General features: G+C 45.3%; 51 protein-coding genes and 1 pseudogene (1 of these 52 running past the window's edge). 31 read left to right on the top strand and 21 right to left on the bottom strand.

Features of this window, described 5'->3' with window-relative positions; translation table 11 throughout:
• A protein-coding gene (locus tag QUA44_RS08625; RefSeq protein WP_333251338.1) for a mechanosensitive ion channel crosses the window boundary here: on the bottom strand, positions 1-212 show its start. It extends 1,465 nt beyond the left edge of the window; only the first 212 of its 1,677 coding nucleotides appear in the window; the start codon lies at positions 210-212; its stop codon lies off the left edge, out of view.
• Positions 213-296: 84 nt separating this feature from the next.
• Positions 297-1,511, bottom strand: a complete 1,215-nt coding sequence (locus QUA44_RS08620; protein ID WP_333251340.1) for a transposase — start codon at positions 1,509-1,511, stop codon at positions 297-299.
• 148 nt (positions 1,512-1,659) lie between these two features.
• Between QUA44_RS08620 and QUA44_RS08615 the strand changes: the two genes are divergently transcribed.
• The gene (locus QUA44_RS08615) at positions 1,660-2,124 is read left to right on the top strand and encodes an SRPBCC family protein (protein ID WP_333251342.1); all 465 of its coding nucleotides are present in this window, start codon (positions 1,660-1,662) and stop codon (positions 2,122-2,124) included.
• A 129-nt stretch (positions 2,125-2,253) separates the two neighbouring features.
• Here QUA44_RS08615 and QUA44_RS08610 read toward each other — a convergent pair whose 3' ends face one another.
• The 7 genes from QUA44_RS08610 to QUA44_RS08580 all read right to left on the bottom strand — a co-directional run bounded on the left by QUA44_RS08610 (position 2,254) and on the right by QUA44_RS08580 (position 10,635).
• Positions 2,254-2,940, bottom strand: coding sequence for an alpha/beta hydrolase (locus QUA44_RS08610; RefSeq protein ID WP_333251345.1), 687 nt, complete (start codon positions 2,938-2,940; stop codon positions 2,254-2,256).
• 317 nt (positions 2,941-3,257) lie between these two features.
• Positions 3,258-4,082: a transglutaminase family protein gene (locus QUA44_RS08605; protein ID WP_333251371.1), complete on the bottom strand. Its 825-nt coding sequence runs from the start codon at positions 4,080-4,082 to the stop codon at positions 3,258-3,260.
• 168 nt (positions 4,083-4,250) lie between these two features.
• A complete protein-coding gene (gene mutL, locus QUA44_RS08600) occupies positions 4,251-6,128 on the bottom strand; it encodes a DNA mismatch repair endonuclease MutL (RefSeq protein ID WP_333251346.1) in 1,878 nt (625 codons plus the stop codon).
• 182 nt (positions 6,129-6,310) lie between these two features.
• A complete protein-coding gene (locus QUA44_RS08595) occupies positions 6,311-7,420 on the bottom strand; it encodes an ATP-binding protein (protein ID WP_333251349.1) in 1,110 nt (369 codons plus the stop codon).
• A gap of 336 nt (positions 7,421-7,756) precedes the next feature.
• Positions 7,757-8,929 carry a beta-ketoacyl-ACP synthase gene (locus QUA44_RS08590; RefSeq protein ID WP_333251351.1) on the bottom strand — a complete coding sequence of 391 codons (1,173 nt, stop codon included), beginning with the start codon at positions 8,927-8,929 and terminating at the stop codon, positions 7,757-7,759.
• A gap of 37 nt (positions 8,930-8,966) precedes the next feature.
• Positions 8,967-9,752, bottom strand: coding sequence for a peptidylprolyl isomerase (locus QUA44_RS08585; protein ID WP_445243660.1), 786 nt, complete (start codon positions 9,750-9,752; stop codon positions 8,967-8,969).
• 316 nt (positions 9,753-10,068) lie between these two features.
• On the bottom strand, positions 10,069-10,635 hold the full coding sequence (locus tag QUA44_RS08580; protein ID WP_333251357.1) for a photosystem I assembly protein Ycf4: 567 nt from the start codon (positions 10,633-10,635) through the stop codon (positions 10,069-10,071).
• Between the two features lie 203 nt (positions 10,636-10,838).
• On the opposite strand from QUA44_RS08580, the gene psbD reads away from it, so the two are divergent.
• The 3 genes from psbD (at position 10,839) to QUA44_RS08565 (ending at position 17,861) form a co-directional block, all read left to right on the top strand.
• Entirely contained in the window at positions 10,839-11,897 is a 1,059-nt protein-coding gene (psbD, locus tag QUA44_RS08575) for a photosystem II D2 protein (photosystem q(a) protein) (RefSeq protein ID WP_333256028.1), read from the top strand.
• 157 nt (positions 11,898-12,054) lie between these two features.
• Complete coding sequence (psbC, locus tag QUA44_RS08570; RefSeq protein WP_333255153.1) at positions 12,055-13,434, top strand: photosystem II reaction center protein CP43; 1,380 nt, start codon at positions 12,055-12,057, stop codon at positions 13,432-13,434.
• Positions 13,435-14,000: 566 nt separating this feature from the next.
• On the top strand, positions 14,001-17,861 hold the full coding sequence (locus QUA44_RS08565; RefSeq protein ID WP_333255151.1) for a GAF domain-containing protein: 3,861 nt from the start codon (positions 14,001-14,003) through the stop codon (positions 17,859-17,861).
• A gap of 94 nt (positions 17,862-17,955) precedes the next feature.
• Here QUA44_RS08565 and QUA44_RS08560 read toward each other — a convergent pair whose 3' ends face one another.
• Together QUA44_RS08560 and QUA44_RS08555 are read right to left on the bottom strand one after the other, a co-directional pair.
• Positions 17,956-23,988 carry a response regulator gene (locus QUA44_RS08560; RefSeq protein ID WP_445243696.1) on the bottom strand — a complete coding sequence of 2,011 codons (6,033 nt, stop codon included), beginning with the start codon at positions 23,986-23,988 and terminating at the stop codon, positions 17,956-17,958.
• 232 nt (positions 23,989-24,220) lie between these two features.
• On the bottom strand, positions 24,221-25,234 hold the full coding sequence (locus QUA44_RS08555) for a PleD family two-component system response regulator (protein ID WP_333255147.1): 1,014 nt from the start codon (positions 25,232-25,234) through the stop codon (positions 24,221-24,223).
• A gap of 844 nt (positions 25,235-26,078) precedes the next feature.
• Here QUA44_RS08555 and QUA44_RS08550 point away from each other — a divergent pair.
• The 5 genes from QUA44_RS08550 to folP all read left to right on the top strand — a co-directional run bounded on the left by QUA44_RS08550 (position 26,079) and on the right by folP (position 29,629).
• On the top strand, positions 26,079-27,032 hold the full coding sequence (locus QUA44_RS08550; protein WP_333255145.1) for a hypothetical protein: 954 nt from the start codon (positions 26,079-26,081) through the stop codon (positions 27,030-27,032).
• 99 nt (positions 27,033-27,131) lie between these two features.
• The gene (locus QUA44_RS08545) at positions 27,132-27,317 is read left to right on the top strand and encodes a PCP reductase family protein (protein WP_006633749.1); all 186 of its coding nucleotides are present in this window, start codon (positions 27,132-27,134) and stop codon (positions 27,315-27,317) included.
• 75 nt (positions 27,318-27,392) lie between these two features.
• Positions 27,393-28,118, top strand: a complete 726-nt coding sequence (gene tpiA / locus QUA44_RS08540; RefSeq protein ID WP_333255157.1) for a triose-phosphate isomerase — start codon at positions 27,393-27,395, stop codon at positions 28,116-28,118.
• 219 nt (positions 28,119-28,337) lie between these two features.
• Positions 28,338-28,676: a hypothetical protein gene (locus QUA44_RS08535; protein WP_333255143.1), complete on the top strand. Its 339-nt coding sequence runs from the start codon at positions 28,338-28,340 to the stop codon at positions 28,674-28,676.
• 104 nt (positions 28,677-28,780) lie between these two features.
• The gene (folP, locus tag QUA44_RS08530) at positions 28,781-29,629 is read left to right on the top strand and encodes a dihydropteroate synthase (protein ID WP_333255141.1); all 849 of its coding nucleotides are present in this window, start codon (positions 28,781-28,783) and stop codon (positions 29,627-29,629) included.
• On the opposite strand, the gene QUA44_RS08525 is transcribed toward folP, so the two are convergent.
• Positions 29,620-30,456 carry a stomatin-like protein gene (locus tag QUA44_RS08525; protein ID WP_333255139.1) on the bottom strand — a complete coding sequence of 279 codons (837 nt, stop codon included), beginning with the start codon at positions 30,454-30,456 and terminating at the stop codon, positions 29,620-29,622. The genes folP and QUA44_RS08525 overlap by 10 nt on opposite strands.
• Before the next feature lie 191 nt (positions 30,457-30,647).
• Here QUA44_RS08525 and QUA44_RS08520 point away from each other — a divergent pair, with 191 nt between their 5' ends.
• Positions 30,648-31,418, top strand: a complete 771-nt coding sequence (locus tag QUA44_RS08520) for a tetratricopeptide repeat protein (RefSeq protein WP_333255137.1) — start codon at positions 30,648-30,650, stop codon at positions 31,416-31,418.
• Between the two features lie 96 nt (positions 31,419-31,514).
• Here QUA44_RS08520 and aroB read toward each other — a convergent pair whose 3' ends face one another.
• A complete protein-coding gene (gene aroB, locus QUA44_RS08515) occupies positions 31,515-32,609 on the bottom strand; it encodes a 3-dehydroquinate synthase (RefSeq protein WP_333255135.1) in 1,095 nt (364 codons plus the stop codon).
• Between the two features lie 517 nt (positions 32,610-33,126).
• Here aroB and petL point away from each other — a divergent pair.
• On the top strand, positions 33,127-33,228 hold the full coding sequence (gene petL / locus QUA44_RS08510; RefSeq protein WP_333227274.1) for a cytochrome b6-f complex subunit PetL: 102 nt from the start codon (positions 33,127-33,129) through the stop codon (positions 33,226-33,228).
• Positions 33,229-33,409: 181 nt separating this feature from the next.
• Here petL and QUA44_RS08505 read toward each other — a convergent pair whose 3' ends face one another.
• A complete protein-coding gene (locus QUA44_RS08505; RefSeq protein WP_333255132.1) occupies positions 33,410-33,823 on the bottom strand; it encodes an SET domain-containing protein-lysine N-methyltransferase in 414 nt (137 codons plus the stop codon).
• Between the two features lie 281 nt (positions 33,824-34,104).
• The gene (locus tag QUA44_RS08500; protein ID WP_333255130.1) at positions 34,105-34,293 is read right to left on the bottom strand and encodes a hypothetical protein; all 189 of its coding nucleotides are present in this window, start codon (positions 34,291-34,293) and stop codon (positions 34,105-34,107) included.
• A gap of 174 nt (positions 34,294-34,467) precedes the next feature.
• On the opposite strand from QUA44_RS08500, the gene QUA44_RS08495 reads away from it, so the two are divergent.
• From QUA44_RS08495 to QUA44_RS08445, 11 genes are all read left to right on the top strand, one after another.
• Positions 34,468-34,680 carry a helix-turn-helix domain-containing protein gene (locus tag QUA44_RS08495; RefSeq protein ID WP_332942973.1) on the top strand — a complete coding sequence of 71 codons (213 nt, stop codon included), beginning with the start codon at positions 34,468-34,470 and terminating at the stop codon, positions 34,678-34,680.
• 221 nt (positions 34,681-34,901) lie between these two features.
• Complete coding sequence (locus tag QUA44_RS08490; RefSeq protein ID WP_333255128.1) at positions 34,902-35,492, top strand: chromophore lyase CpcT/CpeT; 591 nt, start codon at positions 34,902-34,904, stop codon at positions 35,490-35,492.
• Between the two features lie 111 nt (positions 35,493-35,603).
• Positions 35,604-36,752, top strand: coding sequence for an NAD-dependent epimerase/dehydratase family protein (locus QUA44_RS08485; protein ID WP_333255126.1), 1,149 nt, complete (start codon positions 35,604-35,606; stop codon positions 36,750-36,752).
• Between the two features lie 491 nt (positions 36,753-37,243).
• Positions 37,244-37,408, top strand: coding sequence for a hypothetical protein (locus tag QUA44_RS08480; RefSeq protein WP_333255124.1), 165 nt, complete (start codon positions 37,244-37,246; stop codon positions 37,406-37,408).
• A gap of 28 nt (positions 37,409-37,436) precedes the next feature.
• Positions 37,437-38,570, top strand: a complete 1,134-nt coding sequence (locus QUA44_RS08475) for a glycosyltransferase (RefSeq protein WP_333255123.1) — start codon at positions 37,437-37,439, stop codon at positions 38,568-38,570.
• Positions 38,571-38,732, top strand: a complete 162-nt coding sequence (locus tag QUA44_RS08470) for a hypothetical protein (RefSeq protein ID WP_333255122.1) — start codon at positions 38,571-38,573, stop codon at positions 38,730-38,732. It abuts the gene before it with no gap.
• 424 nt (positions 38,733-39,156) lie between these two features.
• Positions 39,157-41,820, top strand: a complete 2,664-nt coding sequence (locus QUA44_RS08465) for a GAF domain-containing protein (protein ID WP_333255120.1) — start codon at positions 39,157-39,159, stop codon at positions 41,818-41,820.
• Between the two features lie 150 nt (positions 41,821-41,970).
• On the top strand, positions 41,971-43,113 hold the full coding sequence (locus QUA44_RS08460) for a hybrid sensor histidine kinase/response regulator (RefSeq protein WP_333255118.1): 1,143 nt from the start codon (positions 41,971-41,973) through the stop codon (positions 43,111-43,113).
• A gap of 150 nt (positions 43,114-43,263) precedes the next feature.
• Positions 43,264-44,094: a GUN4 domain-containing protein gene (locus tag QUA44_RS08455; protein WP_333255116.1), complete on the top strand. Its 831-nt coding sequence runs from the start codon at positions 43,264-43,266 to the stop codon at positions 44,092-44,094.
• Between the two features lie 727 nt (positions 44,095-44,821).
• Entirely contained in the window at positions 44,822-45,412 is a 591-nt protein-coding gene (locus QUA44_RS08450) for a YdcF family protein (RefSeq protein WP_333255114.1), read from the top strand.
• Positions 45,413-45,515: 103 nt separating this feature from the next.
• Entirely contained in the window at positions 45,516-46,127 is a 612-nt protein-coding gene (locus tag QUA44_RS08445) for a GAF domain-containing protein (RefSeq protein ID WP_333309636.1), read from the top strand.
• A 109-nt stretch (positions 46,128-46,236) separates the two neighbouring features.
• On the opposite strand, the gene QUA44_RS08440 is transcribed toward QUA44_RS08445, so the two are convergent.
• Positions 46,237-46,875 carry a lysophospholipid acyltransferase family protein gene (locus QUA44_RS08440; RefSeq protein WP_333075772.1) on the bottom strand — a complete coding sequence of 213 codons (639 nt, stop codon included), beginning with the start codon at positions 46,873-46,875 and terminating at the stop codon, positions 46,237-46,239.
• A 405-nt stretch (positions 46,876-47,280) separates the two neighbouring features.
• Between QUA44_RS08440 and QUA44_RS08435 the strand changes: the two are divergent.
• A pseudogene (locus QUA44_RS08435) lies at positions 47,281-48,347 on the top strand (IS630 family transposase).
• Positions 48,348-48,463: 116 nt separating this feature from the next.
• Here the strand turns inward: QUA44_RS08435 and QUA44_RS08430 are convergent.
• The 4 genes from QUA44_RS08430 to QUA44_RS08415 form a co-directional block, all read right to left on the bottom strand.
• Positions 48,464-48,658: a hypothetical protein gene (locus QUA44_RS08430; protein ID WP_333255155.1), complete on the bottom strand. Its 195-nt coding sequence runs from the start codon at positions 48,656-48,658 to the stop codon at positions 48,464-48,466.
• A 234-nt stretch (positions 48,659-48,892) separates the two neighbouring features.
• Positions 48,893-49,156: a hypothetical protein gene (locus QUA44_RS08425; RefSeq protein WP_333255110.1), complete on the bottom strand. Its 264-nt coding sequence runs from the start codon at positions 49,154-49,156 to the stop codon at positions 48,893-48,895.
• A 92-nt stretch (positions 49,157-49,248) separates the two neighbouring features.
• On the bottom strand, positions 49,249-49,500 hold the full coding sequence (locus QUA44_RS08420; protein WP_333255109.1) for a hypothetical protein: 252 nt from the start codon (positions 49,498-49,500) through the stop codon (positions 49,249-49,251).
• A gap of 50 nt (positions 49,501-49,550) precedes the next feature.
• Entirely contained in the window at positions 49,551-49,925 is a 375-nt protein-coding gene (locus QUA44_RS08415) for a hypothetical protein (RefSeq protein WP_333255107.1), read from the bottom strand.
• A gap of 333 nt (positions 49,926-50,258) precedes the next feature.
• Between QUA44_RS08415 and minC the strand changes: the two genes are divergently transcribed.
• The 8 genes from minC to QUA44_RS08375 all read left to right on the top strand — a co-directional run bounded on the left by minC (position 50,259) and on the right by QUA44_RS08375 (position 57,055).
• Positions 50,259-51,062, top strand: a complete 804-nt coding sequence (gene minC, locus QUA44_RS08410; RefSeq protein WP_333255106.1) for a septum site-determining protein MinC — start codon at positions 50,259-50,261, stop codon at positions 51,060-51,062.
• A 584-nt stretch (positions 51,063-51,646) separates the two neighbouring features.
• A complete protein-coding gene (minD, locus tag QUA44_RS08405; RefSeq protein ID WP_333255104.1) occupies positions 51,647-52,453 on the top strand; it encodes a septum site-determining protein MinD in 807 nt (268 codons plus the stop codon).
• Between the two features lie 115 nt (positions 52,454-52,568).
• A complete protein-coding gene (gene minE, locus QUA44_RS08400) occupies positions 52,569-52,952 on the top strand; it encodes a cell division topological specificity factor MinE (protein WP_265237095.1) in 384 nt (127 codons plus the stop codon).
• 205 nt (positions 52,953-53,157) lie between these two features.
• Entirely contained in the window at positions 53,158-53,355 is a 198-nt protein-coding gene (locus QUA44_RS08395) for a hypothetical protein (RefSeq protein WP_333255102.1), read from the top strand.
• A 210-nt stretch (positions 53,356-53,565) separates the two neighbouring features.
• Positions 53,566-54,141: a TerD family protein gene (locus QUA44_RS08390; protein ID WP_333255100.1), complete on the top strand. Its 576-nt coding sequence runs from the start codon at positions 53,566-53,568 to the stop codon at positions 54,139-54,141.
• Between the two features lie 12 nt (positions 54,142-54,153).
• On the top strand, positions 54,154-54,756 hold the full coding sequence (locus QUA44_RS08385) for a TerD family protein (RefSeq protein WP_333255098.1): 603 nt from the start codon (positions 54,154-54,156) through the stop codon (positions 54,754-54,756).
• Positions 54,757-54,879: 123 nt separating this feature from the next.
• Positions 54,880-56,238, top strand: a complete 1,359-nt coding sequence (locus QUA44_RS08380) for a VWA domain-containing protein (RefSeq protein ID WP_333255096.1) — start codon at positions 54,880-54,882, stop codon at positions 56,236-56,238.
• Between the two features lie 34 nt (positions 56,239-56,272).
• The gene (locus QUA44_RS08375) at positions 56,273-57,055 is read left to right on the top strand and encodes a zinc-dependent metalloprotease family protein (RefSeq protein ID WP_333255094.1); all 783 of its coding nucleotides are present in this window, start codon (positions 56,273-56,275) and stop codon (positions 57,053-57,055) included.
• Positions 57,056-57,082: 27 nt separating this feature from the next.
• Here the strand turns inward: QUA44_RS08375 and QUA44_RS08370 are convergent, their stop codons facing one another.
• Positions 57,083-57,538, bottom strand: a complete 456-nt coding sequence (locus tag QUA44_RS08370; protein WP_333255092.1) for a TerB family tellurite resistance protein — start codon at positions 57,536-57,538, stop codon at positions 57,083-57,085.
• Positions 57,539-57,671: the final 133 nt, after the last annotated feature.

The raw sequence follows: 57,671 nt of genomic DNA, 5'->3' as shown, positions 1-57,671 counted from the left end.
GAAGACACGAGGGCTGATACTATCAAGCCAATGAGCAGGATACCGACGGCCCAGATGAGATTTTCAATGTTTGAGCCCTGAATGAAATTGTTAATTCCGCGTTCGGCATCTGTCAGGGCATTCCCGGGCTGGGCCTGTGCCAAAATGCGATCGGACAAAGCCGCTATGGGGCCAGATATCGGTTGAGTTATCTCTTGCCAAGTTTCATTCATTTTTTTCTCAGGTTAACGTCAGATTTGACTAGGAGAAGACGAAACTTTAATAATAGTTCCAAAAAATCTAGACATCGCCTAAATTTAATGTTTGTACACTTTTAATCGTACTGGGTTAACTACCAAACCCTCTATCGAATTTGGGATCAACCCATCTCCGACTGCTTTTGGACCTATATTCAAAGAACCGTTCACATCGGCATTTATTAGTTGTCCAGTTTTGGTTCTGAACAATCCTCTTTTTACCCTACTGCCAATGTAGTCGGAATGTTGTTGAATTGGTTCCCAATTCAAAGCTGAACATTTGGAGGTGTAACTCTCCTCAACTAACACAACTTGAATTCCCGCAATTTGTCCTTTATACTGCAACATTTGCACGAATCGGCGATGGGGAATGCAGGCAAAATTTTGATTGTTAACCTTGCCCGTCTTAATCCCATCTTTGAAATCCTGGTTCCCGCCTATAGCCAGCAAGCCAATTTGATGATTAACGAGTTCTTTAATAATTGCGGAACTCGTCGTGTGGAGGTGGTAATCCACTTTACAGTTACGCTTGTGCCACAATCTGGCGAGTTTTTTAGTGGTTTTTGCGGCGGGCAGCAATGATTTCAATGGCGATGAAACTTGATTGCAGTATTGGTTTGTTGACTTAACAGCCCGTCCGTCGTAGATTGTCGGTACTAACCCAGGAACATTGTAGGTTAATGTTGCCAGATTGTTTAATCCTAAATCTATGGCAGCTACTCTCTGATTAACTTGTAAAGGCTGTTCTAACTTTTCATAGAGTACCTCGACAACATAACAACCTACCTTGGGAACAATCCGGATTTCCAGAATCGAGGTAACTTTTGATGGCAACCAAATATTAGTCCCAGAGGGACGAGCATATCCTTTTTTTAAGGCTCTTTTGCTGACAGCTTGACAATTAAATACAACTACATAGCGCCAGTCCTCTCTTTTTCGCTCTCTTGAACCTTTATAATGAGGGATTTTCGGTACCGCTTGAAATTTAGTTGGGTCTTCCTGATAGTTTCGCACCGCCAGATAATAGCTAGTCCATGCTTTGAGGACTAAGCCGAGCGTGCTTTGTGCTACCTTGGCCGGCAGTGGTTTGTAATCAGGACTTGTTTTGAGCGCGGGATAAACAGCCAGAGCGTTTGTTTGTTGGCTGGCGAAAAAGTTTTGACGGTAGATGTAGTTAGCGCTGTTGTAAAAATTTTTGCATAGCCAAGATAGTCGATCGGCTTCTAGATAAAACCTATAATTTGGTTTAATGATGTGCCTTTCGACTAGCTGCATAATTGGTATATATACTTTAATTCAAGATGATACACTGTAATTATGAGTGTGTCAATCTTTTAATTTCTGGAAAAATTGACGGTACAAGTAAATAAAGGACTATAAAGTAAGCAAAATTTTTGTAATACCATCATTGTTGCAGGTTCTCATGTCAATTCGTCAAGTTTTCGAGCAATCCATTGAAATTCGCGCTGCTGCTACTCTGGTGGAGCAGTGTATAGTCGATCGCACTTTAATGCACAAGTGGCTCAATCCCCTGCTACGCTGCGATCCCCAGGGCGAATGGGATACTGCTGTAGGAAGTCGCAGCTTATTTATCATAAAAATTCCAGTTTTGCAACCCACTTTAGAGAGTGTTGTGTTGGAGCGACAACCAGGTTTAATTGTGTGGGGGTTTGACGGATTTTTCAAAGGATGCGATCGTTGGGAATGCCAGCCCCAAATCCAAGGAACTCTCTTGATTAACCGCTTTGAATTTCAAATTCCCAATCGTTTCATTAGATTGGGTTTCAATCGCTTTGCAGCCCCTTGGACGCAGAAAGATATGAAAGACCAACTGCGCCGACTTAAGCGGGTAGCCGAGCAACTATCTCAAAAAATGGGTAATGGGTAAGGGATAATGGGGAATTGGTAATTGGTAATTGCTAATGAGTAATTGCTAATAGCTGAAAACTTAGAGCTAATAGGAAAAAAAGCACCAATTCACAATTCCCAATTCCCAATTCCCTGGAATTTCAGTTATTTACTTCACACTTCCCGATGGATTTGGCTGACAAATCATTTCTCTCGCCGAATTCACGGCTTGGTTAGCCGTATTTTGCAAAGCCGGGGAATTCTGATACAAAGCTTGCAAATCTTGCACATCTTTAATCACTCGCTCGTAGATAACCATCGCTTGATTGCCGTTAACTTCTAAGGCAGCAGGGCTGTAATTTTGCATCACTTCAATCAGCGATATTTTGCCATCTTTGGAAGCTGCGACTAAAGCATCGCGCAGTGCGGGCACGCTTTGAAGCCGAGCAGTCGGCGCATAAGCAACCTCGCCCAATTCTTTGAAAACAATTTCCCCAAAATAAGTGCTTGCTAGCCGCGCTACCAATTGGGAATCTAAAGGCACTTCTCGCGTTAATATTTCGCGCATCGACTCGGGAGTTTGTTTCGCAAGACTCAGAACGCTTTGCAGTTGAGATGATGCTTGGCCAGTTTGTGCAAAGCTTTGCAAGTCGCTCATCGGTAATGTTACGTCAACAGCACCGTATTTTACGGTAAGATTATCTAATGCAAAGGCTTTGCCGCTGCTTAGGAATACTGCACTTGTTCCCACCAAAAGCGCCAAACCTAATGATAAAGACTTTGACATTCTTTTGGTTAAATGGGCTGACAGCGATTGCATTCCGTTGAGATAACCTTGTTGAAACTGAAAGTTCATGAGTTTGTGCCTCTTTACGTCAAAATACTTTTTCGATCGGTCGTCTGTGCAGGTATCTGTGCAGGTATCTGTGCGGGTATCAGTCGGGAAAGTGGACTCGGAAGTTCGGTAAATGACCTATGATTTTACAGTCACGTCAAGCAAATTTAACCTATCAAAAGATAGGTATTAATTGACCATTAATATGTTATAATTAGCGGTTTGACAATTTTAGATACCTTTGCAAAAATTATAAAAGCGAAATTGAGTCGTGGGGCAGCAGTTTATTGAATGTCGCTTTCACGGCTTATAGTGTGCGATCGATACCAAATTTAAGTTCACATATCCCGATCGAGCTGATCGACCAGTTGGCGAATTCTAGCAGCATCAGGAGCATTAGGAGCATTTCTCAGATATAGTTCCAAATCGTGGCGCGCCTCGGCCAAGCGCCCCAGTTGATAGTAGAGAATTCCGCGATCGCGCCGTTCCCCCAGCGCATCGGGAAACAGCAGCAAAATCCGTTCGATCGCCAAAAGCACCCTCAAAGCATCTCGCTGTTGCAAATAAATCGCCTTCAGATTTCCCAGCATTCTCCCCAACAAATGCCGGCGACTTATCGGGGCGAGAAAAGTCGGCTGCAACTCCATAGGTTGCCCATAAATTTGAGAAAGTCTGGCTTGACAATCTTCAGGAAATAATATCTCCCCGCCGTTAAACGCATCAACAAAAATACCAGCATCTTCAAAATCCGGTCTAATTAAAAAATGTCCCGGCATCCCAATACCCACCATCGGAAAATCAATCCGCTTAGCAACCTCCAAATAAACCAAAGATAAAGAGATCGGAATACCAGTACGCCGATCGATCACTTCATTCAAAAAGCTATTGCGGGGATCGTAATAATCAGCATCATTGCCCGAAAACTGCAACTCCCCATATAAATAGGCGTTAATAGTTTGAATAATCCGCAGCGGATAATTCTGTGCCGGCAGGCGATCGCGCACTTCATCTGCGATCGTGTCGAGAGCGTTTAGATACTCCTCTGGCTCCAAATTGGGGTATTCTTCCAAAGCCATATAAAGAGCAGCTTTCGCCAGGTCGATCGAGCCATCAGGCTGATTTATTTCTCGATAAAATAGTTGTCGGGCGATCGGAAAATCCATATTTATGATTGATTTGATTTTAATTGACATTTTATACGAATATCCAGTTGCCCAAAAAAATATTAAAAACATCTCTCTTCTCTTCCTCTCTGCGTTCTCTGCGCCCTCTGCGGTTCAAAAAAAACAGTCCTGTATGTAACGCACACCTTACAGCTTAACTTTTAACCTTCAAATCCCGTGACTTTTGCCAATCACCCAACTGCGACGAAAAATCCGAGCCAGCGTCGATTCTTCCAAAGCAAAATAGATAGGGCGGCCGTGAGGACAAGTGCGCGGATTGCGAGTTTGCTGCCATTCATCCAACAAATTTTGCATTTGGGAAAGACTCAAAGGAGTACCGTTTCGCATAGCGCTGCGGCAAGCAGTAGCGACTTGAGCCGCTTGCAAATCTGCGACTTTACTGAGTTCAAAAAGCGCATCCGCACAATCATCTCGAAGAGCTAACAATTCAGGAACTTCCCGCGCCGCCCATAGCTGTTCTCCAAAAGTTTCTACTTCCAAACCCAAGCGGGATAAATTTTCAATTTGCAGCGCCGATAATTGACTGAGAATCACTGGTTTTTCGAGATATTTTAGCTGCCAATCCGCGCACAATTGCTCGTACAAAACGCGCTCGTGAGCGATGTGTTGTTCCACCAACCACATTCCGCTGGGATGTTCCGCAACAATGTAAGTATTGTGAACTTGAGCGATCGCCCTCAGTTCCATCAATCCTATTTTATTACGTTTTGCCTCTTCGCTGCCGTCATCATTCTGTCGAGCAGAAATCCCGACACTGTAAGCACTTTTTTGTTCCGACGCCTTCAGCAATTGTCCCACTCGATCGGGAATTGGCGCAGCCGGCAAAACCTCATCATTCAGGTGCAAAGCCCGATCGATTGCTGCGCTAACTTGTTCTTGCCAAAAACTCGGATCATGCAGATAAATTTCCACCTTAGCGGGGTGGCGGTTCCAGTCGATTTCCGAAGGGGAGATTTGCAGGTGGACAAAACACACGGGATAGCGATCGCGGGGACAAGTGCGGGCAAAGGCGCTGAGAATCGTTTGCTCTAATTCGGGCGATCGCACAACTCGCCGATTTACCCCAACTTTCACCCAATCCGGCCGCCTGCGGTGACAGCGATCGGGCAAACCAATTACTAATTCTAAAAACTGGGAATTGGGCATTTGGAATTGGGAAGTAGCAACTGGGAATTGGTAATTAGGCTTAACTGTAGCGCCCACAAGTTGAGTTTCTACCAAGAAATTTGCTGCTTTCTGATTTTGAGGACTCGCAGGCAAATCTAACTTTAAATACTGCAAATCGCTCGATCGCACACCGCGCACGAATTGAGGTAAAAGTTGTTCTGCTGTGCTACCAGGAGTTACGTGCAAACAAGGCGTATTTCCTTGACGCAACTGCCAATTAACGTGCGGGTGACAAATAGCAATTTGCTGAAGGGTTAATTGGATCGATCGCATTTGCTGTGCCGGCGACAAAAAACTGCGGCGCACAGGCCAATTGCCAAACAAATTATCAACAGTCACCACCGTACCAGGAGCGATCGCCGCTGTTTCCACCTCCACAGCAACGCCTGCGTTGTTGTAAACCACCCGCCATCCCGATCGAGCATTTTCAACTCCCCCCTTGTTAAAGGATGATTTGGCGGGGGTTTGCGCCGATTCTCGATTTTCCGAAAAATCCCCCAATCCCAAATCATTCGATCGGCTCAAAACCTCCAAACAGCCCAACTGAGCTAAACTGTGCAAAGCTTCCCCACGAAATCCCAAAGTATCAATTTTGTAAAGGTCAGCTTCAGTGGTAATTTTGCTCGTACTGTGGGGCGAAGCCGCCTGCCGCAAATTTTCCAGATCCATTCCCGTACCATTATCTGCAACTTGCACCCGCCACTGTTCGGGCCAAACAGACACAACGATACGAGTTGCGCCAGCATCCAGAGAATTTTCAACTAATTCTCGTACCGCAGCGGCGATCGAGTCAATCACTTCGCCGGCGGCAATTAAATTGATAACTTCTGTGGGTAAGGTTTGAATAGTAACTGGCATCAGATTTTTAGCGCTGCGTTAATTCAATTCTACTTGATTCTGCAAGTCGCTACACAGTATTAGGACTTACGCTCTTAAACCCGGTTTATTAGAAAAATATTTTTTTATAACAAGATATCTATTCATCAACCAAGTCTCTGAGGCTGAGTGAGAAAGTCCTAAATATATATCTTCCTACCTACTTAATTTTTATTTGCTAAAGCCATGCTTTTCGGCAAGCTGATGTAAAAAATTGTGCCTTTTCCGTCCTCTGACTCATAAGTAATTTTCCCTTTGTGAGCCTCAACGATCGACTTAACAATTGCCGTTCCCAACCCAGTACCAGTCCGCTTGCCATAAGTCACAAACGGTTCAAATAACTTTTCCTTAATTGTCGGTGGAATGCCTGGGCCGTTATCGTAAATGCTAATTTCTGCCCACTCCTCACTTTGTGTCACCGCAATCTCCACCCGACCCCCTCTTCCGCCAAAAGCCTCAACAGCATTCCCAACTAAATTTTGTAAAACGCGCAAAATCTTATTTTCATCCGCTTCCACTATTACTTCTGTCACCCGTACTGTTAAATCTACTTTTGCTGCTTCACAATAAACTCTGTTCAACTTTTCAAACTGCTGCAACGTCTGAATTAGATTAACTTGTTTTTTATTTAATACAGAATTACCGCGCGAAAATTCTAATACTTCTTCAGCCATCCCCAACATTCGATGAACCTGCAATTGAATAAGTTCACACCACTCCTGAGTTTCCTCATCTGGGTGCATTTCTTTGAGTATTTCACTGGAGAGTCTAATTCCGGTAAAAGGACTTTTGAAATCGTGAATAATTGTACTCACCATTTCTCCTACCAATACCATTTTTTGTTTGTGTACCAACTGGCTAACATATTGATCCGTCGTATCCCGTAAATTTTTAGTAATGAAACTAAACATTTGCAGTACCGAACTGCCTTTAGCAAACTGGAGAGTTTTTATTAGTTCTTCACGGGCTATTTTAGCCAAAGTCGAGCCTGCAACTGCCACAGCTCTAGCACTGCGTGGCTCTCCGTCTAAAATTCCGAGTTCGCCAAAATAATCCTCTGGCTTAGCCACAGCAACAGTTTGATATTTATTGTTTTCAAGCCGCTTGCTAAACTCGACTTTACCTTCTAAAACTAGATAGAAAAAATCCGCTGTTTCTCCTTCTTCAAAAACCAGCGTTTCCTCAGCAAAACTCTCCAAAACAGCTATTTGGCACAGGTGAGCAGCTTGCTCTGGTTCAAAATAAGACATAAATCGATGAGATGCCAGATCCATGTTAAAATACCTGAGACTTAATTTAAACAGTTTCTTTCTTCTATTTTCGCCGATCGGCATCGATGCGTTAATAAAATACAATACTGCTTTAATCTGCCTCTATTTTCTGACATCCCAGGCTTGGACGCAAGGATCTGGGTCGGCATGGAGAGCCAGACTAGCATAGCAGCAGCAGTAATCTCACCAAAACTCTCAGTTGATTGACTCAAATACATAAGTATTGTACTATTTTTTAGATTTAAATTGGATTCGCAGGGGGTTCTCCGGCTACCTCAGAAGATTTTAACTGTAGAGAGATTGTGTAATTTAAATGCCGATCGACCGAGTTTACAAAAATTAACGCTCTCCCGATAAAACGATCGCAGCATTCTGCCCGCCAAAGCCAAAACTTAAACAAACCGCATTTCTGACAATAGCCGATCGCGAACAGCGAACAAAATCTAATTCAAACCCCGGTTTTTTCATTCCAACGCAAGGCGGCAACATCTGATATTTAATACTCATCAAACAAAAAGCCGCGCCCAAAGCTCCCGAAGCTCCCAAAGTATGACCCGTAGCCCCCTTAGTCGAACTAACAGCAACTCCTCGGTGAAATAACTTCTCAATTAACAGTGCTTCGTGTCGGTCATTTAACTCAGTTGCAGTACCGTGAGCATGAATAAAATCTATATCAACCGCCGCTAAATTGCTGCGTTTCAAACATTGATTTACCGCCCTGATCGCACTTTCCCCCCCCAGCTCCGGCGCATGAGCATGGCAAGCATCATTTGTCAAGCCAAAACCGGAAACTCGACCGTAGATTTTAGCACCACGACGCCTTGCCAATTGGGCGGATTCTAATACAAATAAAGCCCCGCCTTCACCGAGTACAAAGCCTTCACGATTTTCATCAAACGGATAGCACCCATTGTTTGCCAAAGCACCCATCCGGCTAAATCCAGCCAGAGTCAGCGGTGTTATAGGCGCTTCCACAGCACCTGCGATCGCCCGCTGACACTCACCAGTGCGGATTAAATCAACAGCACGGGCGATCGACTGTAGGCCCGTCGCACAAGCAGCCATCGGCGCCAATACCGGCCCCGTCGAACCAATTGCCCTCGCCGCTGCGATCGCCCCCATGTGAGGCAAAAAATTCACTAATCGATAATCGGTAATCGGTAATTCCCTTCCCTCTTTCTTCTTCCCTTTTTCTTCTTCCTTCTTGCTTCTTCCTTCGCTTGCTAACTGTTCTAAATTTGCCTGGAAGCCTCGGCTAGAACCGATCACAACCCCGCAATCAGGTAAAGGCAAAGTCAAATTAGCATCTTGCAAAGCATCTGCTAAAACCTGCCTAATTAAAGTTATTAAATCGACAGGTTTTTTGCCAATTAAAGCCAAAGGTCGCCGTTCAAGTTCTAAAAAAGGTTGATGCCGATCGATTCCACATTCTCCAGACAGCAGTCTTTTCCAGCCCGTTTCCAGAGTCCCTAAACCCGAAACAAGACCAATTCCAGTAACAACAACATCCATTCACTAATGACTGCTGACTAATGACTAATGACTACCTTCAGCTAGCAGCCTTAAAATTTTCCAAACCCTGAGTAACGGTAGCCTTCTCAATGCGATCGCCCGCTTCAATCTTATCAATCACATCCATGCCTTGTTTCACGTACCCAAAAACTGCATAGCTACCGTCCAAAAACGGTACATCGGTCAAAGTAAAGTAAAACTGAGAAGAAGCCGAATCAGGACTCTGCGATCGAGCCATAGCCACAGCCCCGCGAGTGTGCATTAACACGGGTTTCTCCTTAACCCCAGCTTCTTCTAGCGTTTGGCTATAAGTCGGATTGGCAGCACCTTTAGCTTTAATTTCCAGAGGAATCCTGCGTTCTGCCGAAGTTTTCGGGTCAATAAAACCGCCAGTTCCCAGTCGCGCTGTAGGGAATTTAGGGTCTTTGCCCTGGGGGTCGCCGCCCTGAACTACAAAAGGCTGAGGTTCCCGCACGACTCGGTGAAATACCAGCCCGTCGTAGACTCCTTTCTGAACCAAATCGACAAAATTGCCCGCAGTAATTGGCGCATTTGTGCCGTCGAGTTCGATCGTAATTGGAGCACCTTTAACCGTCATCACCACCGTTGCTTTTCCTTCCAATCGTGGCAAATTGCTAAATTGCGAACTCGCCGCTACAGCAGCAGGAGAAGGAGAGGGAGACAAAGAAATATTTTCACCCGACGCCGGATTCGATGTCGGAGTCGAGTTTGCCACAGGAGAACTACCGCATCCTCCGACAAACAACGCGCCAATTATTAAAAGTGAGAACAACCACCGCTGAATTTTGATTTGCATTTGCATTTGTATTTTCACTTTGAGTCAATTACGGACTTTGCAACTAAAGATTTTAATTCAATAGTCCGAACTGTTTTTAGTTCGTAGTCTGAAACAATCGATTTTCCTTGGATAGCGAACTTGCCTAATCGCCTTGAAACCCTTATTCTACGGTTGGACATCAAAAACTATCCGAAGTATTGTTAATTGATAGATTCAAAAATTGGTAACGGGCTTACTCGCAGAGCGATATTTTTCACTTACCAGGTAGGTAAGGTGCGCGGCCCGGCGCACCCTACGAGACATTACCAATCTAAAATCTAAAATCGCACATCGAAAATCCCTATAGTCCTTCTAGGGGAACTTGCAAAAATCGAGCCAATTCGGCCGCTTGATTTTCCACTTCAGACAAAGCAATCGGCTGTCCGACTCTAGTCAGGGGAAACTGACGGCGGTCTTTGAGCTTAAGATAAATACTGCGACGGGGACTGAGACCTTCTTTAATGTCCACCCGCACAGATTGCACGTCCGATGTCTTGCAATTAAAATCAACTTTGCGGTTTTTGCCGGGAAAACCCCAGCGAAAGATCCGAATGTTACCAGTTTGTCGATCAAATTCGTTGTAACCGCCGCCGACATCCCACAGAACAGTCAGCCACAGGTAAAGCGCCAACAGCACACCGCAGACACCGTAGAAACTCATCGCAATGCCTTGGGGGATGAAAATGAGCTGAGTCGGGTCAGCAAAAGGCAGCAGGTTAACGTGCAAGTAGCTGGAAAGGCCCGACAGCAGGAAACCAGTCCCTCCCATGCTGACCACCGTCGCCCACCAGTAATTGCTGAAGCGGCGGGAGCCCAAAACCGGGTAGCGCAGGACAGAATCGATCGAGGTCATTGTTTTTGCAGTCATAAAATTAAACAGCCTTAAAGCCAAATCTTAATTCAATTAGCCCACCGAGCGTCACGCTTGGCTAGCGCGATCACTATCGACCGATCGCGATTCTGTATCAACTCCTGCCGTTCTAGTTGAAAATTAATGAACTTATAATATATAGTTATGTTAACTTTAATTAGAAACCTTGGTCTTTTAACAAGCAAGAGGATTTTACCGCAATGACAATCGCAGTCGGACGCGCCCAGACCGAAAGAGGCATCTTTGATGTACTCGACGACTGGCTCAAACGCGATCGCTTCGTCTTCGTAGGCTGGTCTGGCATCCTGCTATTCCCCTGCGCCTACCTATCCATCGGTGGCTGGTTAACAGGCACCACCTTCGTCACATCCTGGTACACCCACGGTTTGGCAAGCTCCTACCTCGAAGGAGCCAACTTCCTCACCGTAGCAGTATCCACCCCAGCCAACAGCCTCGGACACTCCCTGCTGTTCCTGTGGGGCCCCGAAGCACAGTGGGACTTCACCCGCTGGTTCCAACTCGGTGGTTTGTGGACATTTGTCGCCCTCCACGGCGCCTTCGCACTGATCGGCTTTTGCCTGCGTCAGATCGAAATCGCCCGTTTGGTAGGCATCCGTCCCTACAACGCCCTAGCATTCACCGGCCCCATCGCCGTGTTTGTTTCGGTGTTCCTGCTTTACCCCTTGGGTCAATCAGGCTGGTTCTTCGCCCCCAGTTTCGGCGTCGCAGCAATTTTCCGGTTCCTGCTATTCCTGCAAGGCTTCCACAACTGGACGCTCAACCCCTTCCACATGATGGGCGTTGCAGGCATCTTGGGCGGCGCGCTGTTGTGCGCTATTCACGGTGCAACCGTGGAAAACACTCTGTTTGAAGACGGCGAAGGTGCTAACACCTTCCGCGCCTTCAACCCAACTCAGTCAGAAGAAACCTACTCGATGGTGACAGCCAACCGTTTTTGGTCGCAAATCTTCGGAATTGCCTTCTCCAACAAACGCTGGTTGCACTTCTTCATGCTGTTCGTACCTGTCACAGGCTTGTGGATGAGCTCCATTGGCATCGTCGGTTTAGCATTAAACCTGCGCGCCTATGACTTTGTATCCCAAGAATTGCGCGCTGCTGAAGATCCTGAGTTTGAAACGTTCTACACTAAGAACATTCTGCTTAACGAAGGCATTCGTGCTTGGATGGCTCCGACTGACCAACCCCACGAAAACTTCATCTTCCCTGAAGAAGTTCTGCCTCGCGGTAACGCACTTTAAAAAAATCTGGATTTGGATTTCAGATTAATTTAAATTTTTTAAACTGAAATTGAAATCCAAATCCCTATTCCCCGGCGCAGGCGCGGTGATACCGTGCCCTACTAGGGAACAAAAAAACCCAAAATCCAAAATCTAAAATCGTTGGAGGTTCTACCGCGTGGTAACGCTCTCTAATTCCTACGCAAGCGGTCGCGACCAAGAATCCTCCGGGTTCGCTTGGTGGTCTGGCAACGCTCGTTTAATCAATCTCTCCGGCAAACTGCTGGGCGCACACGTCGCTCACGCTGGTTTGATCGTGTTCTGGGCCGGTGCAATGACTTTGTTTGAAGTCGCTCACTTTATCCCAGAAAAGCCCATGTACGAACAGGGCTTAATCTTGATGCCCCACATCGCTACTTTGGGTTGGGGCGTCGGCCCCGGCGGTGAAGTTACGGATATCTTCCCGTTCTTCGTAGTCGGCGTTCTTCACTTGATTTCATCTGCTGTTCTCGGTTTGGGCGGCATTTATCACGCCGTTCGCGGCCCGGAAGTTCTTGAAGAATACTCTTCTTTCTTCGGCTACGACTGGAAAGACAAGAACCAGATGACCAACATCATCGGCTATCACCTAATTTTGTTGGGTGGCGGTTGCTTGCTGCTGGTAGCTAAGGCCATGTTCTTCGGCGGTGTCTATGACACTTGGGCTCCGGGTGGCGGCGACGTGCGTATTATCACGAACCCCACTCTGAATCCGGCCGTGATTTTTGGCTACTTGGTTCGCTCTCCTTTCGGCGGCGAAGGCTGGATTGTCAGCGTCAACAACATGGAAGACATCATCGGCGGTCACATCTGGCTCGGCCTGATTTGTATCGCTGGTGGTGTTTGGCACATTTTGACCAAGCCTTTCGGCTGGGCTCGCCGCGCCTTAATCTGGTCTGGCGAAGCTTACCTGTCTTACAGCTTGGGTGCTTTGTCCCTGATGGGCTTCATCGCTTGCTGCTTTGTCTGGTTCAACAACACTGCTTACCCCAGCGAATTATACGGCCCGACGGGCCCGGAAGCTTCTCAAGCGCAAGCTTTGACCTTCCTGATCCGCGACCAACGCTTGGGTGCTAACGTCGGTTCTGCACAAGGCCCCACCGGTCTGGGTAAATACCTGATGCGTTCTCCTACTGGCGAAATCATTTTCGGCGGTGAAACGATGCGTTTCTGGGATTTCCAAGGCCCTTGGTTGGAACCCTTGCGCGGTACTAACGGTTTGGACTTGAACAAAATCAAGAACGATATTCAGCCTTGGCAAGCTCGCCGCGCTGCTGAGTACATGACTCACGCTCCTTTGGGTTCTTTGAACTCTGTGGGCGGCTTGGCAACGGAAGTTAACGCGTTTAACTATACGTCACCTCGTTCTTGGCTGGCCTGTTTCCACTTTGTGATGGGTTTCTTCTTCTTGGTCGGCCACTTGTGGCACGCTGGTCGCGCTCGCGCGGCTGTCGCTGGCTTTGAGAAGGGTATCGATCGCGAAAATGAAGCGGTACTTTCTATGCCAGACTTAGACTAATCGATCGAACTTATTTCTGATTTGATTGTCTAATCGAAAAAAGCTCCTGCTTAACCGCGGGAGCTTTTTTTGCTTTAATATCTGGAAAAAGCGATGTTGCGGTCGATCGACTGTTCTCCGAGCCCCCTAGCAGCAGATACAATCCTACACGTAGAAACCCGGTTTCTGAGTTAACCTGTTGAATTCAATGCTGTTTCTTTCCGTCAGCTCGTTCCTCAGCGAGCTTTTCCATCCGGGACTGAGATATTTCGGTGCAACCTTCATCGGTGGCGGTGATTGACTCTGCAAGTCTTGAAACTTGACAATTTTAATCCGTTGGGGTAAAGAGCTTGCAAGGCAGGCGCTACAAAGTTTATATTTAAAGTACAAAAGTTTTAATCCCCCACAATGGAAAGTTGCAATGGAAAGTTGCAATTTTAAGGCAGATCGCTACAGGTGCAAAACTAATCGACGATCGCCATCAGGATATTTATATTTTATTAAATGGCTGTGCTTGCCGAAATTTTTAACAGGCACAAAACTTTTGGGCCGCTTACTTTTATTGCTAGGAAAGCAAAAAATTAATAATGGACTCATTAAAGATCGAAAATGTTAAGGTGAGGTTCGATCGAGCAAATTTGCTCGAACGCATCGCCAACCGCATTCGCCGCTCTCTAGAACTACCCGAAATTCTGAGCGCAACAGCAGCGGAAGTTCAATCCTTCTTGGGAACAGACAGAGTAAAAATCTACAAATTTCATAGCGACGGTAGCGGTGAAGTGATTGCCGAATCAATTAACGGCAACCGCTTGCCCTCCCTATTGGGTCTGCATTTTCCAGCAGACGATATTCCCCCTCACGCCCGCGAACTGTTCGCGCAAGTACAGGTGCGATCGATCGTCGATCTAGATTCCGGGCAGCTAGGCCAAAGTCCGCGCCGCGAGGCGGTTGCCGGCAAACTGTGGCCCGACGACGAAATGCGCTTTCGTGCGGTTGACCCCTGCCACGCTGAATACTTGACTGCACTGGGCGTCAAGGCTTGCTTGGTAGTACCAATTTTTCACGGCGAAGAATTCTGGGGGTTGTTGGTATCTCACCACTCCGAGTCCCGGAGTGTGGAAGAAAACGAACTCCAAGGCGTTCAGATGGTGGTAGATCAGCTCGGCGTCGCCATAGCCCAATCAGCCCTCCTCGCCCAAGCGAGGGCGAAAGCTCAACGGGAAGCTGTCGTCAACCGCGTCGCCGCAGCCCTTAACTCCCAGCCTGCGATTGAACTCCAAACAGCTTTGGTAGAATCGGTAGCAGCACTAGACGCCGCCGGCGGCAGACTGTGCATTTTCGCCACGCCATTCATTTCCGACAGCATCAAGGTTACGAATCTAGTTCCCTATTCAGATAACTCGAATCGGGAACTCACAGTCTACACTTGCGGCTCAGGGCCGAAGATGGAAATTTTGGCAAAATACCCGCAGATGGAGCAATACAGCGTCTGGCACGAATATTTTAAATCCGGCGAGCAACAGGTTTGGGCAATTCCCGACTTGTACCAAATTAGCAATTTGAGAAGCCTGCAACCTGCATTTCGATCGACCAAAATTCGCAGCATTTTAATCGTACCGCTCAGAACCCGCCAGCAAATATTCGGTTACTTGACCATTTTTCGAGAAGAATTTGACACCGAAACTCTCTGGGCTCGACAGTTTGATAGCGACGGGCGGCTCGCCCAATCTCGGATATCTTTTGAAGCCTGGAAAGAGTCAAAAACTGCCCAAATTCGCGAATGGAAAGCTGAAGAAATTGAATTGCTCCAAATTTTTTGCACCCACTTTTCTAATGCTATTAACCATTGCCAACTGCACCGAGAAATCGACGCACTTAACACTAATTTAGAAAATAAAGTTCAAGAGCGGACTGATCAACTACAGCAGTTGACGAAACAGCAGCAAGTGCTGTTTGAAGTGGTCGCAAAAATGCGGCAATCCCTCGACTTGAACAAGATTTTTAGCACGATGTCCCAGGAAGTGCGGCAGGCTTTAAATGCCGATCGAGTTGCGGTTTACCGCTTCGATCCCGCGTCGGAATTTAACGACGGCGAATTCGTTGCCGAAGATGTTTTGCCCGATTTTGTCTCAGTAATGGCAGTCAAAGTGCACGATCGCTGCTTTGGAGAAAACTATGCCAATCTCTACTCTCAGGGACGAGTTCACACAATGTCCGACATTAGACAAGCCGGACTGCAAGATTGCTATGAGCAACTATTAGAGCAATTTCAGGTCAAAGCTAGTTTAGTTGCACCGGTGATGAAAGGCAAAGACCTTTGGGGGTTGCTGTGCGTGCACCAGTGTTCGGCTCCCCGCAACTGGGAATCTTCCGAAATTAAGTTTGCTACCCAAATTTCCGCTCAGCTCAGCATCGCCCTTGAACAAGCAGATTTGCTCGCTCAAACTCAGCAGCAAGCAGTTGAGTTGCAGCGGGCATCCGAGCAGGAGCGGATATTGTTTGAGGTAGTTGCTAAGATTCGAGAATCTCTCGATTTAGATACAATTTTTCGTACTACAACTACAGAAATGCTGCGGATCTTAAAGGCCGATAGAGTTGGTATTTATCGCTTTGATCCTAGTTTAAAGTTTAATGAAGGCGAATTTATCACCGAAGATGTTTTGCCTGGTTTTTCTTCGGCAATGGGTGTAAAAGTTCGCGATCATTTCTTTAGCGAAAACTATGCGAAAAAATACAGTCAGGGACAGATTCAAGTGCTACCAGATGTCGAAAATGCTGGACTTTCAGACTGCCATGCTGCTCTTTTAGCTCAATTTCAAATTAGAGCTCAGGTGATTATGCCGCTGATGAATGGCAGCAAACTTTGGGGTTTGCTGTGCGTGCACCAGTGCAGCGGTTTGCGCCATTGGAACACTTCGGAAATTCAGTTTGCTACGCAAGTTGGAATTCAGTTGAGTGTAGGATTAGAACAAGCAGATTTGTTGGCTAAAACGCGGCAGCAATCAGTTGATTTACAGTGGGTAGCCGAGCAACAGCGGATACTGTTTGAAGTGGTGGCAAAGATTCGGGAATCTCTCGATATCGACGCAATTTTTAAGACGGCTACTCAAGAAGTTTGTCAGTTTATGCAAGTCGATAGAATAGCCGTTTATCGCTTAAATCCTGATTGGAGCGGTCAATATATTGCCGAGTTTGTAAAAAATGGCTGGATGAAATTGGTAGGGGAAGGTATCAATACGGCTTGGCAAGATACTTATTTGCAGTCAAACCAAGGCGGCAGGTATCTAAATAATGAAACTATAGCCGTTGACGATATCTATCAAGCTTATCACTCCGAGTGTCACGTCGGTATTTTAGAGCAATTTCAGGTGAAGGCTTATGCGATCGCGCCGATTTTTGTAAGACAAGAAATTTGGGGTTTACTGACAGCGTATCAACATTCTGGGGCCCGCTGTTGGGAAAGTTCAGAAGTTAACTTTTTAGCTCAGATTGCTAATCAATTAGGCGTTGCTATCCAACAAGCAGATTTGCTAGCTCAAACCAGACACCAAGCAGAACAAATAGCTCAAAATTTAAAGGATTTGCAGCACACTCAAGCTCAATTGATTCAAACTGAAAAAATGTCGGGTTTGGGGCAACTGGTGGCCGGCATTGCTCACGAAATCAACAATCCGGTTAATTTTATTTACGGCAATCTCAATCACGCTAGTGAATATACTGCTAGCTTACTGAGTTTGCTGGAACTTTACCAGCAGCAATCTCCCGATGCTAGTCCTGAGATTAGCGAATTGGCCGAAGATATTGACTTGGAATTTCTGCTAGAAGATTTGCCCAAGTTGCTATTGTCAATGAAGGTGGGAGCCGATCGCATCCGTCAAATAGTTCTGTCGTTAAGGAATTTCTCTCGTCTTGACGAAAGTCAAATGAAGGCGGTTGATATTCACGACGGCATTGACAGCACGCTGTTAATTTTACAGCACAGGCTGAAATCTAACGCGGACAGTGCCAACATTGTGCTAGTGAAAGAATACGGCATTTTGTCTGTAGTTGAGTGTTATGCTGGACAGTTGAATCAGGTATTTATGAATGTAATTGGGAATGCGATCGATGCTTTAGAATCGCACAAGATGCTCGCTGGTCAATCTGTAGTTCCTCAAATTAAAATCTATACTGCTGTCGGTCAACTTAATGGTACTGTTCCTAGCGCGGTGATTCGGATTTCTGACAACGGCACGGGAATTTCGGAATCTATGAGACAACGGATATTTGACCCTTTTTTCACCACTAAGTCGGTGGGGAAAGGTACAGGATTGGGACTGTCAATTAGTTACCAAATTGTGGTAGAGAAACACGGCGGCGTTTTAAAATGCAATTCGGAATTGGGGCAAGGTACTGAGTTTGTGATCGAGATTCCTCTTCGACAGCAGCCAGCAGTCATTACTCATTAGTCATTAGTTATCAGTCATTATCTCTCTTTTGTCACTTCGGAGATGTGACAGTTGCGTAAGTCCTGATGCCAAAAGATGCCTATTTAATTGACTTTTACAGATCAGTTTCGGTCTTTTGTAGTTCTTGTTGGAGAGTGTTCTTGACACGATCGTACTCAACCTCGATTTGAGCCAAAAGGGTTGAGGCTTGATCTAGTTCACCAGAGGTACTCATGGCTTCTAACCTGCCACAAAGCTGAGCCAGAGGAGCCGCGCTTAGATTCGCACTACTGCCTTTGAGGGTATGAGCGGCTCGCTTTAGGGTTTGAGTATCCGCTTGGGCGATCGCAAATTTCATAGCTTGTAGTAACTTTAGAGATTCCTCAAAGTAGCAGTTCGCCAGCAAGCTCAAAATCTGGGTTGAATCTTGATCGATGCTGCTACAGAAGGCTTGTAGTTCTGTGAGGTCAACCGCTGGCATATCAATTTCTGGCTGGTTGCTATCTGATTCCTCCTTTTGGGCCTGCTGCTGTTCCTGGTTGGGTGGACACTGACTCAGCGCTTGGATGAGAGCCTCTACTCGAATTGGTTTACTGATATAGTCATTCATGCCAGCATCAAGACAAAGCTCGCGATCGCCCTGCATGGCATTCGCCGTCATGGCAATAATCCTGGGACGAGTATGAGCCGGCCACTCCTGGCAAATACGACGGCTGGCTTCTAGTCCATCCATCTCTGGCATTTGTACATCCATCAGCACCACATCATAAGGCTGGCGATTCAGGGCTTCCAAAACTTCTAATCCATTGGCAGCAATATCTGCCCGGTATCCCAAACGCTCTAACAGCAGCAGTGCCACCTTCTGATTCACCAGATGATCTTCTGCTAACAGAATTCGCAGTGGCAGTCTCTGGGCCAGTTTCATATCATCCTGGACAGATATAGGGAGCTGTTGTTGAACTTTTTTCGGTTGAGCTTGTAGCACTTGGGTCAGGACTTCATAAAGTTGGGATTGTTTTATGGGTTTGCTTAAACAAGCCGCAAAGTGGCTGGAGAGCTCTGAAGAACTGGCTTCTGGTTTGCCCATTGAAGTCAGCATCACTAGGGGTAAACGGTGGCACTTAGGATGCTGATGGATGGCTGAGGCGAGTGTGAGGCCGTCCATTTGTGGCATTTGCATATCTAAAATAGCGACATCAAAGGTGTCTCCACGCTCAAGCCAGTTAAGCGCTTCCACAGCCGATTGGGCAGCCCGAATCTGCATCCCCCAAGTCTGGGCTTGCAACGTCAGAATTTGTCGGTTAGTGGGCAGATCATCGACGATTAATAGATGCTTGCCCGATAATTCTGGTAGCATTTCAATCGGTTCGGCTAACTCAGTAGCAACAGAGGATGCCACAATCGTGAAGTAGAAGGTGGAACCAATTGTGAGTCGATGAGGCTTAGCGGCTTGCCATTTTGGTGAAGGGGTTCCTCCGACGTGACCTCGGGTCTCAACCCACATCATGCCGTTCATCATTTCACTAAGTCGTTTACTAATCGCCAGACCTAAACCTGTCCCTCCATAGTGCCGAGTCGTCGAAGCATCTACTTGACTAAAAGACTTGAACAGTCGATCGAGCCGATTGGCTGGAATACCAATGCCTGTGTCTTGAATGGCAAACTGGATTTCATACAAGCTTTCTGACAAGTTACCTGGCTCAGAAATTGTTTTGTCAGAATCAACTAGAGAGGCTTCTACGGAAAGGGTAACTTCCCCAGTTTCAGTAAACTTAATCGCATTGTTGAGCAAGTTAACTAGAATCTGACGGAGACGGGTGACATCACCCAAAATCAACTTAGGAGTCTGAGGGTGGATGAGGTAGCCCAACTCAATATCCTTCTCATCTGCTTTAACTGCAAGTTGGTCGATCGCATTTTCTATGCAATCTCTCAAGCTCAAGGGATACATTTCTAGCTCTAGCTTGCCCGACTCAATTTTGGAGAAGTCAAGGATGTCGTTGATGATGCTGAGAAGCGTATCTCCACTATTGCGAATTGTCTCGATAAAATCTCGCTGTTTAGCGTTGAGTGTTGTATCTAGCAGTAGTCCCGTCATGCCAATAACCGCATTCATCGGAGTGCGAATTTCATGGCTCATCATCGCCAGAAACTCACTTTTGGCTCGGTTTGCAGCTTCGGCTTCTCGTCTAGTTTGCTCCAAGGCAAAGTTTTTCAGAGTTAATTCTTCTCGTTGTCGAGTTTCTTGCTCTAGTAATTTGGCTTGAGCTAGGGCAATTCCTACTTGAGCCGCCACTGATTCTAGCAACTCCACTTGATCGGTAGTCCAATGACGGTAGCGATCGCACTGGTGCAAACAAATCGCACCATTCGGTTCTCCTTGGTAAGAGGTTCGCACTGCTAATGTCGATCTCAAATTGAGACTGGTACAAATTGAATGAGCACAGGTGAGCAATGATTCGCAATAGACATCCGGGGAGGCGATGGCTTCATCTTGATCCATCAACCGTTTTGTATAAGCAGAAATCGCGGCCAGAATATCATCCTCCCCGCTGGGCGCTGACCCCACTGCTAGATACTCTGCCACGATAGGAAACTGAGGCAGTGGATTGTCCTGGTATGTACTAATTAAGCAGCGACTGACCCCAAAAGCTTGCCCAATCTGAATAGCAGCCGTTGCAAATATCTGCTGAGCATTGAGGCTTTGACGAATTTCTTCGGTAATTTGCTTCAGCAGTAGGGCTTTTTGCAACTGTCTTTGTAGTGCTTCTTCTGCCTCCTTGCGATCGGTAATATCCTTGATGAAGCAGTGATGCCCGACAAACACATTTTGCTCGTCATAAGCAGAAACCATCACCACTTGTTTATAAAAGCTAGAGCCATTTTTTCGCATTCCCCTAGCTTCCGCTTCGACTCTGCCATCTCTCAACATCTGTTGATAAGCACCCACCATCTTCTCAACATCTTCAGGATGAACAGTTTTTTGCCATTCCATCCCTAGCATTTCCTCTGGCTGATATCCGCAGATGGCGGCATAAGTTTCGTTAATAGAGACATAGCGCCCTTGAGAGTCCAGTCGAGAAATGCCTGCCACGGCATTTGCTAGCGCCCCACTCATTTGTTGCAGTTCCGCTTCGGCTCGTTTGCGATCGCTAATTTCAATCAGAATGCAGCCCACTGCTACAGGCTGCTCTGCATCCTTGAAAATGGGGAAATGAGAAGTTAGCCAGTAGCGTTTGGCACCAGTTTGACTGGTTACTTCTGAACTCATTTCCAAGCTGATGGAAGGTTTTCCTGTCGTTAAAACCTGTTGTAACAGTGCATTTATACCAGGAGCAAATTCCCCCAAAATCTCATCGGTTATCTTACCTAAGTGAGCCTCCACAGAGTGGCCATTAATTTCAGCTAGTGCCTCATTTATTTGTAAAAATCTCAACTGCCGATCGTATATACACAGCCCCACCCCTGCTAGGGAAGAGCCTTTAAAGAAAGCATTCAATAATTGCTCTCTGGCTTTAATTTCCTGCTCTAACTTTTTCCGGTTGGTAATATCGCTGTGAGAACCAGTCATACGCACAACTCTACCCGCTGCATCCGAAAGTGCTTGCCCTCGAGCCAAAATCCATTTGTAGCTCCCATCCTTGCAAAGCACTCGATGTTCTGTAATATAAAAGGGAGTTTTGCGCTGAAAGTGATCTTGAATGGCTTGCATCACCCATCCGATATCGTCGGGATGAACTCGTTTACTCCATTCCTCTAAGTGATTGGGGATTTCCTGCTCCTGGTAGCCCAACATCTCTTTCCAGCGAGCCGACAAGAATACTTCATTGCTGTTGAGGTTCCAATCCCATACCCCATCATTACTGCCACGTAGGGCGAGTTGCCATCGCTCTTCACTCGCTTGCAGAGCGACTTCTGCCTGATGTTGTTCGATTTGACTACCAATCCACTGAGCCATCAGCTTCAGTAGTTCTACATGGGCAGATTTAAAGCTGTCTGCACGGGGAGATTTACTAGAAAAGCTGAGGGTACTGTAGACTTTGCCTGCAACTAACACTCGTGTTCCAATATAAGCTTCTATGCCAAGGGCAAGATAGGCAGGATGGTAACGCCATTTTGAGGTGCCTATATGTTCGATGGTTAGGGGTTCATTTGTGTCTAAAGCTTCACAGCACAAAGTTTGGTTAATATCAAAGACATTACCTGGTTTCAGGACTCGATCGGGCGATCGTGCAACCATCACCTCATAAAGATTATCTTGCACGCGAGCCAACATTCCACTTTCCAGCCCAAAATTCTGACATCCCATGTCAATCAAAGCTTGGATGCGCTGCTCAAAATTGAGATTTTGGGTAGCAGTGACTTCATATAAAGCTCGTATTGCCGCTTCTCTTGTTCTTAGTTCAGCTTCGGCTTGTTTACGTCTCTTAATTTCAGCTTTTAGAGAGCGATTGATTTTGGATAATCTTTGCGTTCGTTCTTGAACCCGCTGTTCTAATGTAGTGTTGGCGTGTTTAATCTCCCTAAATTTTTGATTTAGCGCGATCGCCATCAATTGAAAATTTCTAGCAAGCTCATTGATTTCAGTAACAGAACTATGTTTCCATTCAAATGTTTTTTCTGAAAGCTTGTTTGGTAAGTCAGTAGTCGCAAGAGCTAAAAAGGATAACGGCTTGACCAGTCGTTCGCTAACCAGCGTTGCCAACAAAAATGCCAACATTGTGATCACGAGAAGAATAATCAGATCTATCCTGTAGCGGTTTTGTAAATTTTCTACATAGGGAGCGGCGGGAATTTCTAAGCGTAATCTCCAGTTCAATTCAGGAGTAATCGTAAATTCCTGTATATATAGAGAGTTTTTCCAACGGATCATCGGATAGTTGCCCTTGCTAGGAACCCACTGCTGCAGGGTTCCCTCTAAGGTGCGAGTGCTGCCATCTTTTGACTCCTGAACAGTGTTCAAAAGCTTTTGGTCGGATTGATTACTGGCAATCAGTCGGTTGTTTTGATCCAGCAATGTAATGCGTAGTTGCTGATTGTTTTGCTGAAAAATGTATAGAGCTTGGATCTGGCTCAATGCTAATGAAGCGTGGATCAGGCCAAGGAAATGACCTTGAACTTGCAGGGGAACATTCAATCCTACATGAGGTTCGTCAATTAATAAATCGTTGTGGATAGGAGTCATCCAAGGTCTCAACCGCTCTTGAACCAGGCTAATTCGAGATTTATGTTCGGTGATTTGTTCACTCAACCGCCCACGGGTTTGATTTAAAGGAGAAGAGGCAGCTAAAACTTTTCCAGAGGCATCGGCAATATAAATTTTGTCAAAATGGGGAAACAACTGCTCGATCAGGCTAATGTCTTGTTGCAGTTGCTCGGATGATTGAATTGCTTGATTAGCAGCAGTAGTGGATTCCGGAAGGAGTGATTTTTCAGCTAATGTATTCAAAGCTAATAGATGTCGCTCATGCCATCTAGATACAGCGCTACTGAGATTAGTCCCGTTTGTTTGTAACTCAGTTTGCACCTTCGTCTGAATTTGAGCGACCCAGTATCTACCATCAATAACTAATAGGAGCAGTCCAGGAATAAAGACAAAAGCAACCAACAGATGAAAAATAGTTTGTTGTAAAGAGAGGGCATGGAGATGCTTTGAATGCCTAACCCACCGATGAATGGGCGCATAAGAAATGATTAAGCTGGCAACTAAGGCATTAAAAATGCCGTTGACTGCTTGTTTGCACATAACTAGCAGGACTTGACCCGCCTCCATGTGCAGCATTTGACCGTAGAAAAGCCAAACGAGAGGCATTCCAATTAAAAACCAGTAAATCCCATCAAATAAAAGGAGGTTCGGATGTTGGCGCTTGCAAAGAAACCCTACAAATAGAGCCTCAATTACCAAAATAATGGTGGCGTATGGATGATTCCAAAGGACATAAGTATAACTGCCTGCTATTAGACTGGCAAAACCTCCCCAGCCCCAGCCGAAGTAGTAAGTAATAATCAGTATTGCAATACTGCCAAAGAGGAAATCAACCCCAAAGAAAAGAGACAAATTGAAATAGTTGCCCAGAAAACCCGCTCCAGTGAGAAGGGCGATCGCACCTAACCATCTTTTATTACGCACTGAGCTAGCCCCTTCCATAAACTTCTAGAATCGCTACTTGCTGAATATAAACTGATTTTGATAAAAAATCGTCGTAGAGAAACTCTCGTTCTATCCCTGACAGTTTCCATGAAGGTCGCACAACCGATTATTTAGGCTTTAATCTTTAATACTAAAATCAAGGCTTACTCAGGCAGGAATTGATATTTCGCTAAAATTTTAATAAATAATTATTCCCAATTACGAGAGGCATAGTATTTCCCCTTATGATTTAACGGGTGAATTTATTAACTGTATGAATCTTGGTACAAAAAGTGTTACGACCTTGGTCTTTAGCTTGATAAAGTGCTGCATCGGCAGCAGTAATTAAAGTTTCTGGCAGGATCTCTTGGGTGGGAATCACAGTGGTAATACCGAAGCTGAGCGTAATGCAATGATTTGGAGAACTCTTATGTACTATTGCTAAAGCTTGGATACGAGTCTGCATTTGCTTAACGATTTGGACTGCTCCCTCAAGCTCGGTGTCGGATAAAATCACTACAAATTCTTCACCTCCATAACGTGCGACTAAATCTCCCGCTCGATTAATACTGCGATTGAGAGCTGCGGCAACTTGCTGTAAACATACATCGCCTGCTTGGTGTCCATAAGTATCGTTGTAAGGCTTGAAGAAATCGATATCACACAAAATTAGTGACAAAGGAGTTTGCTGCCTCGTCATGCGTCGCCACTCGTCTTCTAGCTGTTGGTCAAACTGACGGCGATTGGCAATCTGAGTCAAACCGTCAATTGACGCTAGGTATTTTAATTGTCGATTGGCGGCCTCTAGCTGCTTGTAAATTAGGGTTTGTTGCTGTTGCAAGTGGAATTGCTGAATCAACCGCCGCACTCTCTGTCGCAGAACAGCCCAGTGAATTGGTTTGGTTATATAGTCAGCCGCTCCGGCTGCAAACGCTCGATCGACAGATTCTTTGTCTTCCAAGCTAGTAATCATCAAAATAGGTGGGCGATCGCTCTCAGGCACTTCAGATAATTTTTGACAACAAGCAAAACCATCCATAGTGGGCATCACTGCATCTAGCAGGATGAGGTCTGGATGTACTTCCTCATAAGCTGCTAGCCCTGTCAACCCATCATTAGCTTCAGCCACTCGGTATTTTTCCTTCTGTAAATACAGTCGAAGTTGCAAACGCATCAAGGCATCGTCATCCACGATGAGAATTAGAGAGGACGGTTCCGTAGATAGGTTAGTCGAAATGGCTGACTCTTCTAATGATTGATACATACGTCATGGTGTATCTTAAGCTTTGGAAACATTCTAGCCTAGCATATTTTGAGCTTGGGACGGAAAGTGAAAAATTAGCAAATATGTTATAAATTATACACCAGCTAAGCTGCCCCCACAACATCCTAGGCAGCGTCGGGTTTTTTAAACCAACAGCCACAGCCTACTTAAAATTTATCGCTTTGTTTCGGGGGTATAAAGTCTGGTAACTTGCGATAATTTTTGTAAATATGTAATTATTTTTGCGGGCATTAAACAGTTTTTACAACGTCGAGCGAGCTTTGACGAACGATCGCCAGTTCTCCCACGATCGTCCGTGGGATAATATGCTATATGTCTTAAATTAATTCAGGCTTTTTCAGGTGCATCAAATTCCTGCCTCATATTTGAGCGATCGTCAGCTTTATTTTTGGGTAATACATCTGATGGTCATACGATCGCGTATAGCTTCGCCCTTAGTTGAGCGTTTGTTCGCAACAGGAAGCTCTGACTGCAAAAAGGCGTAAGCTTTGTTAAGAAACATTTACAGCGTTCTGCGCGCTCTGGGATAGGTTTTTTCTCTCCTTTCTCCCAATAATCTCCCCAAATAGTGTCTAAACCTCTAAACTCCTGTCTTTGGGCTTGAGTCGGGAACACATCGTCAAAGCGTTGGCACTATCTTTCAAAGCATGGGGGCTTGGAAGCTATACTATAGCAATTCTCGCATCATTTGTGAATTTCTTACGGACTCCCCGCGACTTCGGGGAGGGTTGGGGTGGGGTAAAAAATTTATGGCTCCTGCAAGCATTGCTATATACTATCAATCACTGGAAACAGTAAATTAACTTAATGGATATCACTTACTATGGAAGTAGCACTGCCTGATTTTTCTCAAAGCTTTCAAAAAACGAAAGAAGTTTGGACGGAACAAGTCGGAAAAGCAGTGAATTCTACTTCAGAAGCAACAGCCCAAGCTAAATATTCTCTCTCCGAAACTGCATTTCAGGCAAAAGAAGCTCTCACTCAGACTACGAATTCTGCGGTTAATACTGTTAATCAAGCTACGAACAATGCTTTAGGCACTGTAGCGGAGAAAACAGAAAAAGCGAGAATTTCTATATCTGAAGTGGTGAATCAAGCAGTTAGTCGCGTCAGTGAAAATACCAACAAAGCTGTTGATGCGATCTCTCACTCTGCGGCAACTGCTAAAGAAACTATTAATCAAACTACTAACTCTGCGGTCAATACTCTGAATCAAAGCACTAGCCAAGCTCTAGATAGTGTAAATGTAGCTACAGAAAAGGCTAAGGCTTCATTAGAAGATAGCCTTAACAAGGCGGAAAATATGAGCGGTGCAGCTTCAGATGCCCTCCAAAGTGCTATCCATGCTACCGTCACAGATTGGATCGATTCTAATCCTGTAATTTTTTGGTTGGTGAATCACCCGCTGATATCTTTAGCAGTGATACTGCTATTTGTATTCATTATCTTAGGGTTTTTTCAGGCTTTAAGTAGATTTTTTGCAGGAGGATGGTTATTTCTTCTGCAAAGCCCTGTAAAATTTATGCAAAGAGTTTTGAGTGTCGGATATAAATCTGTAAGTAAGGTCGGTGGAGTGGCTGTAAACTCATTGGTTTCAAAGAATTCAGAAGACAAAAATAATTCAGGTTTACAATTGAGGGGAGTTGAATCAAACAGTTGGGAGTCTCAAGAAAGACTTGCTAATATTTTGACAAGGTTGGAGGCAATTCGACAAGAGCAGAATCAGCTTTTACAAGAAGCGTCAGCTATTTTAGGCAACAAATTTAAGGCAGAGTGAGAAGGTGTGGGGCGATCGCAAATCGTGGTAAATTTAATACATCCAGGCTTCCATCAAAGCCAGATCCATGAAGGCTTGTAGTCGATCGCTCAAAACGCCATGCCCGATTCCGAATTTTCCGATGATTTAAAATGGACGCCAGAAGCCAAGGCGAAGCTGAAAAATATTCCCTACTTTGTCCGGGGACAAGCTCGCGTCCGCATCGAGCAGTTGGCCCGCGAAGCCGAAACCGAAGTCGTCACCGTTGACTTAGTTGAGCAAGCTCGCATCGAGTTTGGGCAATGAAGGATCGAAAGGTACGCTAAAGCCTTAAACTATAAGTTGCCTGATTTTGATGTTCACAGAGCTACTGAGTCACCCGTGCGGAAAATAGTTATTGCTGGCAACTGGAAAATGTACAAAACTAGGACTGAATCCCTAGAGTTTCTTCAAGGATTCATGTCCTGCCTGACGGAAACCCCAGAGGAACGGGAAGTCGTGCTTTGCGTTCCCTTCACTTCCTTGGCTGTCCTCTCGAAAAATTTGCACGGCAGCCGTATCAGACTCGGTGCTCAGAACGTTCACTGGCAAGAGTCTGGAGCTTTTACAGGGGAAATTTCCGGGCCAATGCTGAGTGAACTTGGTGTGCGCTATGTCATCATCGGCCACAGTGAGCGCCGCCAATATTTTGGGGAAACTGACGAAACGGTGAATTTGCGGCTGAAAGCTGCTCAGAAATACGATTTAATTCCGATTCTGTGCGTTGGGGAAACCAAGCAGCAGCGAGATGCAGGGGAAACTGAATCTCACATTTTTTCTCAGTTGGAAAAAGATTTAGTTGGTGTTGACCAAAATAAGTTGGTAATTGCTTACGAACCGATTTGGGCGATTGGCACTGGCGATACTTGCGAAACGAAGGAAGCTAACCGAGTTATTGGTTTGATTCGCAGTAAATTGACTAATTCTGGCGTGCCAATTCAGTACGGCGGCTCTGTTAAACCGGAGAATATTGATGAAGTTATGGCGATGCCTGAGATTGACGGGGTTCTGGTAGGCGGTGCTAGTTTGGAAGCTGCGAGTTTTGCTCGAATTGTCAATTACAAATAAGTCCTAATGGGTAATTAGTAATTGGGGGGTTATGCCAGGAGTGATGACACCAAAACCAGATAATCTGTAAGAGTTATAGCAGACGAAATCTGGAAAATTGTTTGCTTCCAACACTTGAACCAGGACAGTAGGAAAAGTGTCATACACTCCTCTAGCAAACTTTGTTAAACGATTCAAAATCGAGCTTAAGTAAAATAAAACTTTAACAAGGACAGAGGCATGGATGCACTCGTAGCAACAATCGCACAAATTTTAGATTACATTCACACCCAAGGGCCAAACGCGCTCATGCAGCTAACCGCACTACTCACAGCTCTCAAAGCGGGAGTTGGAGCTGTTGCGTTTCTGTCTGGCTTGGTTGCTCAAGAACCCGCTATTACTGCTACATTACCTGCTGTTACTGAAATTATCAGCCAGTTGATAGCTTTAATCAGTTCCGGGGCGGGAATTACTGAAATAGCAACGGGGCTCGGTCAATTGGCGACCTTGCTAGGATTGTCTATTGAGACTGTTGTCTCTGTCTTGCAAACGATTGGCCCTTTATTGGTAGCATTTTAAATTGAGTCGCCTAGCTTTTTAGGGATATTAACCACGGCTTCCGACTTACGCGCTCGCACTTGGCGGATTAGCTAGTCGAAAAAGAAGGTGGTCACTAAATAAAAATGACAATTAGAGGTCAATCTTTCGAGTGGGGAAAACGCACTTATTTGATGGGCGTTTTGAACGTAACCCCTGACAGTTTTAGCGACGGCGGAGATTTCACTACCATAGAATCTGCTTTGGCGCAAGCGGAAAATATGGTAAACTCGGGGGTAGATATTATTGATATTGGCGGTCAATCTACTCGGCCTGGTGCAGCGGAAATATCATTAGGAGAGGAGATCGATCGCGTTATACCTGTAGTACAAATACTGCGACAAAAAGCCGATATTTTTGGCTCAGTTCCTATTTCGGTCGATACTACCAGATCGCAGGTTGCAAAAGCTGCGGTTGAGGCGGGAGCGGATATAATTAACGATATTTCGGGAGCTACTTTTGATGCAGAAATGCTGTCAACGGTTGCTCAGTTAAAAGTGACAATAATTTTGATGCACATTCGGGGTACTCCCCAGACGATGCAACAACTCACAGATTATCGGGATTTAATGGGGGAAATTGGGGAATTTTTCGAGAGTCGAATTGTGGCAGCAGTTGCTGCGGGGATTGACAAATCTAAAATAATTCTCGACCCTGGTATTGGCTTTGCCAAGACTTACAGTCAAAACTTAGAAATTCTGCGCGAGTTGCCAAAATTCCGTGTTTTCAACTGTCCGATTTTAGTCGGAGTATCGCGAAAAAGCTTCATTGGTCACATTTTGAATCAGCCAGAAGCGAAACAAAGAGTTTGGGGGACAGCGGCGGCTTGTACAGGTGCGATCGCAAATTTGGCAGATATCTTGCGAGTTCACGATGTCAGAGAAATGCACGATGTTTGTCTGGTTGCCGACGCTATCTTCAGGAATCAGTCTTGAGAAGTGTTAGTATCGATAACTTTCATTTCTCCGCCCTCAGAATGAATCACATCGGGCATAGAACCCATCAGCTCGCCCAGGGCTTCGCTCATGCTCCTCGGATCCATAAACAGAATTTTGGCATTGTCACTTTCGCCTAATTTTTGTTGAGCGTCTAAGTATTTTTCTGTTACTAAGTAATTCAAAACTTGCTGGCTATTCGGATTGGAGTCTAAAGCTTCAACTAAGAGCCTCATGTACTCCTTAGTGCCGATCGCCTTATTGACCATTGCTTGCCACTCGCTCTTGGTAGCCCGCTCTTCTTCCATAGCTTCTTGCACCCTTTTCGGAGGTGTAATGCTTTGAATTTCTACGCGAATTACTTTGACGCCCCAAGTTTCGGTAGCTTCGTCCAACTTCTTGAGTAACTTTTTATTCATGTCATCTCGGGAACCCAAGATGTCTTGCATGGGCAATCGACCAATTTCAGCGCGAAACGTCGTTAAAACTAAGTTGGCGATCGCATTTTCAATTTGATCGATTCCATAATAAGCTTTCTGCAAATTCACAACCCGCCAATACACAACGGCATCGACTTCGAGAGCCACATTATCTCCCGTGATTGCTGACTGAGGTTTAATGTCTAAAACTCTTTCACGGCTTGTGTCCACGCAGACGACTTTTTCGACCAGGGGACTGATAAAGTGGAATCCTGGCTTGAGGGTGCGCTTGTATTGACCCAAACGTTCCACTAAAGCTTCGTCGCCACCGCTGACTATTTTGACGCTTGAGTTAACAGCGTAGCCGAGGATGAGCGCAAAGAGCATGGTAAGAATAGACTGCCCCATTTCTATTTTCCTGCTAAGGTTGACTGAGAATCGATCGGAATTCTACTCTAATTTAACTCAAACTCGGCCCCGCAGTGCTAAAATATCTCGACTGTTAATAACTAACTATTTCATCGGGTGGGCCCCATCGGCTCCGACTCTTACGGCCCTAGTGAAACCCAGGATATCAACAACACGTTTCCACAAAAGACATGAAAAACGATCGAGAGTTTCGCTTGTTCAAACCCTTGAGGTGGATTGCCCCAAGCATTTTGGTAGGTGCAGGAATCTGCATTGCAGCAGTGGCCCAACCGGCACAAGCTGAGCCAATCGCCCTGCAACTCTCCCAAAACTTGCAGTCGCAGAACTTGCAGCCATCGCGCCGAGGCCCTGCTGTTCGGGAAGTTCTATCCTACGAAATGAAGGGAGACGAACTCAGGATTTGCAAGCAGGAAGGCAACTCCGAGAAAAAGTGCCAAGTTGTAGGTAAAGGCTACACGATGGGCTTGAGAACTGCCAACGACCTTTACGGTCAAGGAAATGCTGTTAATGCCGAAGCTTTGTATCGGCAACTAATCGCTCGCTATCCCAAACAAGCGGATGCTTATTACAAGTTGGGAAGTATGCTGTCGGGGCAAGGTAAAATGAGCGATGCGATCGGTCTATTCCAAAAAGCAATTGAAGTCAACCCGCAGCACGCCAAAGCTCACAACGATTTAGGCGTGGCGATGGCAAGTCAGGGGCAGTTGCCCGAGGCAATTGTTCAGTGGAGACAAGCCGTTAAAATTAACGATCGATATCCCGATGCTTTAAACAATTTAGGAGTCGGTTTGTACCAGCAAGGAGACAAGGAAAACCAAGCCGAGGCCGTAGCCAGCCTCACAAAAGCTAAGGAGTTATTTATCAAGCAAGGCAGAACTCAAGCGGCTAACAGAGTCGATCAAATTTTGGAGGATATTAATTCGCGGTCGAGCGGTTCCTGAACTCAACCGCCGATCGCAGATTGAAAGAAAAAACATCTTTGGCGATCGGCGTGAATCAGCGTTCAGCGGCGGTTAAACACCCCCAAAAACGAGAATCTAAAGCATTTCCTTCAAAACTTGTATAATCAAATCCCCATCCACCCGATCGCTCACAGCAGCCTCACCCAAGCGCACCGGCAGCACAAACCGCACCTTGCCATCCTGCACCTTTTTATCGAGTTGCAAAGTATGCAAAATTTCCTCAACATCCACACCCGCCGGCAATTTGGCAGGTAAACCCGCTTTTTCAAGCAAAGCAGACTGGCGGCGATCGCACTCAGCATCCCACATTCCCAACTCCACAGCCAATCGGCTTGACGCAGCCATGCCGATGGCCACTCCTTCCCCGTGATTGATCACCTTGTAATTGGTCAAACTTTCCACAGCATGACCAATGGTGTGCCCGTAATTCAAAATCGCCCGCAAACCCGATTCCTTCTCGTCTTTGCTTACCACCTCAGCCTTAGCTTGGCAAGACCTACTCAAAATTTCTGCCAACAAATCCGCCTTCACATAGCGCATTTGATCCAAACGCTTGCAATTCTCCAACTTCCCGAAAAGTTCAGCATCCCAAATCACCCCATACTTGATGACTTCCGCCATCGCCGAACGAAACTCCCTCGCCGGCAGAGTTTTTAGGACATCCGGGTCAATTAACACCAAACGTGGCTGGTGAAAAGCCCCGATTAAATTCTTCCCTAAAGGATGATTTACCCCTGTTTTGCCACCAATAGAAGCATCAACCATCGCCAGCAGCGAAGTCGGAACCTGCACGACATTAATTCCCCGCAGCCAAGTCGCCGCCGCAAAACCCGTCATATCGCCCACAACCCCGCCGCCCAAAGCGACCATTGTCGAGGAACGTTCTAAGCGGTTTTCCAAAGCCGCACCGTAAATTTTCTGTACCGAATTTAAAGTTTTGTACTGTTCTCCCGGTGGTAAAATGCAGGTACCGACTTCCAGACCGGCTGATTCGAGGGCTGCGGTTGCTCTTTCGCCGTACTGCCGAAAAATCGACTGATTCGACACCAGCAGCACTTTTTTGCCCAAACTTAGATCGCCCATCAGACTGCCGAGTTCGTCTAAACCGCCCGATCGCACGCAAACATTGTAAGATTGTGGCCCCAAGTCAACTTTAATTATGGATTGCATATTGATCTAATTTAGATATTAGATTTTAGATTATCAGAAAATTGGGTTGAAAACCCCGTCACTTCGACGGATTAATGTCGATATAGTGTCGCTCTAGTATGGCATACTAGAGATAGCACAGGCTGAAAAACCGCTATCACAAGACAATATAAATCTGGGGTGTCCCCACTTGACAGGATAGGAAGTAGTAATGCGTAGTGGATGGCGATAACCACGATAAACAGAGCTAGGGTAGCCAATGATCACCTGTTAAGCAGCCAAATCAAATACTTGATATTCAAGTTGTACCGTAGGGCATACGGAAACAAGGGGAGCAATCCTCTAAAGCTTGCGGAGATAAGCCCGCTGGGACTCCTCTAAATTAGACTCGAAACTTAGTTCTATTGAACGGGTTTTTGGTTTAAGTAGTGCCGAAAGGATAGAGAGTTGTAAGGTGTATCAGTGAACCAAGAATCCCCACCCCTTAAGGCTGGGGAGTGTCAAATGTCTTTTTATTGATTGTTTTGGGGAAATTGCAATGACTCTTAGCGGCATAATAACTTATTTCGGGCTTTTCGGCGGAATGGTCGGCTTGGCGACAGTGCTGATGTTTGGTCTGCGGGCTGTCAAACTCATCTAATTCACTGATTTAGATGTCTGAACCAGAGTATTTAATCTCTGGCCAAAGTGTCAGTTCGACGAAGTATTTGCGCCAAAAATCTCTAGGTTTATCTGTAGATTGACGGCGCAAATGCTTCCTCCTATAAAATTTTATGCTATTATTAACTAATTCAATAAATCCAGCACGCAATTGTAACACTTTAACTAGATTGTATGGTGCGTGTCACAGTGATTTCCTGAATGCCAAGACGTATAAAATAAGTATCATCATAACAGTTATAGTTGCAAACAAGTTCTTCTCCCTCGTAGATGTCAACTGCTGCAACGTCTCGTCGCACTGTCGAAAGAATATTATGAGACTCCGAACAATGATTGATGAAACGTTGATCGTCAAAGCAAAGAACATATCTACAGAGGATATTGTCAAAATAGGCATATTTTAGGAACTGTTCTTTTGCGGAAGGAGACATACGTTCAACATCAGCCTCTTCATAAGACGTATCGAAGTATGGAGAGTATTCCCAGGTAACAGTATTTTTGGGAATAAACTGCGCTGCGAAAAGACCAATACCATGAATAAAACTGATGCCAAGTTTTGTCTTAACCAGTAGCATACTGTGTTATTCTCTGTTAGGATCATAAACGACAAAATGCTGCTTAAAACTATCAACACCACAACTCTATCACATACATCCCATTAAAGAAACTTGCCGTTCACTATAGCGCTTATAATTGAAATTGGAAATATTATAGAGTATAATAGAGGAAAAAAAACCTAAAAGAATTATCCGTTTAAAGATGATAATTGTAGCGTGGAGTCGGGCTAGGGGCTGACTTCTGGATAATAACACAGGAGCGATCGCACTTGCTATAAAACACGATCGCTCCTGATTAATTACAAAATTCGTTCTAATTGAGTCGATCGCACTTCTGCCAATTTCTGGGCCCCTGTCGTATCAAAAACGATCGCGTGTTTAGCCGCCGGCAACAACCGCCGTAAAATCTGTATGTATCCCTCAGCATCGCCCCGGCGGTGGAACCGAGCAACCACCAATCGCTGCTTGGCAATTGCCGCACGATACACCAGGGATGAGTGTTTAATTTGGGCTTGGATGTTGGTATCATAGGGTAATCCTTCCCGCCAAAAGCGAGATTTGGTAGAAAAACGGTCGCCCTTAAGTTTTCGAGGCTAGGAGGGCGATCGTTTTCAGTGTACATAGCTATTGTCGGGTATATATGCACCGATGTCAAGCCAAATATGGGCTACGTTAGACTGCGGATTCGAGAACTAGCTGAGCAAAGAGGTTGGACGTTCAAAGAAGTTGCCGATCGCTCGGGAGTCAACTACAACACAGTAAAAAGCTACGGGAGGCGCGATGCTTTAAACACAGTCGATCTTTCTGCTGTCTACAAAATTGCCCGCGCCTTCGACGTGACAATGGAAGATTTGGTCGAGATTTTGGAAGATTGAGGGCGCACCAATGGGGCGAGTTCGACTAAAACTTCGAGCCCTGGTAGAAGAAAAGAGCGATCTCGCGTCGGGGATACCTTGATTAATGCCGTACTTATCGCCGCCGTTTCTTTACTTGTTCGTAAAGCACATAACACCTTCTATAGCCGATCGCCCGCTTTCCCCTAAAATAACTTCTACTCCCTCAATCCAAAATCTAAAATCTAAAATCTAAAATCGAAATGACTCATTCCACAGATATCGTCACCCTCGCCCGCTGGATGGCCGCCGATTTCAGCAACCAAGCCCAAGCATTTGAAAACCCGCCCTTCTTCGCCCACATCCGCGTCTGCATGAGGCCTTTACCCGTCGAAGTTCTGGATGGGGTTAGCTTGTACCTAGAACAAGCCTACGATATTGAACTGAATGTACCGTACCGAGTCCGAGTTTTGAAATTAGTCCCGGTAGGCGAGCGCATCGACATCGAAAATTATGCCATAGAAAACGAAGAACAATTCTACGGCGCATCCCGCGACCCGCAACGGTTGCAAGAAATCACAAAAGAACAACTGACACTCCTCCCAGGCTGCACCTTTTTTACGCACTGGACGGGCAACAGCTTCAAAGGGTCTGTCGAACCCGGAAAAGGCTGTATGGTGGTCAGAAATGGTAAAAAAACCTATCTAGACAGCGAATTCGAGATTGACCAAGACAAATTTATTAGCCACGATCGCGGACGCGACCCAGAAACCGACGCCCACGTCTGGGGAGCCCTCGCCGGCCCGTTTGAATTCACCCGCTGGGCCAGTTTCGCTGACGAAATTCCGGTTTGACGAAAAACCGAGTCCCGACTTGGCCAACACGCTTGGATAAAAGGTTCAGAATGCACCAATACCTGGTACATTAACCCAGTATTGGCAAGCAAGATTCACCGTTGTTGATTTATGAAAGTCCTGGTTATTGGTGGCGATGGCTATTGCGGTTGGGCAACCGCACTCTACCTTTCTAACAAAGGTCACGAAGTTGGCATCCTCGACAGCTTCGTGCGGCGGCACTGGGATCTGGAACTGTGCAGCGACACCCTCACTCCCATTGCACCGATTCAGCAACGACTCCAGCGATGGCAAGATTTAACGGGTAAGTCGATCGACTTGTTCGTCGGTGACATCACCAACTACGATTTTCTCAGCAAAAGCATGAGAAAATTTGCACCAGAGGCGATCGTCCATTTCGGCGAACAGCGTTCGGCACCTTTCTCAATGATCGATCGCGAACACGCAGTCCTCACCCAAGTCAATAACGTCGTCGGGACACTCAACCTGCTGTACGCCATCCGCGAAGACTTCCCCGACTGTCACCTAGTGAAATTGGGGACAATGGGCGAATACGGCACGCCGAATATTGACATTGAAGAAGGCTACATTACGATCGAACACAACGGCCGCAAAGATACACTACCCTATCCCAAACAACCGGGCAGTTTCTACCACCTGTCAAAAGTCCACGACTCCCACAACATCCATTTTGCTTGCAAAATCTGGGGTTTAAGAGCCACCGACTTAAATCAGGGCGTAGTCTACGGCGTGCTCACAGAAGAAACCGGCATGGACGAACTGTTAATCAACCGTTTGGACTACGACGGAGTATTTGGTACGGCATTGAACAGATTTTGCATCCAAGCTGCGATCGGTCATCCCCTGACAGTTTACGGTACAGGCGGACAAACCCGCACCTTCTTAGACATTCGGGACACCGTGCGGTGCGTGGAATTAGCAATCGCCAACCCCGCCGCCGCCGGAGAATTCCGCGTCTTCAACCAATTCACCGAACAATTCAGCGTCGGCGACTTAGCCTCATTGGTGCAAAAAGCAGGCACGGCAATGGGATTAAAAGTAGAAATCAACCACCTCGAAAATCCCCGAGTCGAGAAAGAAGAACATTATTTCAATGCCAAAAACACCAGTTTGCTAGAACTAGGCTTGCAGCCGCACTATCTCTCAGATTCCCTGCTCGATTCTCTGTTGAATTTTGCTACAAAATATCAGCACCGCGTCGATAAAAACCAGATTTTGCCGAAGGTTTCTTGGAAGTAAGTTCTGGTATCTATTTGCGGGGTAAGAGATTTTTAACGAACCGCGAAGGCGCGAAGGGCGCGAAGTAAGAGAAAAGAAGGGAAGAGAGGAGAAGGGTTCGCAAGTTCTGAATGAATTTGGCTGTATATTACGATGATCTATCTTTTTTGTCTCTTGCTCTGTGTCCTCTGTGTCCTCTGCGGTTAATTAAAAAATGGCATCAGGTTTTTTTTACTGCTGGCTTGTTTCGGAAGAAATGCTGTGAAAAGTCGAATTCTCATTCTGTTGCTTTTGGTGGTTCTGCCTGGATTTTCAGCGATGGCAGTTTTTGCTTATTATTTAATAGGGGAATGGGCTGCTGTAACGCCGAGAAGTCTAAATTAGTGGCGAGTTAGCGAAGGCTTATCTGCCACTTAAAAAGCCAGATAAATTGCCAGAACAGCACAGGAAATTCACAGAATTTTGCTTGAGTGAAAGTGTGGGATGGCTTTTAGGTGGGATAATTTTATCAATTGGCATTCAGGGAATTGGCATTTTATCCCAAAAACCTCTCGCTCGGAATTAGCGGTAGTGCAACTGACAGAAGAAGTGTAGAAAAGCAGCCGATCGCACGCCATGACTTAGCTCCCCGCGAGACAGTGTATCCTGTTACCGATGACCTTGGCCGCAGGCTATGATTATCGGCTCCCTAAATAACTTATTTTTATGAAAATTGCTCTGTTCACTGAAACATTTTTGCCGAAAATAGACGGCATTGTCACTCGGCTGATTCACACTGTAGATCACTTGCAGCGATCGGGCGCACAAGTTTTGATCTTTTCTCCAGATTACGGGATTACAGAATACAAAGGTGCCCGAGTTTACGGTGTGGAGGGTTTGCCTTTGCCGATGTACCCGGAATTGAAAATGGCACTTCCTTCTCCGGCTGTTGGTCGAGAATTAGAACAGTTTAAACCAGATATTATTCACGTTGTCAATCCCGCTATTTTGGGATTGGGGGGCATATATTACGGCAAAAAGTTCAATATTCCGATTTTGGCTTCTTACCACACGCATTTGCCTAAATACTTGCACCATTACGGTTTTGGAATGCTCGAACCTTTGCTGTGGGAATTGCTTAAAGGGGCTCACAATCAAGCCGAATTGAATCTGTGCACTTCCACAGCAATGGTCGAGGAATTGAGAACTCACGGCATTGAGCGAGTAGACTTGTGGCAGCGGGGCGTAGATACTGAAATGTTTGTCCCGGAATTGGCAAGTCGAGAAATGCGATCGCGCCTTTCTGAAAATAACCCAGACAGTCCCCTCCTGCTGTACGTCGGCCGCCTCGGTGCAGAAAAAGAAATCGAACGCATCAAACCAGTCCTCGCAGCGATTCCCGATGCCCGCCTCGCCCTAGTGGGAGACGGCCCGCATCGGCAAACCCTTGAACAATATTTTGCCGGTACACCCACCAATTTTGTCGGCTACCTCAAGGGGCAAGAATTGGCTTCTGCTTACGCATCAGCCGACGCCTTCATTTTTCCCTCCCGCACCGAAACCCTGGGCTTAGTGCTCCTAGAAGCAATGGCTGCGGGGACGCCTGTAGTGGCGGCGCGCAGTGGCGGAATTCCCGATATCGTCACTGACGGCGTTAACGGATATTTATTTGACCCCGCCGACGAAGAAGGAGCACTCGCCGCCACCAAGCGTCTGTTTGCGAATCCCGAAGAACGGGAAACCCTGGGCCATAACGCTCGCCGAGAAGCCGAACGCTGGGGTTGGGCCGCCGCCGCCGCACAACTGCAGCGCTACTATCAATCAGTGGTATTTGCCGAGTCCCTGCCCAGAGCGGCCTAAATGTCAGGATCTGTAGCACCTTTAAACATCACCGCCAGCTTAGCTTCGTTGTTCGATCGTCAGTTGGTAGTATTGTCGGAATGTTTTCAAAGACTGATCGAACTTTTTTGCTGCATAAATTACCGTCGCTATCCTGCTGTTGCGTTTACCATTAAACTATGAGTAAGCTCTGTAGGAATGCCTTGCGCGCTGCTTTCATAGCGCCCTTTACCTGACCGGATACGGTCGCCGAGTGCGCTAAAACAGTCACACCGCGCGCTGCTGCCGATCACAGAGCGTCCAATCCACATTGCACTCTCGATCGAACTAAACCCTGTCACCTAATTTTCAGGCTAGCAGTTTTGCGAACTCAAGTTCAGCTTGAATTGACGAACCCTCATCAGTATCGAGGTTGTAAAAAAGATCGATCGAACATACATAACAAGCAAACTGAAGTTGCGTGCGCCACTTTTGAACTCACGACGATTCATCAAAGCGACAAGCGAGTGCCGATGCCCTGGCAAACAAATTCAAGAGTTTGCACCGCCGCCGCATCTAGCGCCGATCGACCTGCGGTCAGTTTACCCCTCTGAGCAAGCAGTTAATCATGACATTCTCCAATACTGGTAGCGTTCTGGCTACACTGACTCAAGTCAATTTTATGGGGGCATTGACCTCCCGTGTTAAGAGCCTGCCAGTTCCTGAATTAGTGTGCCTGCTGGACTTTATCACGGCTGAATTTCAGCAATTTATCCGGGCGATGGACCTGATTAACAATGAAGCACTCGAAACTCTCTTAGAGCAACTGTTAGATGCCTTCACTGTCAAAATTGGTCAAATTTTGCAAGCAGACCGGACAACAATTTTTTTGGTTGACTCCAACAAAAATCAACTGTGGCACAAAACACTAGATCCACTTACGGGCGAGGATGTAGAAGTGCGCTTGCCTATGGATGCAGGCATTTTAGGCTACGTCGCAACAACCGGAAAATCGATTAATGTCGCCGAAGCTCGATCGCACGAGTATTTTAATTCCGAAGTAGACGAACCACCGGGCTACGAGATCGAGACCATCCTCTGTATGCCAATTTTTAGCAGCAAGAGCCAACATGAACCCGTAGCGGTGGTCAGACTGTTAAATAAAGCTGGCGATGTCTCCTTTAGCGAGGAAGACGAACAGCAGTTCCAGGCTTTTGCAGATTCGATCGGGATTATTCTCGAAAGCTGTCAGTCTTTCTACGTCGTGGCCCGCAACCAGCGAGGGGTTGCCGCACTGCTGAGAGCGACCACGACTTTGGGTCAAAGTCTTGACTTGGAAACAACTTTGCGCTCTGTGATGGATCAAGCTCGCGACTTGATGCAAGCCGATCGCAGCACGCTATTTTTGTTAAATCGGGAAACCAACGAACTCTGGACAAAAGTTGCCAAGGCCGACGACAAAACGATGATGGAAGTCCGCATTCCTGCTAATAAGGGAATTGCTGGCTACGTCGCTTCGACAGGTCAACCTCTAAATATTACAGATGCTTACGACGATCCCCGCTTTGACCCTTCTACAGACCAGAAAACGGGATACCGCACTCGGACTGTCTTGTGTATGCCGGTGCATAACGCTAAAGGTGAGCTGATCGGCGTAACTCAGCTAATTAATAAGAACCAAGGTACTTTCACCCCTTCTGACGAAGAGTTTTTGCGAGCGTTTAATTCCCAAGCGGGAATGGCGCTGCAAAATTCTCAACTGTTTCAGAATGTGATGGTGGAAAAACAGTATCAAAAAGATATGCTGCAAAGTCTTTCTGATGCAGTAATTTCCACCGATTTACAGGGGCGAGTTGTAACAATTAACGAAGCGGCGCTGGAATTGTTGGGCTGTCCCCCAAATCAAGCTAAAGGCAAACACAATCCCCAGATTTGGGAAGATAAACTGGTGAATCGCTATGTTTGGGAAGTTGTGCCGATCGATAATTTGCAATTTCGACTAGAAGACAGTCTCAAAACTGCTGCCAGACATTACGTTCCCGAACAAAGTTTAACTGTGGGACTGTTGGTAGAAAAAACGTTAAATTCCCAACAAGAAGAAGAAGAAGAAGAAGAAGAAGAAAGTTATATTTTGGCCGTGCCCGATCGCACTGACCCCAATTTATATTACGCTTGGGGCGAAAACCGCGCGTGGACTGAGGAAGTAGCGCTGGCAGAATTAGCTAATGCCCAATCTCTATTTGCGCTGCGAAATTCTGCCCTGTATCACCCTTATTGTCCGCTGCCCATCCCCGCCTCTCGAATTAAAGTAATTGAACGTAGTTTGAATTTGACGGTCAACCCGCTGATCAATCCAGAAGGCGGCGTGCGCGGCGGTTTAGTGGTGCTCGAAGACATCAGCCACGAAAAGCGGATGAAAAATACGATGTACCGCTACTTGACTCCCGGAGTCGTAGATAAAGTCATGGCCTTGGGCGAAGGCGCCCTCATGGTGGGCGAACGCAAAGAAGTGACTATTTTATTTTCCGACATTCGCGGCTACACCACGCTGACAGAAAATTTGGGAGCCTCCGATGTGGTATCCCTGCTGAACGACTATTTTGAGACGATGGTGGAGGCCGTTTTTCACTACGAAGGCACTTTAGACAAGTTTATCGGCGATGCTTTAATGGCGGTTTTCGGCGCGCCCCTGCCGCTCAATCCCCCGGAAAGTCATGGTTGGATGGCGGTTCAGTCGGCTTTAGATATGCGCCGGCGTTTGAAAGAGTTTAATGATTCTCGCCCCGGTGCAGATCCGTTTCGCTTCGGGATTGGGATTAGTTCCGGAGAGGTGGTTTCGGGAAATATTGGTTCTCAAAAGCGAATGGATTACACGGTAATCGGGGATGCGGTGAATTTGAGTTCGCGATTGGAACAGCTTACGAAGGAGTACGGATGCGATATAATTTTGAGCGAATTTACATACAGTTTGTGCCGCGAAGGGATTTGGGTGCGAGAGTTAGACAAAGTGCGGGTTAAGGGCAAAAATCAGCCAGTGGGTATTTATGAGTTGCTGCAAAATAGTTCTGAACCCATCGACGGGGAAACGGTTCGATTTTTGGAACTTTACAGTAACGGTAGGGATGCTTATATTGCTAGAAATTTTCACAAAGCTATTAGTTATTTTGAAGCGGCTTTAGCAATGCGACCCAGCGATCGACCTGTGGAAGTTCACCTCGACCGATCCCTGAGCTATTTGGAAATACCCCCGCCCGAGGATTGGAACGGCGTACATACGATGACAACCAAGTAGTAGATTATATTACATCCGAGTGCTCAAAAGTAAAAAGATTTGATAAAGTTGTGAGATCTTCCTTATGACAGAGTTAACAACTGTAAAAATGTGAAAGCATGAATCGGATGCCATATTAAAGTTAGTATTTATTTCCAGGCTAACAATTAAATGAGTTATTTATCTGTTCCGAATGCCACAAAAGCCGATCGCATTCTGGTGGTAGACGACGCACCAGATAATGTTTTGTTGGTTCAGACAATCCTAGAAGAAGAAGGTTACGAAATTAGCACGGCAGAGAACGGATTTTCTGCCTTGAGTCAAATTGACAAGGCAGCCCCGGATTTGGTACTGCTAGACGTGATGATGCCGGGAATGGATGGTTACGAAGTCACTAAACGAATCCGACAAAATAAGGAATTGCCCTTTATCCCAATTTTGCTGATCACGGCTCACGACAGTGCCAGCGTGGTCCAGGGATTGGACATGGGAGCAGACGATTTCATCCGCAAACCAGTTGAAATGGACGAACTGCTGGCGAGGGTTCGATCGCTCCTGCGGCTTAAACACAGCGTAGATGAGCGCAATTCGATCGCCCTCCAGCGCGAAGATTTTGTCTCCCGACTCGCTCACGACTTGCGGACGCCCCTCGTAGCAGCCGATCGAATGCTAAGTTTAATGCAGCAGGGAGCTTTGGGAGAAATTTCGCCTCAGATGGGCGAGGCTTTGGGGACGATGGTTCGCAGCAACAAAAACCTGATCGCGCTCGTAAATATGCTGCTGGAAGTCTACCGCTACGAAGCAGGCGCCAAATCCCTAAGTTTCGCTGCCGTGGATTTGCGCCAGCTTATTACTGAGGTAGCTGAAGAACTAGCTCCCCTAGCGGATGCTAAAGGTTTGTCGGTAAATTTAGACTTGACAGAAAGTGGAGAAAGTGCACCGATTGCGAAGTATCCGGGCGATCGTCTGGAACTGCACCGCTTGCTGACAAATCTCATCGGAAATTCGATTAAATTCACCGACAACGGCTCAATAGATGTCAGCTTAAAAGCTGCCAATTCACCTGCTTATACTAGCTTCAAAAACCAACCGCTGGCATGGGTAATTATAGAAATCAAAGACACCGGTGCCGGCCTTTCTCCCAGCGAAAAAGCAAAGTTATTTGAAAGGTTTGGCTCGGGAACTCACAGGAGATCCAGTACAGGTTTGGGACTACACCTCTGTCGGCAAATTGTCGAAGCTCACCGCGGCACGATCGAGGTAAAATCCGAGTTGGGCAAAGGCAGCTTGTTTACTATTCGCTTGCCTTGTTAGAGCGGTATAAATAACTCTAACTTTCGGGTGCGAAATCCCCAGATTACTACAGATAAACTGTAATTGTAGGGTGCGAAGTGCGTACCTAATCGAATTATGGTTAATTTACCAGATGTCATATAATGACTTGGCAACCGAATTGATGGCGATATGTCTAACTGTCCAGTGTGCGGTGCTGAATACATAGAAGAAAAAGCAGAGTTGTGCTCGATTTGCGGCTGGGATTTGACTCCCTACCCGCAGCGTGCTAAGCCTTCCAAAACTTATTTAAAAAAAGAACAAGTTAGATTGCAGTGGGCAAAGCAAATGTGGGAATTGGCCCGCAATCAACAAAATTGGTTAGCTAAATTTGATGAGTTGCAGGGGGAAGTGCAGCAAGGTGCGATCGCCCGCACATACATTCAATCTCAGTTAGAATGGGTTCTGTACCGCCTCGAACAACTAAACCCCGAATTGATTGTCAGCACTCTACTGCGACTAGAAGACAAAATCGGCGCCATACCTGACTCAACTCCGGCTATCTCTGAAGTGGGGATGGACTATCGACAACTGACAAAGCTATTAGAAACTGGAAAATGGCGCAAAGCTGATGAACACACTTGGGAAATCTTGCTCCAAATCGCTGTCAGGGAAGACGAAGGCTGGCTGAGTGCAGCCGATATTGACAGTCTTCCTCCTACAGACCTTCGCACGATCGACCAACTTTGGCAACAATACAGCAGCGGGCGGTTCGGGTTGAGCGTGCAGCAGCAGATTTGGGAAAGTACCGAGGCAAATTATACTGAATTTTGCGATCGAGTTGGTTGGCGAGTCAAGGAAAATTGGAAATATTACAGCGAGCTCTCCTTTAACGAAAATGCTCCCCCCGGACATCTCCCCGTCACCGCATGGAGACAGCGCGCCTGTTACGGTGCTGGTAAACTCACCGCAGCCGAAAACTTTGCCCGCATCGCTGCGAAACTTGCAACTGGCGATCGCTAATCATCCAAAATAAAAAATTCAAAATCGACATTAACTGCTATAATCAAAACGGTTTAGCAACTGGGGCTGTGGCTCAGATGGATAGAGCAAGCGCCTCCTGAAGAATCGGGCACCCTGCGAGGAAACTCTAGGAGTGAATGTGGTCAAATTTGGTGAAACCTAAAGAGTTCGTGGGTTCCTATGACTCTAAGGCAATACCAAGCCAAGCCTGATTTCAGCGCGATTAAACAATCGCCTATATTGAAATCAGGAAGGTTTAGAGACTAGACGGTCACCACCTAAAAGCTGCAAGCATATGGTGAAGGTATAGTCCAGAGAGTGGGGAAACTCACACAAATCTGAAGCGCTAGGTCGCCGGTTCGAACCCGGCCAGTCCCGTTAACAATCAAGAAAAATTAAAAGCAGGAGGGGTAAGCCTAAGTTTTACCCCTCTTTTTTGCATATCCGCTAACGAATTTGCCCAAGGACGAATACTTGCTTGAAGACGAGGACTTAGGCAGAACCTCTATAAAATCCATCTGAAATCTGAAATCTCAAATCTCAAATCTAAAATCACCTGTTTAAGCCCCACCACAAGCGTAGAGTCAATCTAAAATCTAAAATCTAAAATCTATGATCCCCCGACCCTTTTTTAATTTTTAATTTTTAATTCCTGTTAGTGGGCTATACGTGCGGTATTTTTTGTTATGGTTCCTTTGTGAGTTACATAAAATTTTTATAGGTTTAGATGTGGTTAAGAATCAATTCAAACACGCAGCGTTACAAGCGTTTGAACACTTCACGCAGTTTTTGGTTCCTAGTAGGGCTTTTGATGGCGTGTTGGTTTGGCTATCAGCAGGTTAAGAGCGAATTTCAGAGACCCCAAGCTTTGTTCGTTCTAGGTGGGGCTACGGAGCGAGAGGTGTTTGCCGCCAAATTTGCTCAGGAGTATCCTGAATTGCCGATTTGGGTGTCGTCTGGGAGTAATCCCGAGTTCGCCGAATGGGTGTTTTCAGAAGCGGGAATTGAGTCCGATCGCCTGCACTTAGACTACAGAGCGGTGGATACGGTAACAAATTTTACCACTCTGGTAGATGAATTGAAAGCTCAAGGGATTGAGAGCGTGTATCTGATCACTTCGGACGATCATATGCGGCGAGCTCAGATTATCGGCGAAATCGTGCTCGGCAGTCGAGGCATTAGTTTTAAGCCTGTGGCAGTTCCGTCTGGGCGAACCCCCGAACCGATGCAAAAAGCTGTTCGCGACGGCGCTAGGGCTATTCTTTGGCTGACAACCGGTTATACGGGTGCTAACTTCAGCCAAGCGAGAATTGAATAAACAAAGGGAAGGATTAAGCAAGTTTTAATTTTTTTCCATTCCCTCTGGTTTTAAAACTTCTCTTCTATAGCGATTTAACGAACAGCGAAGACGCTGATGACAAATGCGTAAAAGAAGAGAAGAGAAAAGAAGGAGTAGTTTAAAATTAGTAGATGAACTTCAAAAGCTAAAATTAATGACCGACCAAATTCTGCCACAAGTTCTAGAGCAAATTTTGAGTGACAGCAAAACGCCGGATGCTGTTTTTTCGGCTTTGGTGCCGGCTTTAGGCGAGGTGTTAAATTGCGATCGGGTTTTTCTCTACCTCCGCAATCCTGAAACGCAAATGGGCAGAGTACCTTACTGCTGGCGTCGCAACTCAAACTATCCAGAGGTTTGGGACGCGGAATGGAAAAAAGAACCGGAATCTTTAGGGGAAGAAGACCCTTTGTTTGCAGCAGCTTTGCGAACTGAACCATCAATTTTTGTTGAGGATGTTGAGACAGCAAATCCTGAAGTAGTCAACAAAAATTTTGAGGCAAAAGAGTTCGGACATCGAGCTTTGATTCACACTCACCTTTGTGATGACGGGTTATTGTGGGGGGTATTGCAGCCTTGTATGTTCGATCGCCCTAGAGTGTGGACTGACTTTGATCGCCAAGTTATCGCAGCAGTTACAGAAAAAATTTCCCCTTTAGCTGTCGCTTATGTCAGAGGCATCGTACAACCGCAATAAAATAGGTTTGTAATGAGGAGTCTTCGTACTCACTACAAACCTGTAACGATGTTTTTTATCTATCAAACCAGGTTTATGCGTAAGTTATACAAAACAACCTCCAAGCAAATCAGCGACCCAAATCGTGCATGGCATTAATCTCGATCGCACATCTTTGAGTCAGCGCTTGCAACTCCTCGCGATCCGAGGAACCGGGCGCTTCAATTAGCTTGCCAATTCGCACCGTCAGTGGCACCGGACGCGGAATTCCCGAACCTTTCGACGAAATCGCGTGAGTTCCCCACAAACTAACAGGTAACAGCGGCGCTTTTGCCTTAGCGGCTATCAGCGCAGCACCTAATTTCGGTTCAGTAATTCTGCCATCTGGCGTGCGAGTTCCCTGCAAAAATACACCCGTCGCCCAGCCATTTTCCAAAGAATTGATAGCCGATCGAATTGCACTGCGATCGGCACTTTCCCGCTTCACTGGATAAGCACCATAAAGCGTAATTGCCTGCTTCAAAATAGGAACTTTAAATAACTCTTCCTTTGCCATAAATGCGACCGGCCGCCTCATGCAATTCGACAAAATCGGCGGATCAAAATCGCTGGCGTGATTGCTGACTACTACCACAGGCCCTTCTGTCGGAACATTTTCTGCACCGTAGATGCGGCCTCGAAAGTACAGGTGCAGCATCGGGCTGACAATTGACCATTTGAATAAATAGTAGAGAAGTAAACTTTCGACGGGTTCGCGACTTTTGCTCACAGAAAAACCTTAAATTTTAAATTACATCGAATATTAGCCTATCAGTTCAGCAATGACAAATGAATAGTATTTTGAGGTTTGTAGGGTTGCCTGCCCTTGGAAACCGCGCCTACACACACAAAACCCACTCCAAGTGGGTTAAAGAAGAAGTCCACCTGCGCGGACGCAAGCTTGTGTAGCGCCAGACTTCAGTCTGGTGGACTATTTCACTGAATGTCCGACGTTTGCAAAGGCTCAATTTCCGGCCAGCATAGCTTTCTGTCCTTCCGAAGAAGTCGCATAGCCCAAGAAATCCTTAACTGTTTGGCTAGGAGGGTTTTTGTAGGCGTAGTACAACTGCCGCTTGTAATACCATTTTTATAAAGTTATGCTAGACTTATGTTAAAAGTAAAGGAGAACATTAAAATGTCTGGGCGTCCTCATATAACGATTGCCGAATCTGTAGAAGTATTGCTAGAGATTAGGAAACAACAAAAAAGAATCTTAGCATATAATAAAGTTCAAATGCTTTATTTATTTCAGTCAAAACAAGTAGAAACAGTCCGAGAAATATCGTCTATTTTGGGCAAAAGTGAAACCACAATTCATCGCTGGCTCTTTCAATATAAAGAGGGTGGTATAGAAAACTTGTTGAGAAATCGGCAGCTTTTTGGCAGGCCCAAAAAGTTTTCAGTTGAAGTAGCGGCTTCATTACAACAATAATTGAGAGACCCAGAAGGATTTTCCAGTTATAAAGAAGTTCATCTCTGGCTCTGGTTGATCAAAGAGATACCTAGTAGTTATCAAGCTGTATACTCCTTGGTCAAAGGGGAGTTGAAAAGTAAATTAAAAATCCCTAGGCCTCGTACGGAGCAAAAGCCAATGGCAATTAATAAACTTAAAAATAGCGTTTCTCAGCAAATAAAAACCTTACTAGATAAGGCTCCTGACCGAGTAAATAAATACAAAAATTTCTGTTTTGGTGTAGTGACGAAACTCGATTAGGGCTACATACAATTCAGAGATGAAGGCTAACACTGCGGGTGTAAAACCCGTAGGAAAACATCAATGGAAATTTAAATATTTCTGGCTATACGGAGCCGTATCCCCATCTACTGGCAAAAGTTTTTTTTTGGGAGTTTTCCCATTTAGATAAAGTTTGTTTTCAAGCCTATTTGCAACAATTATCGCTTGAATATCCCGATAAATTACATATCATTCAAGTCGATAATGCTCCCGGTCATCTTTTAAGTACATCTGAATTGCCAGACAATATTATTTTACTATTTCAGCCTCCTCATTGTCCTGAAGTAAATCCAACAGAAAGAGTGTGGGAATATATCAAAGAATTTTTAGCTTGGTTAGTCTTTAGTAATCTTGACGAACTCCGCGTAAAACTTAACGAAATATTATCATCTTTAACAAATCATGTCATTGGTTTTCTCACAGGATGGTCTTGGATTTTACATTCTTTATCTATAGCACATCTTTAAAAAAATGGTATAAGGATAGTTACCCGCATCCGTCGTCGCACCGTTGACTGGAACAACGCGCACAGTTTTCTGATTGGCTACTTGAGCAAAAGTCGCATAACCAATGCCGTTGTTGCCTAAAGCTTGCAGCAGGGGAGTTGTCGCATCTCGTCGAGCGTGGTAATATTTGGCGTCGTGCCAAACTCCCCACCTCGGAGCACTTGTTCTTTAAACGTTTGGTGAGTGCCGCTAACTGCCGGTCTGTTAATTACTTTAATCTGGCCCGCCGGGCCGCCGACTTTCGACCAGTCTTGAGTATTTCCCTTGAAGATATCTTGAACTTGAGCGGAGGAACTTATACCCTTACGGTGTCAGAAACCAATACCACAAAATCCAGAAGTGTTGAATGCTTATTAAGAGGATTCTAAAAATAGATACACGAATCATATCAACTGCTGATTTTAGCAATTAAAAACGATTTCCTTAAACCAATGAATATAGCTGATCTTTTCACACATAAAAGCATTTCATTCAGTTGACAGTTGACAGATGAGTGCGACCTCTACCTAGAAGGAAGAGGATTGGAGTAATGAATAGTTTTCTTTTAATTTCTCCCTAAAATAAAGAGGCTTTAAACCAATTCTTTCTGGTAAGTGTCGTAATTTTTCTAATGGTTTATTACCAATTTTATCCGGAATTTTAACCAACTGAATAAATAACAAATTAAACAAGCATAGATTTGTATCCGAATTACATTGGTATTTTTTGTGATTATAAGAGACAATTTTAAATGCTTTTTTAAGAATTTTCACAGCAACTAAATCTGCCATCTCCTTCGATAAATTTCTCCAATTTCTTGATTAGTGTATGCTAATTTTCCTGATTCAGGTAAATTAGTTACAAACCTAAATTCAGTCCGTGTTTATACATCTGAAAAATTCACCAATCTTACTTGAACAGTTCGTTGACCACTCCACACTTCATAAGTTACATATTCCTTGATATTGATAGTAGAATTATTCTTAATTCGTAGTACAAAATATTGATTTTCTTTTTTCAGTAATGCTTGAACACGTTCGGAACTGGAGAAGCCTCTATCTATTACATTCACTCCATTTTGAGGTGTGGCTGCTATGGTTTCATCTCCATACTCACGCTTAATGACCTTGACCAAAATGAATGTACTCCATCAATCATTACCCGTTCATTATCCGTTCCAGTAAATTACTTTACTTGATGGTATTCCTGTTGCCATGGTAATTTGCTTGTCAAGGTAACTATCGTAGAATATAAGGCGAATAAACAGATATCATTTTTATTGTTTACTTGACGTTTTATATCCGCTTGTGATCTTTCAAATAATTTTACAAATACGCCAATATCTCTATGCTTACTTGCTTTTGAGAAGGTTGATATATCTAGGGAAATATCTCGACTGTTTAAACGAAGAAATAGCGAACGCATAGTATCGAGGCTTTGGTCAAAACTAAAGCCCAGCCAGCAGGAGACAAATGTGAAAGTGTCTAAAACAGGATAGTCATCTTTGAGTAAATGGGCGAGATACCGTTTGACAATTTTGGGGAAGTTAGAAAATAGCATTTTAGTTGGTTGTCAGTATTTTATAGCTCTCTAATTAGACATTTGTCTGCCAATTTTGGCATTTCTTTCCTATTATTCAACACTTCTGGGGGAATTGGTAATGAGTAATTCAAGATTTATGCACCGATAGAAGAAACCGGGTTTTTTGCCGAATCTGCAGGTTGCAACGAAGTATTTTTGTAAAAAAATCCGGTTTCTAGACCCCCATGCGTAAGTCCTATAATTGTCGAAAGTGCGCGCAGAGTGCCCTGCTAATGACTAATAACTAATGACTAATGACCACTCAGGCTAATATTGATGTTAACCTGTCTCTACCCGATATCAAACTGTCCCATGACACCCGATGCCTCCGCCGGAGCTGCTGCTGCCGCCCCTCAATCGACACCCGAAGTCAGCTTAGAGCTGCAAGTCCGACTCAAGACTGAAGATGGACAGCTATTGTTGCTACTTCCCCCAGAAACCAACAACGAAGCCGCAACTGGTACGGCATCGACTTGGACTGAACTTTGGCAACAGCTAAAAGTTAGGCTGAATGCTGGAGAACGCTTTTGGCAGCCAAATGCAGAAGTACAATTGATGGGGAGCGATCGACTTTTAGATATCCGCCAACTGCAAGAAATCGCCGACGCCCTCTCTGAAGTGGAACTGCAACTCAAACGAGTCCACACCAGCCGCCGCCAAACGGCCGTTGCCGCAGCTACTGTCGGCTATTGTGTAGAACAGCAGCCTCCGGTTTCTTCCCTGAATAAATCCACTGCCCAAAAACCGCAATCGCTGGCGGAACCTTTATATTTGCAGATGACAGTGCGATCGGGCGTAGAAATTCGTCATCCAGGGACGATCGTACTTTTGGGAGACGTAAATCCCGGCGGCTCAGTCATCGCCGGAGGCGATATCCTAGTTTGGGGCCGTTTGCGGGGGGTCGTGCACGCCGGTGCCGGTGGCAATACCAAAAGCGTGATTATGACCTTGCAGATGGAACCGATGGTGATTAGGATTGCTAAGTATGTTGCCAGAGGCCCAGAAACGTCACCCGCTCAGTTTTTCCCGGAAGTCGCCTATGTGACACCCCAAGGGATTCGGATCGGTAGAGCCTCTGATTTTGACAAATCGCAGTTAGTCGGGGGTAATGAGTAATCGATAATGGTTCAGTTGACAGTTGACAGCTCGCCCTGAGCGAAGCCGAAGGGTTGACAGTTGACAGTTGACAGCGACCTCTACCTGAAAGGAAGAGGATTGGAGTAATGAATAGTCTTCTTTTAATTTCTCCCTACAAGGGTTCCGGCTTTAAACCAATTCTTTCTGGTAATGGGTAATGGGTAATTAGGAATTAGTAATGAGTAATTGGTAATACTATTTCTCTTTCAGCCTGCACTTGATAATTTTTGCCTAGGCTAAATCAGTCACTCAAGGACGATTTAAAATTTAAGTGCAAATTCATAGAGGATTAGTAAAATAAGGAGATTTGTGAGTTGATGAAGTAGGGACAAGGGCTTTCGCCGTGTCCTTACGGCGGGGGAAACGATAAGCGGGTGTCATTCATAAACGTGAAATCTGCTGTTATTCAGTGAATTACCGATTGCTGCCAAATTACCAAAGAATAATTGCTAATTATCAACCAAGAATAAGATCAATTACCCATTACCAATTACCCATTAGCAATTCCTAATTACCAATTACTAATTCCAAATCACCAATTCCCAATAAATCTAAAATCGCTTATGGCTCGCATTATTGTTGTTACATCAGGGAAAGGCGGGGTAGGAAAAACCACCTCCACAGCCAATCTCGGCATGGCTTTAGCTAAGCGGGGGCGGAACGTTGCCGTAATTGATGCCGATTTTGGTCTCAGAAATTTAGACTTGCTGCTGGGCTTAGAAAATCGGATTGTTTACACGGCATTAGAAGTTCTCGCTGGAGAGTGCCGATTAGAGCAAGCTTTGGTGAAAGATAAGCGGCAGCCGCGCTTGGTGCTGTTGCCGGCTGCCCAAACTCGGATGAAAGATGCCATCAGCGCTGAGCAAATGAAGCAGCTGGTGGGGATGTTGGGAGCAAAATATGACTATATTTTGATCGACTCTCCTGCTGGAATTGAACAAGGTTTTCAAAATGCGATCGCCCCGGCGCAAGAAGGCATCATTGTCACCACTCCAGAAATCGCTGCTGTCCGCGATGCCGATCGAGTCATCGGTCTGCTAGAAGCCAACAATGTCAAGAAAATTAAGCTGATCGTCAACCGGATCAGGCCTGCAATGGTGCTGGCAAATGATATGATGTCTGTGCAAGACGTGCGGGAAATCCTCGCCATTCCGCTGTTAGGCGTTGTTCCCGACGACGAGCGCGTCATTGTTTCCACGAACCGAGGCGAACCATTAGTTTTGTCGGAAACAGCCTCTTTAGCTGGAACTGCCTTCGACAATATTGCCCGCCGCTTAGAAGGCGAAAAAGTTGAATTTCTAGATCTCAATCCCCGTCGGGAAAACTTGTTTACTCGACTCCGCAAGTTCTTAAACATTAAAATTATGTGATGTGCTGCAATATTGGCGATCGATCTTGAACAGCAGCCACTGCATCACAAAAAGTAGCCGAAATTTTCCCCAGTGATTTTTTCTATGCCCAACCCTTGACAAACCAGATCTACCCATGCTGTACACACTTCTCGAAAGACTTTTCCCGCACCCCCCTGACAACAGCCGCGACGATGTAAAACGCCGCCTCAAACTGGTTCTAGCCCACGATCGCTCAGAGCTCAGCCCCGAAATGGTTGAGTCGATGCGCCGAGAAATTCTAGAGGTGGTGTCTCGCTATGTGGAAATTGATACTACCGAGTCGGAGTTCTCGCTAGCTAGCGATCAGCGGGCGACAGCATTGATTGCAAATCTCCCGATCCGGCGGGTGAGGCGGGAACATCCACCGGAAAATTTGCCCTATAAATTGCCAGAAAAATTGCCAGAGAATCGACCTGAAAATGTTGCTGAGTATGTACCGGAGTATGTAGTCGAAACTCTCCCCGACACTACGGATTAACCGGGATTGACATTTTTAGATCGGGTAATAAGTTCGATCGGCTCGATCGGCATTTAAACCAAACTATAGCAACCGCCAAGGCTGTTAGGACATAGCATAGAAATAGTCCCAAATCCTGCGGAGCGATAGCTTCGCTGTGTCCATGCCCAAATCGTAAAATTACGACCTCAGTCAGAAGGTCATCCAAGGGCTAAAGTTGGATGGCATGAAGAAAATCGAAGCCGCTCAAGTTTTTGGAATCAGTCGCAACACCATCGAATTGTGGCGTCGATCTGCCGAAACACGAGACTTCCAAGCTGCCTGCCCTGTGGCAACCCCCGGTAATGGTCACTGGCATCACAAACTTGGCAAAGTAGCGGCGAGTTTGTCAAACTACACAATCACAATACCCAAGCTGAGATAGCACCACTATCTGAGGCAGGGAATGATTGCTTTGTACTCAAATCTCCAAAAAATAATTAACATTTGTAATCTCTATTGACATCTGTACAGTGAGCTAATATTCTGATTATTTAAGATTTTAAATTATACGCTCCTTTTCAGCAAAGACTTAAAAAAGTTTTTAAGTCCGCGCCTCCCTCACCACTTCTAAAATAAAGAGGAAGATTAAATCATGGCAGTATCTTTGACAAAAGGACAACGGGTATCGCTCGAAAAAATTTCACCAGGCCTCTCAGAAGTATCCATAGGACTAGGATGGGACGTTAAAGCTACAGACACGGGCTCTGACTTTGACCTAGACTCAGCATTGTTCCTCCTAGGTGCTAATGACAAATTAATTTCTGACAACCACTTCATTTTTTACAACAATCTCACAAGTCCAGATCCCGACAAATCTGTACAGCATATGGGAGACAATCTCACCGGGGCAGGCGAGGGGGATGATGAAGTTATCAAAATTAACCTCAAAAAAGTTCCTAATGATGTCCAAAAAATTCTTGTAACTGTCACCATCCATGAAGCAGAGCAACGCCATCAAAATTTTGGTCAGGTGCAAAATTCCTTCGTGCGAATCGTTAATGCCCAAACACAACAGGAAGCTGTTCGCTATGACCTTGTAGAAGATTATTCCATAGAGACAGCGCTGATCATGGCCGAACTTTACCGGAAAGACGGCGAGTGGCGTCTCAATGCAGTGGGCTCCGGTTATAAAGGTGGTTTGCAAGCATTACTCGATCGCTATAGCTAAAAGGTAAAACACATGGGAATTAACCTACAGAAAGGACAGCGCATCTCGCTTTCCAAAGAAGCGCCAGGGCTAACAAAACTGATCTGCGGATTAGGGTGGGATGTGGCAAAACGCTCAGGTGGGGGTTTGTTTGGGGCTTTTAGCAATGCTCCAGATTATGACCTGGATGCCTCAGCGATCTGTTTAGATAAAAATGACAAAGTGAAGGATATGGCCAATATCATTTATTTTGGCAATCTCTCCCACCGTTCAGGAGCTATTACGCATCTAGGTGATAATCTCACAGGGGCGGGAGAGGGGGATGACGAGCAAATTCTCGTCGATTTATCTCGGATGCCCTCGGAAATTGTAAAACTCGTGTTCACAGTTAACATTTACGATTGCATTTCGCGCAAGCAAGACTTCGGACAAGTTCAAAATGCGTTTGTGCGTTTGGTTAATCAGTCTAATAATCAAGAACTTGCAAAATATAACCTATCAGGTTCTGAATACAAAGGCATGACGGGGATGCTCATGGCAGAAATCTACAAGCATAATGATGAGTGGAAAATGGCGGCGATCGGTAACGGTGTTAAGGTTAATGGGTTACAGGAACTTGTGAAAGCCTATGCTTAACCACTCACTCAATACCTAGATGCTTCTTACTTGCTGGAATCAGAAGTGGGCTACAACGATCGAAACCTTTTTTTGTTGAGAATAGCTAATCAGCCGAATTTACATTGAAGGAAAACCAATAGAATGGGAATCCAATTAACCAAAGGTGAAAGGTTAAATCTTTCTAAAGCTGCTCCCGATTTAAAACAGGTGGCGATCGGCTTAGGTTGGGAGGTGAGCCAGGTTGGCCAAAGCTATGATATTGATGCTTCTGTGTTTATGTTAGGCGCGGCAGGCAAAATAATTGATGAAAAATACTTTGTATTTTACAACAATCTGACATCATTGGATGGCTCTTTGAGACATTCAGGAGATAACAGAACTGGGCAAGGCGAAGACGATGATGAGACGATATACGTGGATTTGACAAAAGTCAAGATTGCTATTGAGCAAATAGTTTTTGTTGTTACCATTCACGAAGCGCAGGAAAAAAATCAAAATTTCAGCCAAATTAAAAATGCGTTTATCAGACTTTATAACCAAGAGACAGGAATAGAGTTAGCTCGGTACGATTTAAAAGAAGCTTTTTCTCAAGAGACAGCGTTGGAGTTTGGCAGATTGTATAGAAAAGACTTAGAATGGAGATTTCGAGCAGTAGGAGAAGGCTATAAAGCCGGCTTGCAAAGTTTTGTAGATCGGTATTTTGTCGATACTAAACAGGAAGAGAAGAAAGTAGAGAAGCCTGTATTAACTCCTGAAAAAGAGACCAAACAGCAACCTATTGATATTACAAAAAAAGCAGATATAATCCTTTTAAAAGCAAAAGTAGATATTTGTCTTAAAAAGAAAGGGATTGAGGATATCCTAGCAAGAGTCGCTTTGGTTTTGGATATTTCTGGCTCTATGAGCCATCAATATAGTTCTGGTGCAGTACAAGCATTTGTTGAAAGAATAGTTCCAGTAGCTAGTAGACTGGATGATGATGCCACTTTAGATGTTTGGTTTTTTGGCTCAACATTCAAAAGAACAAGCTCGGTGACGGAAACAAATGTTGATGGCTATATTCAAGAAGAAACTGGCGAAATGAAGAGAGCTTTACTTATTTTTAAAATGCCTTCTCTTATGCTGGAATTAGGAGGGGGAAACAATGAAAGTTTGGTAATACAAGATGTCATAAAAAAGTATACTCAGGAAAAGGCTAGTAAACTGCCTACATTTATTGTTTTTCTCAGTGATGGAGGCGTTACTAATGAGCAAGAAATTAAAAAATCTATAGTTGAAGCTGCAAAATATCCGATTTTTTGGCAATTTGTTGGATTGGCTGGTTCTAATTATGGGATTCTAGAAAGACTAGACACCATGAAAGGTCGGCTGGTTGATAACGCTAATTTTTTTCATTTAGACGATTTGGGAAAAATCACTGATGAACAATTGTATGAAAGACTGCTGAATGAATTTCCCGCTTGGATTAAGCAGGCAAGATTGAAAGGGATATTAAAATAGGGAAATCCGAGCATTTTGTTGCAGACTCTGGCAATTGTCAACTCAACCCATAACCATAGCTGAAATTAGCTCAAATTCACAAGATATTACGATAAAAAATTCCTACACTCAGTCAATGTCTCTGTACGATCGCCTAGACTTAACCAAACATAATCGCCAGCTAAAACTCCCGCTTTCTCAACGGATAAACCTAACTAGAACCCCGAAACTCCGCTGTCAAGGCTGTCGTTCTCGCATCCAGCCTCAGTGGGAGTTTTGCCCTTCCTGTGGAGGATTTCTAAGCGATCGGGATAGCGATTTTCGCCGTTGCATTTGGGTAGATGTATCAGGAATGGATGTCGCACCAGAAAGTAGAGAAGCGATCTTTTTCCTGCTGATGGACGCCTTCTCCAAACTCTACGGCGCGTTTAGAAGCATCAAGGTATTTTTGACCTCTGATCCCCCCGATCCCAAAGAGTGGGGTGAAGACTTTACCCATGTTTATATATTCGCGGATAATCAGCCCGTTGACTATCTCGGCGTGGCTAGTTTCAAGTCTGGAATGGTTACAGATCGGGCGATTATTCGCATTGACCAAGTATTTTATGCTTCTTACAATGCTAGCCTTAATGTCAATCAACAATCTAACTTAATTGCAAATACCATTGCCCATGAAATAGGACATACACTAGGACTCGATCATTCTGCACTTCCGACCGATGTCATGCACAATGGACTTGTTCATACTGTTCATAGCTTAATGCCTCCTTCATTTCATGCAGAGCAAATAAACTCAATGAACAATGCTATTCGCAAATATAAGGGTTTGAAGAATTGATTGGCATCAACCAGGAAATAGCTGAATTTAGAGATCGAATTCCCCAGGATTAATGCCTACAGCATGGCAAGCTTCTTTGACAATCTTCTTTTCATCGCTGTCAAAATTACCATCTGCACCACCGATGATAATGCCGATTTGGATGACAGCACGACCTTGGTCTAGTTTTTTATTGAGTTTTGCTATGGCTTGGATCGCCTCAACTTTACCAAAATCGAAGTCTTGTGATAGCTTCTCACAATAGAATTCAAATTTTTGCTTCAATTCCAACGCTGGAAAAATTTTGAGTGTTTCATTTGAAACTATTAGAGCCGCCGTCTTTTGTCTTTCAGCGGAATTGATAGTGCCATCAGCAGCAGCAATCAATGCACATATTGCCATTGATGCATCAGCAAACTCATTATTTTTAAATTTGGAAATATTGGTTTGCAAAGAATCGTTAATTTTTGATACGTTCTGCTTGAATTGATCCCAAAAACTCATTTTTTCTCCTGTTTGGTGAACGAGATGTGATGTCCGTGACCGGAGTCAGAGTAATCGTAATTGCTCAACCCCCTTGACAAGAAGACAAGATAGACATTAGATAAAGGAATGGAAAAACTCCCCGACCTAAAAC

It is taken from the genome of Microcoleus sp. N9_A2 (assembly GCF_036701775.1).
Taxonomy (GTDB): domain Bacteria; phylum Cyanobacteriota; class Cyanobacteriia; order Cyanobacteriales; family Microcoleaceae; genus Microcoleus.
The sequence above is the reverse complement of the archived record's forward strand: the minus strand, read 5'-3'. Positions and strand labels throughout refer to the sequence as shown.

Excerpts from the sequence above, each read along its gene's own strand:
- QUA44_RS08620 (WP_333251340.1), bottom strand. The coding sequence starts at position 1,511 with ATGCAGCTAGTCGAAAGGCACATCATTAAACCAAATTATAGGTTTTAT.
- QUA44_RS08615 (WP_333251342.1), top strand. The coding sequence starts at position 1,660 with ATGTCAATTCGTCAAGTTTTCGAGCAATCCATTGAAATTCGCGCTGCT.
- QUA44_RS08610 (WP_333251345.1), bottom strand. The coding sequence starts at position 2,940 with ATGAACTTTCAGTTTCAACAAGGTTATCTCAACGGAATGCAATCGCTG.
- QUA44_RS08605 (WP_333251371.1), bottom strand. The coding sequence starts at position 4,082 with ATGGATTTTCCGATCGCCCGACAACTATTTTATCGAGAAATAAATCAG.
- mutL (WP_333251346.1), bottom strand. The coding sequence starts at position 6,128 with ATGCCAGTTACTATTCAAACCTTACCCACAGAAGTTATCAATTTAATT.
- QUA44_RS08595 (WP_333251349.1), bottom strand. The coding sequence starts at position 7,420 with ATGGATCTGGCATCTCATCGATTTATGTCTTATTTTGAACCAGAGCAA.
- QUA44_RS08590 (WP_333251351.1), bottom strand. The coding sequence starts at position 8,929 with ATGGATGTTGTTGTTACTGGAATTGGTCTTGTTTCGGGTTTAGGGACT.
- QUA44_RS08585 (WP_445243660.1), bottom strand. The coding sequence starts at position 9,752 with ATGCAAATGCAAATCAAAATTCAGCGGTGGTTGTTCTCACTTTTAATA.
- QUA44_RS08580 (WP_333251357.1), bottom strand. The coding sequence starts at position 10,635 with ATGACTGCAAAAACAATGACCTCGATCGATTCTGTCCTGCGCTACCCG.
- psbD (WP_333256028.1), top strand. The coding sequence starts at position 10,839 with ATGACAATCGCAGTCGGACGCGCCCAGACCGAAAGAGGCATCTTTGAT.
- QUA44_RS08565 (WP_333255151.1), top strand. The coding sequence starts at position 14,001 with ATGGACTCATTAAAGATCGAAAATGTTAAGGTGAGGTTCGATCGAGCA.
- QUA44_RS08560 (WP_445243696.1), bottom strand. The coding sequence starts at position 23,988 with ATGGAAGGGGCTAGCTCAGTGCGTAATAAAAGATGGTTAGGTGCGATC.
- QUA44_RS08555 (WP_333255147.1), bottom strand. The coding sequence starts at position 25,234 with ATGTATCAATCATTAGAAGAGTCAGCCATTTCGACTAACCTATCTACG.
- QUA44_RS08550 (WP_333255145.1), top strand. The coding sequence starts at position 26,079 with ATGGAAGTAGCACTGCCTGATTTTTCTCAAAGCTTTCAAAAAACGAAA.
- QUA44_RS08545 (WP_006633749.1), top strand. The coding sequence starts at position 27,132 with ATGCCCGATTCCGAATTTTCCGATGATTTAAAATGGACGCCAGAAGCC.
- QUA44_RS08535 (WP_333255143.1), top strand. The coding sequence starts at position 28,338 with ATGGATGCACTCGTAGCAACAATCGCACAAATTTTAGATTACATTCAC.
- folP (WP_333255141.1), top strand. The coding sequence starts at position 28,781 with ATGACAATTAGAGGTCAATCTTTCGAGTGGGGAAAACGCACTTATTTG.
- QUA44_RS08525 (WP_333255139.1), bottom strand. The coding sequence starts at position 30,456 with ATGGGGCAGTCTATTCTTACCATGCTCTTTGCGCTCATCCTCGGCTAC.
- QUA44_RS08520 (WP_333255137.1), top strand. The coding sequence starts at position 30,648 with ATGAAAAACGATCGAGAGTTTCGCTTGTTCAAACCCTTGAGGTGGATT.
- aroB (WP_333255135.1), bottom strand. The coding sequence starts at position 32,609 with ATGCAATCCATAATTAAAGTTGACTTGGGGCCACAATCTTACAATGTT.
- petL (WP_333227274.1), top strand. The coding sequence starts at position 33,127 with ATGACTCTTAGCGGCATAATAACTTATTTCGGGCTTTTCGGCGGAATG.
- QUA44_RS08505 (WP_333255132.1), bottom strand. The coding sequence starts at position 33,823 with ATGCTACTGGTTAAGACAAAACTTGGCATCAGTTTTATTCATGGTATT.
- QUA44_RS08495 (WP_332942973.1), top strand. The coding sequence starts at position 34,468 with ATGGGCTACGTTAGACTGCGGATTCGAGAACTAGCTGAGCAAAGAGGT.
- QUA44_RS08490 (WP_333255128.1), top strand. The coding sequence starts at position 34,902 with ATGACTCATTCCACAGATATCGTCACCCTCGCCCGCTGGATGGCCGCC.
- QUA44_RS08485 (WP_333255126.1), top strand. The coding sequence starts at position 35,604 with ATGAAAGTCCTGGTTATTGGTGGCGATGGCTATTGCGGTTGGGCAACC.
- QUA44_RS08475 (WP_333255123.1), top strand. The coding sequence starts at position 37,437 with ATGAAAATTGCTCTGTTCACTGAAACATTTTTGCCGAAAATAGACGGC.
- QUA44_RS08470 (WP_333255122.1), top strand. The coding sequence starts at position 38,571 with ATGTCAGGATCTGTAGCACCTTTAAACATCACCGCCAGCTTAGCTTCG.
- QUA44_RS08465 (WP_333255120.1), top strand. The coding sequence starts at position 39,157 with ATGACATTCTCCAATACTGGTAGCGTTCTGGCTACACTGACTCAAGTC.
- QUA44_RS08460 (WP_333255118.1), top strand. The coding sequence starts at position 41,971 with ATGAGTTATTTATCTGTTCCGAATGCCACAAAAGCCGATCGCATTCTG.
- QUA44_RS08455 (WP_333255116.1), top strand. The coding sequence starts at position 43,264 with ATGTCTAACTGTCCAGTGTGCGGTGCTGAATACATAGAAGAAAAAGCA.
- QUA44_RS08450 (WP_333255114.1), top strand. The coding sequence starts at position 44,822 with ATGTGGTTAAGAATCAATTCAAACACGCAGCGTTACAAGCGTTTGAAC.
- QUA44_RS08445 (WP_333309636.1), top strand. The coding sequence starts at position 45,516 with ATGCGTAAAAGAAGAGAAGAGAAAAGAAGGAGTAGTTTAAAATTAGTA.
- QUA44_RS08425 (WP_333255110.1), bottom strand. The coding sequence starts at position 49,156 with ATGGCAGATTTAGTTGCTGTGAAAATTCTTAAAAAAGCATTTAAAATT.
- QUA44_RS08415 (WP_333255107.1), bottom strand. The coding sequence starts at position 49,925 with ATGCTATTTTCTAACTTCCCCAAAATTGTCAAACGGTATCTCGCCCAT.
- minC (WP_333255106.1), top strand. The coding sequence starts at position 50,259 with ATGACACCCGATGCCTCCGCCGGAGCTGCTGCTGCCGCCCCTCAATCG.
- minD (WP_333255104.1), top strand. The coding sequence starts at position 51,647 with ATGGCTCGCATTATTGTTGTTACATCAGGGAAAGGCGGGGTAGGAAAA.
- minE (WP_265237095.1), top strand. The coding sequence starts at position 52,569 with ATGCTGTACACACTTCTCGAAAGACTTTTCCCGCACCCCCCTGACAAC.
- QUA44_RS08395 (WP_333255102.1), top strand. The coding sequence starts at position 53,158 with ATGAAGAAAATCGAAGCCGCTCAAGTTTTTGGAATCAGTCGCAACACC.
- QUA44_RS08390 (WP_333255100.1), top strand. The coding sequence starts at position 53,566 with ATGGCAGTATCTTTGACAAAAGGACAACGGGTATCGCTCGAAAAAATT.
- QUA44_RS08385 (WP_333255098.1), top strand. The coding sequence starts at position 54,154 with ATGGGAATTAACCTACAGAAAGGACAGCGCATCTCGCTTTCCAAAGAA.
- QUA44_RS08380 (WP_333255096.1), top strand. The coding sequence starts at position 54,880 with ATGGGAATCCAATTAACCAAAGGTGAAAGGTTAAATCTTTCTAAAGCT.
- QUA44_RS08370 (WP_333255092.1), bottom strand. The coding sequence starts at position 57,538 with ATGAGTTTTTGGGATCAATTCAAGCAGAACGTATCAAAAATTAACGAT.